Annotated in this window: 51 protein-coding genes; 30 read left to right on the top strand and 21 right to left on the bottom strand. The window is 69.0% G+C overall.

All coding sequences use genetic code 11. The features are described 5' to 3' along the window. Window positions 1-23: 23 nt before the first annotated feature. Genes qcrB through ctaE form a run of 4 tightly spaced genes read right to left on the bottom strand, consistent with a single transcriptional unit; the run spans window position 24 to window position 4,315 of the window. Window positions 24-1,691 carry a cytochrome bc1 complex cytochrome b subunit gene (qcrB, locus tag AVR91_RS02240; RefSeq protein ID WP_063270917.1) on the bottom strand — a complete coding sequence of 556 codons (1,668 nt, stop codon included), beginning with the start codon at window positions 1,689-1,691 and terminating at the stop codon, window positions 24-26. Continuing rightward, complete coding sequence (qcrA, locus tag AVR91_RS02235) at window positions 1,688-2,821, bottom strand: cytochrome bc1 complex Rieske iron-sulfur subunit (protein WP_063270918.1); 1,134 nt, start codon at window positions 2,819-2,821, stop codon at window positions 1,688-1,690. The genes qcrB and qcrA overlap by 4 nt, the downstream gene beginning before the upstream one ends. After that, complete coding sequence (gene qcrC, locus AVR91_RS02230) at window positions 2,818-3,636, bottom strand: cytochrome bc1 complex diheme cytochrome c subunit (protein ID WP_016336045.1); 819 nt, start codon at window positions 3,634-3,636, stop codon at window positions 2,818-2,820. The genes qcrA and qcrC overlap by 4 nt, the downstream gene beginning before the upstream one ends. Before the next feature lie 55 nt (window positions 3,637-3,691). Next, the gene (ctaE, locus tag AVR91_RS02225) at window positions 3,692-4,315 is read right to left on the bottom strand and encodes an aa3-type cytochrome oxidase subunit III (RefSeq protein WP_076153294.1); all 624 of its coding nucleotides are present in this window, start codon (window positions 4,313-4,315) and stop codon (window positions 3,692-3,694) included. Window positions 4,316-4,410: 95 nt separating this feature from the next. Between ctaE and AVR91_RS02220 the strand changes: the two genes are divergently transcribed. The 3 genes from AVR91_RS02220 to trpD all read left to right on the top strand — a co-directional run bounded on the left by AVR91_RS02220 (window position 4,411) and on the right by trpD (window position 6,329). Then, on the top strand, window positions 4,411-4,827 hold the full coding sequence (locus AVR91_RS02220) for a hypothetical protein (RefSeq protein WP_063270919.1): 417 nt from the start codon (window positions 4,411-4,413) through the stop codon (window positions 4,825-4,827). Window positions 4,828-4,888: 61 nt separating this feature from the next. Then, on the top strand, window positions 4,889-5,299 hold the full coding sequence (locus AVR91_RS02215; RefSeq protein ID WP_063270920.1) for a hypothetical protein: 411 nt from the start codon (window positions 4,889-4,891) through the stop codon (window positions 5,297-5,299). A gap of 4 nt (window positions 5,300-5,303) precedes the next feature. Beyond that, window positions 5,304-6,329: an anthranilate phosphoribosyltransferase gene (gene trpD, locus AVR91_RS02210; protein ID WP_063270921.1), complete on the top strand. Its 1,026-nt coding sequence runs from the start codon at window positions 5,304-5,306 to the stop codon at window positions 6,327-6,329. 209 nt (window positions 6,330-6,538) lie between these two features. Here the strand turns inward: trpD and AVR91_RS02205 are convergent, their stop codons facing one another. Continuing rightward, window positions 6,539-7,504, bottom strand: a complete 966-nt coding sequence (locus AVR91_RS02205) for a helix-turn-helix domain-containing protein (RefSeq protein ID WP_063270922.1) — start codon at window positions 7,502-7,504, stop codon at window positions 6,539-6,541. Window positions 7,505-7,556: 52 nt separating this feature from the next. Between AVR91_RS02205 and AVR91_RS02200 the strand changes: the two genes are divergently transcribed. After that, entirely contained in the window at window positions 7,557-7,946 is a 390-nt protein-coding gene (locus AVR91_RS02200; RefSeq protein WP_063270923.1) for a cupin domain-containing protein, read from the top strand. Here AVR91_RS02200 and AVR91_RS02195 read toward each other — a convergent pair. Then, window positions 7,943-8,905, bottom strand: a complete 963-nt coding sequence (locus tag AVR91_RS02195) for a GlxA family transcriptional regulator (protein WP_063270924.1) — start codon at window positions 8,903-8,905, stop codon at window positions 7,943-7,945. The genes AVR91_RS02200 and AVR91_RS02195 overlap by 4 nt on opposite strands. Before the next feature lie 82 nt (window positions 8,906-8,987). Here AVR91_RS02195 and AVR91_RS02190 point away from each other — a divergent pair, with 82 nt between their 5' ends. Next, window positions 8,988-9,863 (top strand): DMT family transporter, encoded by an 876-nt coding sequence (locus AVR91_RS02190; RefSeq protein WP_063270936.1) that lies wholly within the window; start codon window positions 8,988-8,990, stop codon window positions 9,861-9,863. Window positions 9,864-9,927: 64 nt separating this feature from the next. Here AVR91_RS02190 and AVR91_RS02185 read toward each other — a convergent pair whose 3' ends face one another. Continuing rightward, window positions 9,928-10,347, bottom strand: a complete 420-nt coding sequence (locus AVR91_RS02185) for a cytochrome c oxidase subunit 4 (RefSeq protein WP_016336054.1) — start codon at window positions 10,345-10,347, stop codon at window positions 9,928-9,930. A 40-nt stretch (window positions 10,348-10,387) separates the two neighbouring features. Continuing rightward, the gene (gene ctaC / locus AVR91_RS02180) at window positions 10,388-11,326 is read right to left on the bottom strand and encodes an aa3-type cytochrome oxidase subunit II (protein ID WP_063270925.1); all 939 of its coding nucleotides are present in this window, start codon (window positions 11,324-11,326) and stop codon (window positions 10,388-10,390) included. A 192-nt stretch (window positions 11,327-11,518) separates the two neighbouring features. Here ctaC and asnB point away from each other — a divergent pair, with 192 nt between their 5' ends. Beyond that, window positions 11,519-13,453 carry an asparagine synthase (glutamine-hydrolyzing) gene (gene asnB / locus AVR91_RS02175; RefSeq protein WP_063270926.1) on the top strand — a complete coding sequence of 645 codons (1,935 nt, stop codon included), beginning with the start codon at window positions 11,519-11,521 and terminating at the stop codon, window positions 13,451-13,453. Between the two features lie 54 nt (window positions 13,454-13,507). Beyond that, window positions 13,508-14,161: an alpha/beta fold hydrolase gene (locus tag AVR91_RS02170; RefSeq protein WP_063270927.1), complete on the top strand. Its 654-nt coding sequence runs from the start codon at window positions 13,508-13,510 to the stop codon at window positions 14,159-14,161. Between the two features lie 79 nt (window positions 14,162-14,240). On the opposite strand, the gene AVR91_RS02165 is transcribed toward AVR91_RS02170, so the two are convergent. Then, window positions 14,241-15,227 (bottom strand): carbohydrate kinase family protein, encoded by a 987-nt coding sequence (locus tag AVR91_RS02165; RefSeq protein WP_016336058.1) that lies wholly within the window; start codon window positions 15,225-15,227, stop codon window positions 14,241-14,243. A 141-nt stretch (window positions 15,228-15,368) separates the two neighbouring features. Here AVR91_RS02165 and AVR91_RS02160 point away from each other — a divergent pair, with 141 nt between their 5' ends. Next, window positions 15,369-15,557 (top strand): hypothetical protein, encoded by a 189-nt coding sequence (locus AVR91_RS02160; RefSeq protein WP_016336059.1) that lies wholly within the window; start codon window positions 15,369-15,371, stop codon window positions 15,555-15,557. 71 nt (window positions 15,558-15,628) lie between these two features. Here AVR91_RS02160 and AVR91_RS02155 read toward each other — a convergent pair whose 3' ends face one another. Then, window positions 15,629-16,006 (bottom strand): HesB/IscA family protein, encoded by a 378-nt coding sequence (locus AVR91_RS02155; protein WP_016336060.1) that lies wholly within the window; start codon window positions 16,004-16,006, stop codon window positions 15,629-15,631. Window positions 16,007-16,149: 143 nt separating this feature from the next. Here AVR91_RS02155 and AVR91_RS02150 point away from each other — a divergent pair, with 143 nt between their 5' ends. Both AVR91_RS02150 and AVR91_RS02145 read left to right on the top strand, forming a co-directional pair. Beyond that, window positions 16,150-16,806 (top strand): DUF3043 domain-containing protein, encoded by a 657-nt coding sequence (locus AVR91_RS02150; RefSeq protein ID WP_016336061.1) that lies wholly within the window; start codon window positions 16,150-16,152, stop codon window positions 16,804-16,806. Window positions 16,807-16,861: 55 nt separating this feature from the next. Next, window positions 16,862-17,851 (top strand): aldo/keto reductase family protein, encoded by a 990-nt coding sequence (locus AVR91_RS02145; RefSeq protein ID WP_016336062.1) that lies wholly within the window; start codon window positions 16,862-16,864, stop codon window positions 17,849-17,851. A 62-nt stretch (window positions 17,852-17,913) separates the two neighbouring features. Here the strand turns inward: AVR91_RS02145 and AVR91_RS02140 are convergent, their stop codons facing one another. Genes AVR91_RS02140 through AVR91_RS02130 form a run of 3 tightly spaced genes read right to left on the bottom strand, consistent with a single transcriptional unit; the run spans window position 17,914 to window position 19,731 of the window. Beyond that, window positions 17,914-18,141: a hypothetical protein gene (locus AVR91_RS02140; protein WP_016336063.1), complete on the bottom strand. Its 228-nt coding sequence runs from the start codon at window positions 18,139-18,141 to the stop codon at window positions 17,914-17,916. Further along, on the bottom strand, window positions 18,134-18,985 hold the full coding sequence (locus AVR91_RS02135) for a phosphoribosylaminoimidazolesuccinocarboxamide synthase (protein ID WP_063270928.1): 852 nt from the start codon (window positions 18,983-18,985) through the stop codon (window positions 18,134-18,136). The genes AVR91_RS02140 and AVR91_RS02135 overlap by 8 nt, the downstream gene beginning before the upstream one ends. Next, window positions 18,982-19,731, bottom strand: coding sequence for a GntR family transcriptional regulator (locus AVR91_RS02130; protein ID WP_063270929.1), 750 nt, complete (start codon window positions 19,729-19,731; stop codon window positions 18,982-18,984). Before AVR91_RS02130 ends, AVR91_RS02135 begins: the two co-directional genes overlap by 4 nt. A gap of 170 nt (window positions 19,732-19,901) precedes the next feature. Between AVR91_RS02130 and AVR91_RS02125 the strand changes: the two genes are divergently transcribed. Next, entirely contained in the window at window positions 19,902-20,306 is a 405-nt protein-coding gene (locus AVR91_RS02125) for a hypothetical protein (protein WP_016336066.1), read from the top strand. On the opposite strand, the gene AVR91_RS02120 is transcribed toward AVR91_RS02125, so the two are convergent. Further along, on the bottom strand, window positions 20,303-20,971 hold the full coding sequence (locus AVR91_RS02120; protein ID WP_063270930.1) for an IspD/TarI family cytidylyltransferase: 669 nt from the start codon (window positions 20,969-20,971) through the stop codon (window positions 20,303-20,305). The two genes, AVR91_RS02125 and AVR91_RS02120, sit on opposite strands and share 4 nt — an antisense overlap. Window positions 20,972-21,064: 93 nt before the next feature. Here AVR91_RS02120 and cobT point away from each other — a divergent pair, with 93 nt between their 5' ends. Then, window positions 21,065-22,141 carry a nicotinate-nucleotide--dimethylbenzimidazole phosphoribosyltransferase gene (gene cobT, locus AVR91_RS02115; RefSeq protein ID WP_063270931.1) on the top strand — a complete coding sequence of 359 codons (1,077 nt, stop codon included), beginning with the start codon at window positions 21,065-21,067 and terminating at the stop codon, window positions 22,139-22,141. Between the two features lie 79 nt (window positions 22,142-22,220). On the opposite strand, the gene AVR91_RS02110 is transcribed toward cobT, so the two are convergent. Then, entirely contained in the window at window positions 22,221-23,324 is a 1,104-nt protein-coding gene (locus tag AVR91_RS02110) for a branched-chain amino acid aminotransferase (RefSeq protein WP_063270932.1), read from the bottom strand. 117 nt (window positions 23,325-23,441) lie between these two features. On the opposite strand from AVR91_RS02110, the gene AVR91_RS02105 reads away from it, so the two are divergent. Beyond that, entirely contained in the window at window positions 23,442-23,762 is a 321-nt protein-coding gene (locus AVR91_RS02105) for a hypothetical protein (protein ID WP_016336070.1), read from the top strand. Here the strand turns inward: AVR91_RS02105 and AVR91_RS02100 are convergent. Then, window positions 23,759-24,385, bottom strand: a complete 627-nt coding sequence (locus AVR91_RS02100; protein ID WP_063270933.1) for a DUF402 domain-containing protein — start codon at window positions 24,383-24,385, stop codon at window positions 23,759-23,761. The genes AVR91_RS02105 and AVR91_RS02100 overlap by 4 nt on opposite strands. Next, window positions 24,378-25,247: a hypothetical protein gene (locus AVR91_RS02095; RefSeq protein ID WP_063270934.1), complete on the bottom strand. Its 870-nt coding sequence runs from the start codon at window positions 25,245-25,247 to the stop codon at window positions 24,378-24,380. The genes AVR91_RS02100 and AVR91_RS02095 overlap by 8 nt, the downstream gene beginning before the upstream one ends. 132 nt (window positions 25,248-25,379) lie before the next feature. On the opposite strand from AVR91_RS02095, the gene AVR91_RS02090 reads away from it, so the two are divergent. From AVR91_RS02090 to AVR91_RS02080, 3 genes are all read left to right on the top strand, one after another. After that, window positions 25,380-26,882, top strand: a complete 1,503-nt coding sequence (locus AVR91_RS02090) for a leucyl aminopeptidase (RefSeq protein ID WP_063270935.1) — start codon at window positions 25,380-25,382, stop codon at window positions 26,880-26,882. An 83-nt stretch (window positions 26,883-26,965) separates the two neighbouring features. Further along, on the top strand, window positions 26,966-27,949 hold the full coding sequence (locus AVR91_RS02085; protein WP_063275536.1) for an SMI1/KNR4 family protein: 984 nt from the start codon (window positions 26,966-26,968) through the stop codon (window positions 27,947-27,949). A gap of 33 nt (window positions 27,950-27,982) precedes the next feature. Beyond that, the gene (locus tag AVR91_RS02080; protein WP_063275535.1) at window positions 27,983-28,435 is read left to right on the top strand and encodes a GNAT family N-acetyltransferase; all 453 of its coding nucleotides are present in this window, start codon (window positions 27,983-27,985) and stop codon (window positions 28,433-28,435) included. A 7-nt stretch (window positions 28,436-28,442) separates the two neighbouring features. Here AVR91_RS02080 and AVR91_RS02075 read toward each other — a convergent pair whose 3' ends face one another. Then, a complete protein-coding gene (locus AVR91_RS02075) occupies window positions 28,443-28,787 on the bottom strand; it encodes a hypothetical protein (protein ID WP_020630431.1) in 345 nt (114 codons plus the stop codon). A 214-nt stretch (window positions 28,788-29,001) separates the two neighbouring features. Here AVR91_RS02075 and lpdA point away from each other — a divergent pair, with 214 nt between their 5' ends. The 7 genes from lpdA (at window position 29,002) to lipB (ending at window position 36,334) form a co-directional block, all read left to right on the top strand. Further along, window positions 29,002-30,375, top strand: a complete 1,374-nt coding sequence (gene lpdA, locus AVR91_RS02070) for a dihydrolipoyl dehydrogenase (protein ID WP_037344695.1) — start codon at window positions 29,002-29,004, stop codon at window positions 30,373-30,375. A gap of 56 nt (window positions 30,376-30,431) precedes the next feature. Further along, complete coding sequence (gene sucB / locus AVR91_RS02065) at window positions 30,432-32,177, top strand: 2-oxoglutarate dehydrogenase, E2 component, dihydrolipoamide succinyltransferase (RefSeq protein WP_063275534.1); 1,746 nt, start codon at window positions 30,432-30,434, stop codon at window positions 32,175-32,177. Window positions 32,178-32,476: 299 nt separating this feature from the next. Further along, window positions 32,477-33,547, top strand: a complete 1,071-nt coding sequence (locus tag AVR91_RS02060; protein ID WP_063275533.1) for a serine hydrolase — start codon at window positions 32,477-32,479, stop codon at window positions 33,545-33,547. Between the two features lie 22 nt (window positions 33,548-33,569). Next, the gene (locus AVR91_RS02055; RefSeq protein WP_063275532.1) at window positions 33,570-34,070 is read left to right on the top strand and encodes an ArsR/SmtB family transcription factor; all 501 of its coding nucleotides are present in this window, start codon (window positions 33,570-33,572) and stop codon (window positions 34,068-34,070) included. 14 nt (window positions 34,071-34,084) lie between these two features. Next, complete coding sequence (locus tag AVR91_RS02050) at window positions 34,085-34,969, top strand: TIGR01777 family oxidoreductase (RefSeq protein ID WP_063275531.1); 885 nt, start codon at window positions 34,085-34,087, stop codon at window positions 34,967-34,969. Then, window positions 34,966-35,580: a phosphatase PAP2 family protein gene (locus AVR91_RS02045; RefSeq protein ID WP_063275530.1), complete on the top strand. Its 615-nt coding sequence runs from the start codon at window positions 34,966-34,968 to the stop codon at window positions 35,578-35,580. The genes AVR91_RS02050 and AVR91_RS02045 overlap by 4 nt, the downstream gene beginning before the upstream one ends. 10 nt (window positions 35,581-35,590) lie before the next feature. Then, complete coding sequence (lipB, locus tag AVR91_RS02040; protein WP_063275529.1) at window positions 35,591-36,334, top strand: lipoyl(octanoyl) transferase LipB; 744 nt, start codon at window positions 35,591-35,593, stop codon at window positions 36,332-36,334. A gap of 16 nt (window positions 36,335-36,350) precedes the next feature. Here lipB and AVR91_RS02035 read toward each other — a convergent pair whose 3' ends face one another. Then, window positions 36,351-37,286, bottom strand: coding sequence for an LLM class F420-dependent oxidoreductase (locus tag AVR91_RS02035; protein WP_063275538.1), 936 nt, complete (start codon window positions 37,284-37,286; stop codon window positions 36,351-36,353). Window positions 37,287-37,311: 25 nt separating this feature from the next. Beyond that, window positions 37,312-37,929 carry a TetR/AcrR family transcriptional regulator gene (locus AVR91_RS02030; RefSeq protein WP_016336085.1) on the bottom strand — a complete coding sequence of 206 codons (618 nt, stop codon included), beginning with the start codon at window positions 37,927-37,929 and terminating at the stop codon, window positions 37,312-37,314. Between the two features lie 132 nt (window positions 37,930-38,061). Here AVR91_RS02030 and AVR91_RS02025 point away from each other — a divergent pair, with 132 nt between their 5' ends. The 5 genes from AVR91_RS02025 to AVR91_RS02005 all read left to right on the top strand — a co-directional run bounded on the left by AVR91_RS02025 (window position 38,062) and on the right by AVR91_RS02005 (window position 42,231). Beyond that, window positions 38,062-38,592 carry a hypothetical protein gene (locus tag AVR91_RS02025; RefSeq protein ID WP_063275528.1) on the top strand — a complete coding sequence of 177 codons (531 nt, stop codon included), beginning with the start codon at window positions 38,062-38,064 and terminating at the stop codon, window positions 38,590-38,592. Window positions 38,593-38,635: 43 nt separating this feature from the next. Next, window positions 38,636-39,592, top strand: coding sequence for an oxidoreductase (locus AVR91_RS02020; RefSeq protein WP_063275537.1), 957 nt, complete (start codon window positions 38,636-38,638; stop codon window positions 39,590-39,592). Window positions 39,593-39,629: 37 nt separating this feature from the next. Continuing rightward, window positions 39,630-40,631, top strand: a complete 1,002-nt coding sequence (gene lipA, locus AVR91_RS02015) for a lipoyl synthase (protein WP_072026059.1) — start codon at window positions 39,630-39,632, stop codon at window positions 40,629-40,631. 61 nt (window positions 40,632-40,692) lie between these two features. Continuing rightward, window positions 40,693-41,355, top strand: coding sequence for a DedA family protein (locus AVR91_RS02010; protein WP_037344669.1), 663 nt, complete (start codon window positions 40,693-40,695; stop codon window positions 41,353-41,355). A 9-nt stretch (window positions 41,356-41,364) separates the two neighbouring features. Further along, window positions 41,365-42,231, top strand: coding sequence for a patatin-like phospholipase family protein (locus AVR91_RS02005; RefSeq protein WP_063275527.1), 867 nt, complete (start codon window positions 41,365-41,367; stop codon window positions 42,229-42,231). An 89-nt stretch (window positions 42,232-42,320) separates the two neighbouring features. Here AVR91_RS02005 and AVR91_RS43610 read toward each other — a convergent pair whose 3' ends face one another. Further along, entirely contained in the window at window positions 42,321-42,473 is a 153-nt protein-coding gene (locus tag AVR91_RS43610; protein WP_228709104.1) for a hypothetical protein, read from the bottom strand. Between AVR91_RS43610 and AVR91_RS02000 the strand changes: the two genes are divergently transcribed. Next, window positions 42,466-43,524 carry a L,D-transpeptidase gene (locus AVR91_RS02000; RefSeq protein ID WP_228709103.1) on the top strand — a complete coding sequence of 353 codons (1,059 nt, stop codon included), beginning with the start codon at window positions 42,466-42,468 and terminating at the stop codon, window positions 43,522-43,524. The two genes, AVR91_RS43610 and AVR91_RS02000, sit on opposite strands and share 8 nt — an antisense overlap. Before the next feature lie 15 nt (window positions 43,525-43,539). Then, entirely contained in the window at window positions 43,540-44,286 is a 747-nt protein-coding gene (locus tag AVR91_RS01995; RefSeq protein ID WP_063275525.1) for an SIR2 family NAD-dependent protein deacylase, read from the top strand. The last annotated feature ends 104 nt before the right edge of the window (window positions 44,287-44,390 follow it).

Raw genomic sequence — 44,390 nt, 5'->3', positions numbered from 1 at the left:
GGCCTTCACGCGTGTCCGACGAGCTAGTGCCCGGAGGTGATCTCCTTGCGCTCCTCCGAAGGCTCGCCACCGATGTCGTCGACCTTGCCGTTGCCGTGCCCGTTGGAGCGGGCGCGCTCCAGCGCGATCGTCTCCTCGACCGGGTCCGGGGACCAGGTCGAACCTGCGACGGCGTGTCCGGCCGAGCCGAGCTTGTTCATCTTCTTCGGGACCGACGCGCCCTGGTACTCGAGCGGGATCGCGTGGCCGTGGTCGTCCACCGGGCCGAGCGGCTGGTGGATCTCGATGAATTCACCGTGCGGCAGGCGCTTGATGATGCCGGTCTCGACACCGTGCTCCAGCACCTCGCGGTCGGCCCGCTGAAGGCCGAGGCAGATCCGGTAGGTGATGTAGTACGCGATCGGCGGGGCCAGCAGGACACCGATCCGGCCCGCCCACGTCGTCGCGTTCAGCGAGATGTCGAAGGCGAACGCGATGATGTCGTTGAAGCCCGAGAGCATGATGACCGCGAAGAAGGTCAGGGCCATGATGCCCAGCGAGGTCCGGACCGGGACGTCGCGCGGACGCTGCAGCAGGTTGTGGTGCGCGGTGTCCTTGGACAGCTTTCGCTCGATCCAGGGATACATCACCAGCAACCCGATCAGCAGCGGCATCCCGATCGCACCGGGGAAGAACACCGCCGGGACCGTGTAGTTCCCGAGATAGAGCTCCCAGGCCGGCCAGATCCGCAGCATGCCGTCGGCCCAGGCCATGTACCAGTCGGGCTGTGAACCCGCCGAGACCTGCGCCGCGTTGTACGGGCCGATGTTCCAGATCGGGTTGATCTGGAAGAGGCCCGACATCAGCGCGATGACACCGGTGACCAGCGCGAAGAACGCACCGCCCTTGAGCGCGAAGACCGGCATGATCCGGACGCCGACGACGTTGGTCTCCTTGCGGCGCACGCCAGGGAACTGCGTGTGCTTCTGGTACCAGACCAGCGCGAGGTGCGCGGCCACCAGGCCGAGCATGATGCCCGGCAGCAGCAGGATGTGGATCGTGTACAGGCGCGGGATGATCTCGTTGCCGGGGAACTCCCCGCCGAACAGCGCCCAGTGGATCCAGGTGCCCATGACCGGCACCGAGAGCACGATGCCCGACAGGGTCGCGCGGATACCGGTACCGGAGAGCAGGTCGTCCGGGAGCGAGTAGCCGAAGAAGCCTTCGAACATGCCCAGGACCAGCAGCAGCGCGCCGATGACCCAGTTCGCCTCACGCGGGCGGCGGAACGCGCCGGTGAAGAAGATCCGGAACATGTGCACCATCATCGAAGCCACGAAGATCAGCGCGGCCCAGTGGTGCAGCTGGCGGACGAAGAGACCGCCCCGGACGTCGAACGAGATGTCGAGCGTGGTCGCGAAGGCACGCGACATCTCGACGCCCTGCAGACCGGTGTAGCTGCCGTTGTAGACGACCTCCTCCATGGAGGGGTCGAAGAACAGCGTGAGATAGACACCCGACAGCAACAGGATGATGAAGCTGTAGAGCGCGATCTCGCCGAGCAGGAACGACCAGTGCGTCGGGAACACCTTGTTGAGCTGGTGCCGCATGCCCTTGGCCAGGTGATACCGGTCGTCGGCCCACTTCGCACCAGCGCCCGCGGCCTTCTCGACCGGGTTCGTCCCCTTGGTCGGGGTGGTGAGTGAACTCATGACTTACGCTCCCAAAAGGCCGGTCCGACGGCCTCGTTGAAGTCTCCGCGCGCGATCAGGTAGCCCTCAGAGTCCACTGTAATCGGAAGCTGGGCCAACGGCCTCGTCGCCGGCCCGAAAATCGGCTTGGCGTAGTGGAGCGCGTCGAACTGCGACTGGTGACAGGGGCAGAGGATGCGGTTGGTCCGCTGCTCGTACAGGGAGGTCGGGCAGCCCACGTGGCTGCAGATCTTCGTGTACGCGTAGTAGTCGCCGAAGTTGTAGTCCTCCTGGCCCTGACGCTTGACGACCTTGGCGGCGTCGGTCGGGCGGAGACGGATCAGCATGACCGGGTTGTCGACGCGCTTGAAGGCGGCCGACAGCGCGTGCTCGTCGTTCTTCTCGGACTCGCGGTACGGGAACACCGTCTCCATGGCGCCCGCGTCGAGGTCCTCGGCCTTGACCAGGGAGATCTCGTGCGGACGGCCGGTGTTGCGGCGGAGGTAGACCTTCTCCTCCGGGAAGTTCTTCTTCCAGCCCGAGTGCCACAGCGAGTCGCGGTTCTCGGTGTCCTTCCACGGGTCCTTGATGAAGGACGCGACCGGCAGCGCCGCGACGGCGAGGCCGAGCACACCGGCGCCGGCGCCCGCGGACCGCTTGATCATCGAACGGCGCGCGATGGTGCTGCGGCTGCCCGAGTCGGCGAGCTGGGCGACGATGGTGGCCTTGTCGACCTCCTTGGAACCGCCGTCCCCGCGTTCCTGGACCGCGACCTCGGCCGGGATGAACTTCTTGGTGTAGAGGATCACCCCGATGCCGAGGCTGAGCACGGCGAGCCCGAGGGTGACCCCGAGCAGCGGCGTGTACAGGGTGTACAGCGTGTAGCCGTGCTTGCCCGGCTCCTTGTACTCGAACCACTCCGGCCAGGCGATGATCACGACGAACGCGAGGCCGGACAGCGCGGCCAGCACGAACCAGAGGGCGACGGCGCGCTCGGCGCGCTTCTCCGCCCGCGTTCCCTCGACCGGCCATGGTTTCGGGTACTCCACGATCTCGACCCCGTCGAGCGCGGTACCCAGCTTGACCAACTGGTCGCGATCCATGTCCGCCAATTCCGCCTCTGTCGGCGGCTTCGGCCCTTCGGCGCTCATGCCTTCGATCCAATCCACAACGTCACGCCGATCAGCGCGGCGATCCCGACGATCCACGCGATCGCGCCCTCCGAAGCCGGGCCAAGACCGCCGAGCGAGCTACCGCCGGGTGCGTTGTTCCCATCGCTGACGGACTTCACGAACGCGATGATGTCCTTCTTCTCCTCCGGCGACAGCTGCCGGTCGGAGAACTTGGGCATGTTCTGCGGCCCGGTGAGCATCGCGGTGTAGATCTGCTCTTCCGTGGCCGGGTCCAGGTTCGGGGCGAACTTGCCCGAGGAGAGCGCGCCGCCGCGGCCGGTGAAGCCGTGGCAGGAGGCGCAGTTGAGGCGGAAGAGTTCGCTGCCGCGCGCGACGTCCTCGCCGCGCAGCGCGTCACCCTTCTCGGCCGGACGCTGCGCGCCGCCGCCGTTGGCCTGGATGTAGGCGCCGAGCGCGTTGATCTCGGCCTCGGTCAGCTTCGGCGGCTTCCGCTGCGCCTGGGCTTCCTGACGCACCGCGGGCATCCGGCCGGTGGAGGTCTGGAAGTACACGGCCGCGTCGCCGATGCCGATGAGGCTCGGGCCACGGTCGGTGACACCTTCGAGCTTCGGCCCGTGACATTCGATACACGTGTTGTTGTAGAGCTTCTCGCCCTCGCGCAGGAGGGCGGATTCGCCCTGCGCCTGCGCGGTCTGCGGCTCCGGGGCGAAAACGGCGTACAACCCGCCCACGCTGAGCAGCGCGATCCCGAGCGCCAGCGCGCCGGCGAACCGCCTGCGCGCCTTCGACCGCTTGCGGAAGCGGCGCTCCGTGTTGTTCTTGCTGGAGGTCATCTTGCGGCAACCCTTGCTGTCAGTTCAGGCCGATAGGTCGTGGTGGCGGCTTCGTTCACGGAAGGATGTAGATCACCGCGAACAGACCCACCCACACGATGTCGACGAAGTGCCAGTAGTACGACACGACGATCGCCGAGGTGGCCTGGGCCGGGGTGAACTTGCTCAGCTTGGTGCGGATGAGCAGGTACACGAACGCGATGAGCCCGCCGATGACGTGCAGGCCGTGGAACCCGGTCGCGAGGTAGAAGACCGTGCCGTACGCGCCGGACGGGATCGTCAGCCCCTCGTGGATCAGGTTCAGGTACTCGTAGCCCTGGCCGAACACGAAGATCGCGCCCATGATCAACGTGATGATGTACCAGCGGCGGAGGCCGAACACGTCACCCTTTTCGGCGGCGAACACGCCGAACTGGCAGGTGAACGACGACGCCACGAGGATCACGGTGAACGGGATCGCCAGCGCGATGTTCAGGTGGAAGGGCTCACCGTGCAGCGGCGGCGGCCACTGGCCGGACGCGTTCTGCGCCTTCACGGTGAAGAACATGGCGAACAGTCCGGCGAAGAACATCAGTTCGCTGGACAGCCACACGATGGTGCCGACACTGACCATGTTCGGCCGGTTCAGCGAGTGGACCCGCTGGCTGATGGTGGGAGCTGCCGTTGTCACGCGTCGCATTATGTCCTCTCACGCATGGGGCCCGCCGGGTGGGTCCACGGCGGGTCGCGTGCGTGTCGGGTCACATCTGAACGAAAGTGGGAACCGGGCTACTCATGGGTTTACTAGATCGGCTTCGTGACCTGGTCAGGAAGCCTTCCGTACCGGGCCTGACGGTCGACACGCCCGGCGTGGAGATCGTCGTGACGGCCTTCGATCCGGCCGAGGCGGATTCCTCGGCGTTGGCGAGATCACCCTCTTGGGTCGCCGAAGCGCCCGCGATCCTGCGCCATCACTTGAAGCTGCCGCCCGAAAAGGTGGCGGAGGCGGCCTCGATCCTCGCCCAGGACGGCTGGGAGCTGCGAGAACAGGGCCCCGACGGGGAGTTCTCCCTCACGCACGCGCTGCGGGTCCAGACCCTCGACGCACTGCACTGCGCGCAGGAAAGGTCACGGATGGCGGGGCTCGCGCAACGGCTCGGCGGCGATTCGCTGGGCTGGGACGCGCTCCAGCCGTCGGGTGCGTCCACGTGATGTCGGTCATGGCGGATAACATCGCGGGGTCGACATGACTAGACGAGGCGGAGGCGCGCTCATGGGCGAGCAGGCGATGCGGATCCTGGTGTTCAGCCACAAGGCGGAGGTGCGCGAGGCGATCATCAACGCCGTCGGCCGCAGGCCCGCCGCCGACCTCGGCCGGGTGGACTACACCGAGGCGTCCGGTATCTCCGAGGTCCTCGTCGAGATGGACGCGGGCAAAGTGGACCTGGCCATCCTCGACGGCGAGGCCCAGCCGACCGGTGGCATCGGGCTGACCCGTCAGCTGAAGAACGAGATCGAGGATTGCCCGCCGATCGTCGTGTCGGTGCGGCGCAAGGACGACCGCTGGCTGGCGACCTGGTCGCAGGCCGACGCGGTGCTGGTCCACCCGCTCGACCCGCTGACCGCCGCCGAGACCGTCGCCGACGTGCTGCGCGCCCGGCGGGTGCCGGCCGTGCACGGCTGAGCCGGTGACCGCCAAGACCTGGCCGTCCCTGCTCAACCAGCTGATCGCGCGCGCGGATCTGTCCGAGGAGGACACCGCGTGGGCGATGGACCAGATCATGAGCGGGGCGGCGACGCCCTCCCAGATCGCCGGGTTCGCCGTCGCGCTGCGTGCGAAGGGCGAGACACCGGCGGAGATCTCCGGCATGGCCGACGCGATGCTGGCGCATGCCCGGCGCGTGACGATCGACCGGCCGTCGGTGGACATCGTCGGCACCGGCGGCGACCGGTCCAATTCGGTCAACATCTCCACCATGGCCACGGTGGTGACGGCCGCGGCCGGCGCCCCGGTGGCCAAGCACGGCAACCGGAGCGCTTCGTCGAAATCCGGCGCGGCGGACGTGCTGGAGGAGCTGGGCGTCACCATCGACCTGCCGCCGGAGACGGTCCAGCGCAGCGTGAACGAGCTGGGCATCGGCTTCTGCTTCGCGCCGAAGTTCCACCCGGCCCTGCGCCACGCCGGCCCCACCCGCGGTGAGCTGGGCGTCCCGACGACGTTCAACCTGCTGGGTCCCTTGACCAACCCGGCTCAGCCGCGCAGTTCGCTGATCGGCTGCGCCTACGAGGACAAGACCCGCGTGCTGGCCGAGGTGTTCGCGCGGCGCGGGATGACCGTGCTGCTCGTGCGCGGCGACGACGGCCTGGACGAGCTCACCACCACGACCACGAGTTCGGTCTGGGTGGTCTCCGGCGGCGAGATCACCGAGCGGAGTTTCGATCCCGCCTCGCTGGACATCGCGCGGGCGACCGCGGAGGACCTGCGCGGCGGGGACGCCGCGCACAATGCCGACGTGTTCCGTCAGGTGATGGCCGGGAAGACCGGGCCGGTGCGGGACGCGGTGCTGCTCAACTCGGCGGCCGCACTGGCGGCCTTCGCCGGGTTCTCCGGGTCGCTGGAGGACGATCTGGCGGCCGGTCTCGAACGGGCGGCCTCGGCCATCGATTCGGGTGCGGCGGCGGACCTGCTGAACCGGTGGATCGCCTTCGCCTGACCTGCGCCTGCCCTGGCCTGCCCTGGCCTCGGTCTCGCAAATGTCATGAAAGGGTCGTTCAGGACGTTTTTCGTCTTGAACGACCCTTTCATGACATTCGGCGACCGCCGGCACCCCGCCGGACGTCGCCCCTCAAGAGAGCGCTATGAACGGTCCGTTCCTTGCAAAATTTGCAAGGAACGGACCGTTCATAGCATCGGCGACCGGGATCACGAGGCGGTGCTGAACCGCGCCCGATAAGCCGTAGGCGTCAACCCAGTAGCCCGCCGAAGCTGCGTACGCAGGTTCGCAGCGGTCCCGAACCCCGAAGCCCGCGCCACCCGGTCCAGCCGCTGCTCCCCGCGCTCGATCAGCCGGCACGCAAGCGCGATCCGTTCCGTCGTGAGCCACGCCAGCGGCGTCGTCCCCAGTTCGGCACGGAACCGCCGGTGCAGTGTCGCCTGGCTCGCCGCCGCCCGCGCGGCGAGGTCGGCGACGGTGAGCGGCCGGTCCAGCCGTTCACGCGCCCACTCGAGCACCGGCGCCAGCGAGGTGTCCGGCACCGGCGGCAGCGGACGTTCGACGAACTGCCGCTGACCGCCGTCGCGGTGCCCGGCGAACACCAGCCGCCTGCTCACCGCGTTGGCGATCTCGGCGCCGTGGTCGCGGCTGATCAGGTGCAGCCCCAGATCGAGCGCGGCCGCGCTGCCCGCCGCGGTCAGGACGTCGCCGTCGTCGACGAAGAGCACGTCCGGCTCCAGCAGCACTTCGGGATACAGCTCGCGGAAGAGTCCCGCCCACTTCCAGTGCGTCGTCGCGCGCCGTCCGTCGAGGACCCCCGCCTGCGCGAGGGTGAAGGCGCCCGTGCAGAAGCTCACCATCCGGGCGCCCCGCTCGGATGCGGCGCGGACGGCCTTCAGCACCGGCTCCCCGGCCGGGCTCTCCGGATCGGGCCGGTTGGGCACGATCACCGTGTCGGCGGCCTCCACCGCTTCGAGCCCGGCGACCCCGGTGAGGGTGAACATGCCCAGGTGCATGCGCACGGACGGCTCCGCCGCGCACACCGTGAAGTCGTACCAAGGCCTGCCCAGCTCCGGCCGTCGCAGGCCGAAGAGCTCGGTCGCGACGCCCATTTCGAACGGGTTGGAGCCCTCGTCGACCAGGACGGCGACCTTGTGCGAGGAATCTTGCGACATATGCGATTCCTAGCACTCACTCCTCCGCCGGTCCAGTGACGAGGATCGGGGCATGAGCAAGCAGCCGATCGATCTGCGCACCGCGCTGGCCGGGTTCGACGAGATCTGGAGCCCGCGGATCGTCGCCCACGTCAACGACTACGACGTCCGTCTCGCGAAGGTCGCGGGCGAGCACATCTGGCACGTCCACGAGAACACCGACGAGTTCTTCCTCGTGCTCGACGGCACCTTGGACATCGCGTTGCGCGAAGAAGACGGCGAACGCGTCGTCACGCTCCCGCGCGGCTCGGTGTTCGTCGTCCCGCGCGGAACCTTCCACAAACCGTCCTCAGTGGACGGTGCGTCGCTCCTGCTGTTCGAACCGACCGGCACGCTCTCCGTCGGCGATCAACACGACGAGGTCCCCGACCACGTGCAGGTCACCGTGGGGCAGGAAATCTAGCCGGCGGAAAACGTCCTGCGGTACGCGCTCGGGCTGGTCCCCCGCAGCTTGCCGAACTGATGCCGCAGCGCGGCGGCCGAGGCGTATCCGCAGGCGGCCGCGATGTCCTCAATGGACAGACGACCTTCTTCGAGCAGGGACTGCGCGCGGTCGAGGCGGCGCTCGGTGAGCCACCGGTGCGGTGTCGTACCGGTGGCAGCCGAAAACCGGCGAAGGAACGTGCGCTCCCCCAACCCGCTGCGGCGGGCGAGTTCCGCGACGGTGAACGGCTGATCCAGCCGCCGCTCGATCCATTCGAGCGCTTCGGCGAGCACGGTGTCGTCCGGCGCGGCGGTCTCGGGCACCGGCGCCTGCACGAACTGGGCCTGCCCGCCGACCCGGTGCGGCGCGGCGACCATCCGCCTGGCCAGCGCCGTGGCGGCGGCGACACCGCGCAGTTCCCGCACCAGATGCAGGCACAGATCGACGGCGGCGACGGTGCCCGCGCTGGTGAGAACGCCGCCGTCGTCGACGTACAACGCTTTCGGATCGACCTTCGCCGCCGGGAAACGCGACCGGAACTCCTGCTCGTAGACCCAGTGGACGGTGCAGTTGCGCCCGTCGAGCAGCCCCGCGTAGCCGAGCGAGAAGACACCCGCGCAGAAGCCCGCGACCCAGGCGCCCCGGCTCGCCGCGTCGCGCAAGACCTCGAGCACCGGCTCCGGCGGGCTCGCGCTGCGCGGTGCGCACGTCGGGACGATCAGCAGGTCCGCGGATGCCGCGAAATCCAGTCCCCGCAGACCGTCGAGCCCGAAGCCGGACCAGCTCAGGACGTTCGCGCCGCCGGGCGAGCAGACCGCGAAATCCCAGCCCTCGATGCCGTCGGCGCTGCGATCGGTGCCGAAGACCTCGCAAGCGACACCGAGTTCGAACGGCGATACCTGATCGGCGAGCACCACCGCGACCTTCTTCACATCCATCCGGGCAGTCTGTCACAAGTTTTGCGGTCGATGTCATCTCTGACACTGGTTGAACGCGCACACGAAGGCGAAAGTGGTCGCCATGAACAAGAACAACCCCGTGTTGCAGTGGACGGCCGCGATGGCGCTGTCCGGCACGATCGGCGCCGTCGTCCTCGAAAGCGGTGCCGAAGCCCCCGCCGTGGCGTTCGCGAGGAGCCTCGTCGGCGGTCTGCTGCTCCTGGTGTGGAGCGCGGCCCGTGGCTGGCTCCGCCCGTGGACGCTCGGCCGCCGCGACCTGCTGCTCGCCGTCCTCGGCGGCCTGTTCCTGGTCGGGAACTGGGTGCTGCTGTTCGCCTCGTACTCGCTGTCGTCGATCGGGGTCAGCACCGTCGTCTACCACACACAACCGCTGATGCTGGTCGGTCTCGCGGCGGCGTTCCTCGGCGAGAAGATGGCGAAGAGCCAGCTGGTCCGGGCGCTGATCGCGTTCGGCGGGGTGACCCTCATCTCCCTGTCCGCGCACGGCGCCGACGGCAAACCCGTGCGGCTGGCGGGGATCGCGCTCGCCCTCGGCGCGGCCGCCCTCTACGCCGGCGCCTCGTTCGTCGCGAAGCAGCTCACGCATGTCCGTCCGCACGTCCTCGCGGCCGTACAGCTCGTCACGGGCACGATCGTGCTCGCACCCGCCCTGCTGGTCACGCCGCTGCCCACGGACACCTCAGGCCTGCTGTGGCTGGTCCTGCTGGGAACCGTGCACACCGCGCTGATGTACGTGCTGATGTACGCGAGCATCGGGAAGCTGCCGACCACGACGGTGGCGCTGCTCTCCTACGTCTATCCGGTGGTCGCGGTGGTCGTCGACGTCCTCGCCTACGGCCACCGGCCGACCTGGCCGGAAGGCCTGGGGATGCTGGCCGTCCTGGCCGCCGCGCTGGCACCGAAGCGGACGCCGGCACGGCAACCCGCCCGCGTTTAGTCCTCTGAATGCGAAAAGCGGCGCCCGGTCCGAAGACCGAGGCGCCGCTTCCGGCGTCAGAACGTCACTCGTGGTTCGGACCGGTGTGGTACTCGAACACCAGCCCGCCGATGGCGATGATGACCAGGCCCAGCGCGATGATCAGCAGCCAGATGTGGAAGAACGCGAGCGCGACACCGGTCAGCGCGGCGGCCGCCGCGAGACCCACCGGCCAGTAGCTGCCCGGGCTGAAGAAGCCCAGCTCACCGGCACCGTCGCTGATCTCGGCGTCTTCCCGGTCCTCCGGCCGCGGCTCGATGCGCCGCGCCACGAACTGCAGGTAGCTCCCGGCCAGGAAGGCCAGGCCACCGGTGAGGATCAGGGCCACCACACCGACCGGCTCGACGCCGTCCCGGGTCATCGTTCCGGTCATGTACGCGTAGATACCCGCGACGATGACGGAGAAGACCGCGACGAGGAAGAAAATCCGTCCTTCGACCTTCATGGACGTTGCCTCACTCCTGTTTCGGGCTCGAACAGCCGGGTCAGTTGGACGCGACCCGCGCGGTGCGGTCGGTGTTGAACGGGGTGGTGGTGACGGCGTAGGGCGAGCACAGTTCGCCGCAGTTCATCGCCGTCAGCGCCTCGGAAGCCGTGTTCGGCTTGCCGCTCTTCGGGTTCACGGTGCCGCGGAGCTGGATGTACTGCGCGTACTTGTCCGGCGAGAGCGCCCTGACCTCGAAGTTCATCCCCGAGTGGTAGGTGCCGCACAGTTCGGCGCAGCGGCCGACGAACGAACCTTCCTTGTCGATCGAGTTCTGGAAGGTGAAGTCCTGGTTGTTCTTCTCCGGGTCCGGCATGACGTCCCGCTTGAAGTGGAACTCCGGCACCCAGAACGAGTGGATGACGTCGGCCGACCGCAGGTTGTACTGGATCGTCTTGTTCGTCGGCAGGACCAGCAGCGGGATCTCGGTCGAACTGCCGACCGTGGTGATCTCGGGGTCGGCCTGGTTCTTGGAGTCGCTCTTGTACTTGAACTCCCAGTTCCACTGGAACGCGACGATGTCGACCGTGACGTCCGGGTCGTCCGTCTCGGCGAGCACGCGGTTCTCGGTGGTCGCGGTGAAGAAGAACAGCACGCAGACCATGATCGTCGGGACGACGACCGTGAAGATCTCCAGCGGGATGTTGTACTGGAACTGACGGGGCAGTTCCTCTTCCGCGCCGTCGGCGGTCTTCTTCTTGCGGTGGAAGATCGCGGTCCAGAAGATCAGCGCCCAGACGATGACACCGACGACCAGCGCGGCGATGACGGTCCACGTCCACAACGTGCGCATGTCGTGTGCCTGCGGGGTCACCCCGACCGGCCAGCCGAAGCGGAGGATCTCGTCCCCGGAACAGCCCGTCGCGGTCAGCATCACCAGCGCGGCGAGCGCTGCGACGCGACCAGCCCGCTTAACTGGGGTGCGCTCTGGATTTCCCACTGCGCCTTGCCCTTTCACCCAGAGCCTCCTCGACCGATCTTTGTGACAGCCGGAGCCTAGCCGAGTTGCGGCGCCGTGCTGACTAAGGGGTAACCCCAACACGCGTATCCCCCACCACATCGGGGTGTACACGCCCACCGGCATACTGGGCCCTTCTCCCCGCTCGGCCAACAAGAGGTGTGTGAACTAGACGTGTGCGGCCTGCTTGGACTGATCTGTTCGACCGAAGCCGACGCTGCGAGCGCCCGTGACGCCGTCGACGCGGCCATGCGCTGCCAGCGGCACCGCGGCCCCGACGAGCACGACACCTGGGCCGACGCCGAGGTGGTCTACGGCTTCAACCGGCTGGCGTTCATCGACGTCGACCACGCCCACCAGCCGCTGGTGTGGGGCCCGCCGGAGGCTCCCGAGCGCTACACGCTGAACTTCAACGGCGAGATCTACAACTACAAAGAGCTGCGTGACGAGCTGGCCGCCGAACATGGTGCGAAGTTCGCCACAGAGGGCGACGGCGAGGCCATCGTCGCGGCGTACCACTACCTCGGCGACGAGGCGGTCAAGAAGCTGCGCGGCATGTTCGCCTTCCTGATCTGGGACTCGCAGGAGAAGGTCGTCTTCGGCGCGCGGGACCCGTTCGGTATCAAGCCGCTGTTCTACTCGGCAGGCCCCGGCAAGGTCGCCTTCTCCAGCGAGAAGAAGAGCCTGCTGGAGCTCTCGGGCGTGCTCGGCGTGCAGGACGAGCTGGACAAGACCGCCCTGCAGCACTACCTGGTGCTGCAGTACGTGCCGGAACCCGAGTCCATGCACACCGGAATCCGCCGCGTCGAGTCCGGCACGTCGTTCCGGGTGGTCCCGGGCGGTGACGTGCAGTTCACGCGGTACTTCCACCCGACGTTCAACGCGAAGCCGGTGAACAGCCAGGCCGAGGCCGACGAGCTGTACGAGCGCATCGCCGATGTGATGCGCGACTCGGTCGGCAAGCACATGATCTCCGACCCGGACGTCACGGTCGGCGCGTTCCTCTCCGGCGGCATCGACTCCACGGCGACCGCGACGCTGGCCAAGGAGCACAACCCGAACCTGATCGCGTTCACCACCGGGTTCGAGCGCGAGGGCTACTCCGAGGTCGACGTCGCCGCCGAATCGGCCGCCGCGATCGGTGTGAAGCACGTGGTCCGCACGGTGTCGGCGGACGAGATGATGGAGGCGCTGCCGCTCATCGTCTGGTACCTCGACGACCCGGTGGCGGACCCGGCGCTCGTGCCGCTCTGGTTCATCGCGCGCGAAGCCCGCAAGCACGTCAAGGCGGTGCTGTCCGGTGAAGGCGCCGACGAGCTCTTCTGCGGCTACACGATCTACAACGAGCCGATCTCGCTGGCGCCGTTCGAGAAGATCCCTGGCGGGATGCGGAAGATCATCGGCAAGGTCTCCACGAAGATCCCGGAGGGCACCCGCGGCAAGGACCTGCTGCGGCGCGGGGCGCTGCCGCTGGAAGACCGCTACTACGGCAACGCGCGCAACTTCCGCGACGACCAGCTCCGCAAGGTGCTGCGCACGTACGAGGACGGGATCGGCTTCAAGGACGTCACCGCGCCTTGGTACAAGATCTCGGAGAACTGGGACCCGGTCGCGCGGATGCAGCACGTCGACCTCTACACCTGGCTGCGCGGCGACATCCTGGTCAAGGCCGACAAGGTGACCATGGCGAACTCGCTGGAACTGCGGGTGCCGTTCCTCGACGCCGAGGTGTTCAAGGTCGCCTCGACCATCCCGCTCGACCAGAAGCTCGCGCACGGCACCACGAAGTACGCGCTGCGCCAGGCGCTGGCGAAGATCATCCCCGGCCACGTGCTGAACCGGCGCAAGCTGGGCTTCCCGGTGCCGATCCGGCTGTGGCTGCGCAACGAGATGTACGACTGGGCCAAGGGCATCATCTCGGACTCGCAGACCGACGCGCTGCTCGACAAGAAGGCCGTCCTGGCGCTGCTCGAAGAGCACAAGGCCGGGCAGCTCGACCGCAGCCGTCAGCTGTGGGCGCTGCTGGTGTTCATGCTGTGGCACGGCATCTTCGTCGAGAACCGCATCAAGCCCGAGGTGCCGGAACCCGTCTACCCGGTGAAGCTCTAGTCACGACTCCGTCCCGGCCTTCACCGGTCACCTGGTGAAGGCCAGCATGGAGGAATGGACTTCGTCCTCGTGCACGGCACGACGCAGAGCCCGGCGGGCTGGGACCGGGTGGCCAAGTTGCTCACCGCCGCCGGGCACCGCGCGATCGCGGTGGATCTGCTGACCCCGAGTGATCTGCCGGTCGAGGGCTACGCGCAGCACGCGCGAGACCAGTACGACGGCGAGCGGCCGGTGGTCGTGGCGCATTCCGGCGCGGGGGTCCTGCTGCCCGCGATCGCCGAAGCTCTCGACGCGCGGGCACTGGTGTGGGTCGCCGCCTACATCCCCGATTTCGCCGGTGGGCGGAGCCTGCGGGACGAGGCGCCGGCCGTTCTCCAACCGGACTGGATCGGTGTGGACCCGACGGCGGATCCCGCGAAGGCGTCGGAATTCCTCTTCCACGACTGCGATCCCGAGACCGAACGGCCGGCGCTGGACAGTCTGCGGCTGTTCAACCCCGCTGTACTCGCCGCGCATCCCGCCGGGGCGGCGCCGGAGGTCCCGTCGACGGTGATCGTCCCCACCCGGGACCGCACTCTCCGGCCGGACTGGCTGCGCCGAGCGGCCAGGGAACGGCTCGGGGTCACCCCGATCGAGATCGACTCGGGGCACTGCCCGCACCTGTCCCGGCCCGCCGAACTCGCCGCCATCCTGACCGGACGCAGCTGACAGCCCGCAAGTCCGTGAAGGCCTCCTTGAGGGACTCTGGGTCCCTCAAGGAGGCCTTCACGGACTCCCCTTCAGCTCACTACGGCAGGATCGCCGCGATCTCCTCGGCGGACTCCGGACCGAAGGCCTCCTTGAGCCGGCCCAGGACGTCGGTGCGGTCGAAGGACCATTCCTGCGTCCCCACGGTCTCCAGCACCAGCACGGCGATCAGCGAGCCGAGCTGCGCCGAACGCTCCAGGCTGAGCCCGCCGTCGATACCCGCGATGAACCCGGCCCGGAAGCCGTCGCCGACGCCGGTCGGGTCGACCTTGCCGCGCTCCGGGACGGCGCCGATCTGCAGCGCGAGGCCGTCCTTGCCGATGATCTCGACGCCCTTCTCCCCGAGCGTGGTGATCCGCATGCCGACGCGGTCGAGGACCTCGGCCTCGGTCCAGCCGGTCTTCTGGAGCAGCAGTTCCCATTCGTAGTCGTTGCTGAACAGGTACTTCGCGCCCTCGACGAAGGCACGCACCTGCGCGCCGTCCATGCGGGCCAGCTGCTGCGAGGGGTCGACGGCGAAGGTGTAGCCGCGCTGGCGGCATTCCTCGGCGTGCCGGACCATGCCTTCGGGGTCGTCCGGGCTGATCAGCACGAGCGACAGTTCACCGGCGTGCGCGGCGACCGGCGCCAGTTCGATGTTGCGGGATTCGGCCATCGCGCCGGCGTAGAACGTCGCGATCTGGCAGAGGTCCTCGTCGGTGGTGCAGACGAACCGGGCGGTGTGCGCGACCTCGGACACCAGCACCCCGGCCGTGTCGACGCCGTGCCGCTCGAGCCACGAGCGGTAGTCGGCGAAGTCGGAGCCGACCGCGCCGACCAGGATCGGGCGCTTGCCCAGCACCCCGAGACCGAAGGCGATGTTCGCGCCGATCCCGCCCCGCCGCACGACGAGATCGTCCGCCAGGAAGCTCAGTGAGACCCGGTGCAGCTGCTCGGCGATGAGCTGCTCGGCGAACCTGCCCGGGAAGTGCATGAGATGGTCGGTTGCGATACTGCCGGATACTGCGATCCTGGCGCTGGCTGCCACCGGTTCTCCTTGTTCGGTCGGCCCCGCGGGAGCGAGGACGGCTAAGTTACCCGCAGGTCATGCCCCATACGGGTTGCTTCAGGCACGGCCATCAACACTACCGGTTGGTAGTGGTGTCCGACTCCACGACGAGTCATTAGCTTGTCGTTCGTGACCACTTCCGCGTATCACCTCGAACCGGAATCGATCGGCGAACTCATCGCCGACTGTGCCGGTATCCCGTCGTCCCTCCAGGCCGAGAACATGCCCCTGCCCCGGGAGAGCGCTCCGCCCTGGACCGTGGACGAGCGTTGTCTCGCCCAGGTCGCCGATCTGGACGCCTACGTCTGATCCGCTCCGGGCATGAAGAAGGGCCGCGACCTGGGTGAGGTTCGCGGCCCTTCTTCATACCTCGACGCGGATCAGTGGAAGCTGTCGCCGCAGGCGCAGCTGCCGGTCGCGTTGGGGTTGTCGATCGTGAAGCCCTGCTTCTCGATCGAGTCGACGAAGTCGATCACGGCGCTCGACACGTACGGCGCGCTCATCCGGTCGACGGCCACGCGGAGGCCGTCGAAGTCACGGAACAGGTCGCCGTCGAGCGTGCGCTCGTCGAAGAACAGCTGGTAGCGCAGGCCGGCGCACCCACCGGGCTGGACGGCGATGCGCAGGTGCATGTCGTCGCGGCCCTCCTGCTCGAGCAGGGCCTTCGCCTTGCTGGCGGCGGCGTCGGTCAACGTCACGCCGTGGGTCTCCTCGGCGGTTTCGGCCTGAGCTGCGGCTGCCTGCTCAGCGGTCGTCATGGTTCTCCCTCTGGTCGAACTCGCTGCGGGTACTCGTCTTGCACATGGTCCAACACGTCGGAGTCCCGATCTGTTCCCCTCCATGGTGACATATCGCTCGGCCTGGTGCGTGGCACCGTGACGCCTGCAACTACCCTGGTGAGGTGAGGTTCCTGCGCCGTAGCACCACAGACTCCGCCACGACGGACACCGAGACGCCCGACACCCAGGCCGTCGAGGTCCAGGCCAAGGCGTATACGCCGGGCAAGGGCAAGGCCACGCCCAAGCGTCGTGAGGCCGAAGCCAAGCGCCGCGGCCCGGTGGCGCCTCCGCCGACCACCATGCGGGAGGCGATGAAGCGCAACAAGGAGCTCCGCAAGTCCGCGAAGGCCGACCCGGAGTACAAGCAGAAGCAGCGCAACGCCGCCAAGGAACGCCGCGAGCGGATGATGGCGGGCGAGGACAAGTACCTGCTCCCCCGTGACCGCGGCCCCGTCAAGGCGTACATCCGCGACCTGGTCGACTCGCGGCGCAACCTGCTCGGCCTGTTCATGCCGCTGGCGATCCTGGTGTTCGTCGCGCTGATCCTGCCGTACCCCGAGGTCCAGCGGTACGCGACGCTGCTGTGCACGGTGATGCTGCTCGGCATGATCGTCGAAGGTTTCCTCAGCGGGCGCCGCATCGCGAAGATGGTCCGCCTGAAGTTCCCGAACGAGACGATCAAGGGCACCTCCGTCGGCTGGTACTCCTTCATCCGGGCGAGCCAGATCCGCAAGCTGCGGGTCCCCAAGCCTCGGGTGAGCCCCGGCGACAAGGTCTGAGCAGGCGAAACCCGGGTCGTTAGCCTGGCTAACGGCCTGGGGTAGAGTCGTGCCCATGGAGTTTCGACGACTGGGCCGCAGCGGCCTCAATGTCAGTGAGATCTCGTACGGCAACTGGCTCACCCACGGGTCCCAGGTGGAAGAGGACCAGGCCCAGGCCTGCATCAAGGCGGCGCTCGACGTCGGCATCACCACCTTCGACACCGCCGATGTTTACGCGAACACGGCCGCCGAATCGGTGCTCGGCCGCGGCCTGAAGGGCCTGCGCCGCGAAAGCCTGGAGATCTTCACCAAGGTCTACTGGCCGACCGGCCCCAAGGGTCCGAACGACCAGGGGCTCGGCCGCAAGCACATCATGGAGTCGGCGCACGCTTCGCTGAAGCGCCTCGGCACCGACTACGTCGACCTCTACCAGGCGCACCGGTTCGACCGGACCGTCCCGCTCGAAGAGACGTTCCTCGCCTTCGCCGACCTCGTCCGCCAGGGCAAGGTGCTCTACGTCGGCGTCTCCGAGTGGACCGCCGAGCAGATCACCCAGGGCGCGGCGATCGCGCGCGAGCTCAACGTGCCCCTCATCTCGAACCAGCCGCAGTACAACGCGCTGTGGCGGGTCATCGAGGCGCAGGTCGTCCCGGCCTCCGAGCGTGAGGGCCTCAGCCAGATCGTCTGGTCGCCGATCGCGCAGGGCGTGCTCACCGGCAAGTACAAGCCCGGTCAGCCGCTGCCCGAGGGCTCCCGCGCGACCGACGAGAAGGGCGGCGCCAACATGGTCGCCCGCTTCCTCAACGACGACGTCCTCGAGCGCGTGCAGCGGCTCGAGCCGATCGCGGAGAAGGCGGGCCTGACGATGGCCCAGCTGGCCGTGGCGTGGGTGCTGCAGAACCCGAACGTCGCTTCGGCGATCATCGGCGCCTCCCGGCCCGAGCAGGTGCACGAGAACGTGAAGGCGGCCGGCGTGAAGCTGGACGCGGATCTGCTCGCGGCGATCGACGAGGCCCTCGACGGCGTCACCGAGACCGACCCGACGCTGACCCGCTCCCCCTGATCCCCCGCAGTCAGCCGACTAAACGCGGACGCTTTGTCCCGCGTTTAGTCGGCTGAATGCCGTCAGTCGCCGTGCACTCGGGACTGGTACGCGATCTGGCCGTCGAGGTCGAGGGCGTCACCGGGCGCGCGCAAGGGATCGATTCCCAAGCCCCGCAACAACCTGCTCGCGCCGGCGACCCGGTCACCGGTCCGGCCGTCGAGCCGCACCGGTGCGTGGCCCCGCTGGATCAGCAGGCCCTCGACGTCGTCGATCAGCCGGTACGGGTCGTAGACCTGCTGTTCAGGCATGACCACCACCGGGAATCCAGGTGTTCCCGGTGATCCTTTCGTAGACCTCGGTGTAGCGCTTGCGGGTCGCCTCGACGATCTCGGCCGGGATGGCGGGTCCGGGCGGCGTCTTGTCCCAGCCGGTCGTCGTGGACCAGTCGCGGACGAACTGCTTGTCGAACGCGTGCTGCGTCCGGCCCGGCTCGTACTCGTCGGCGGGCCAGAACCGCGACGAGTCCGACGTGAGGACCTCGTCCCCGAGCGTCAGCACGCCGTCGGCGTCGAAGCCGAATTCGATCTTGGTGTCGGCGATGATGATGCCGTTCTTCGCCGCGTGCTCCGCACCCTTGGTATAGACCTCGAGCGTCAGATCGCGGAGGCGATCCGCGGTCTCCTGGCCGATCTCGTTCACGACGTCGGCGAACGTCATGAACTCGTCGTGACCGGTGTCGGAGATCTTCGTGGTGGGCGTGAAGATCGGCTCCGGCAGCTTGTCCGCCTCGACGAGACCGGCGGGCAGCGCGACACCGGAAACCTTGCCGTCGCGCTGGTATTCGCGCATCCCGAGACCGGTGAGATAGCCGCGTGCGATGCACTCGACCTGGATCATCTTCAACGGCTTGCAGCGCATGGCGCGGCCGGCGAATTCGGCGGGCACGTCGGTCGTGGAAACGACGTGGTTCGGCACCACGTCGGCCATCTTTTCGAACCACCAGGCGGAAAGCTGGTTCAGCAGCGCGCCCTTGTCCGGGATCGGGGTCGGCAGCGAGACGTCGTAGACCGAAACGCGATCCGACGCGACGAGCAGAATGTCGCCGTCGATTTCGTAAAGGTCCCGGACCTTACCCGCGTGAATGTGCTTCATGCCCCGTCCTCGATGTTGTATTCGTAGAAAATCCAGTGGTCCGGCAAAGCCGCCGATTCGCCGTACTCGAGTACGTCACCCTCGGCGGACAAGAACCTGTTGCGACTCAACAGAATCGCCGAACCTTCGGCCACGCCGAGTTCCGCCGCCTCCTCGGCACCCGCCAGCCCCGCGGCGTGCTGAGAATGAGTCGAGGTCAGAACCCGGCCTGTCCGGTCCGCCACGTATTTGACCGTGCCTTCGACGATCCGCACCGGCTCGAACAGCAAAGGCGCCTTCGACGCGACAGCGCCGTCGAACCACGAAACCGACGTCGACACCGGACGGCCTTCGCCCGCGTACGTGGTCCTTCGCCGCCGGATCACCGGAGCACCTTCATCGATTCCGAGCGCGCCCGCCACCCTGTCCGGCGCCGGCAGGAGGCCGGCTTCGCGGATTTTCGCGTAGTGGCCCGGCGGATAGACCTTGCCGGTTCGCGCGATCGAGATCGTCCGATCGTGCGCGGACCGGTGCAGCGCCCTGGTCTGCACCACTGTCCCGATCCCGCGTACCGCGCGGACCAGACCTTCGGCACGAAGTGTCGACAGCACCTTCATCGCCGTCGCCATCGCGACGTTCCAGTTCCTGGCGATCTCGCGCGCGGACGGGACCGCGTCGCCTTCCTTGAGCCTGCCCGAAACGATGTCGTCGCGAATGTTCCCCGCGATCTGGAGATACGGCGGTTCGGGTCGATCGACGGCGGGCAAGGTGACTCCTCACAAGGTCGCGCGGTGCGCACAAGCGTTCTAGCACACCAATGGGCGAGCACCAAGGATCCTGCTCACACCCCATTATTACGTACTAGTACACATTCTGGACGGTGCTCTAGTACACCTGTTACTCTCCGAGAAGTTCCCGAAACCCGTTGGGGGGCTCGATGAACCATCTGAGCATCGACGAACTGCTCGAAGAGCTTCGAAGACGCCGGTGGGTCGTCTACATCTTCGGCCCCCGGGAGGAGCCGGAGGTCTGTGCCGCGGTCTTCCAATGGGACACCTGCGCCGACGTCCTCATCCTCCGCGGGGAAGAACGGGCGAGCGCCTTCCGCGTCACCACGGTCGCCGAAACCGACGTCTTCCGGCCGGCGCTCGTGTCCTGGCAGTACCACTCGACGGCCGACTGGACCCTGCGCGCCGTGCTCACCATCCCGCCGCCCGGCGAAACCGGCGCGCCGATCCAGTTGCTGCAACCACATCCGGACTGCGTCATCCCGATGGAGGCACGACGGCCGGTCACCGTCCTGCCCGCCATACCGACCAAGGCCGACCAGGGAGATCCCTAACCTCGGCCGATCACCTGCTCGGCGACAACGAGGTCGTGCGGGTAGGTGATCTTGAGGTTCTCCGCGCTGCCCGGAACCCACCGCACCGGCAGCGCGGAGAACCTTTCCATGCACGAAGACGTGTCCGTGCCGACGAAACCCTCACGCTCTGCCGTTTCGTACGCCTCCAGCAACGGCGCGGCGCGGAAACCCTGCGGTGTCTGCACCCTGATCGCCCCGGGCAGCGCACCGGAAACGGTGTCGCCGTCGACACGCACGATGTCGTCGGCCGCGACGCCGGGCACCGCTCCCCCGTGGCGCCTCGTGTCGGCGAGAACGTCAGCGATCAGTTCCGGCGTGACGAGCGGGCGGGCAGCGTCGTGCAGCAGTACCGCGTCGATCTCGCCACTCTCGATACGGGAAGCCATGTGGCGCAAGGCATTCAGCTCCGAGCCCTGCCGCGTCGCACCGCCGTGGACGAGTTCGACCTCGCCCGGATGCGCGGCGAGCACCTCGTGCGCGAGTCCGGTGTCCTGCGGCCGGATGACCAGCACGAGCACATCGATTCCGGGCACCCGCGCGAAGGCGTCGAGCGACCACGCGACGACCCTTTTGCCCGCCACCGGCAGATAGACCTTGTTGAGCTTCGCGCCGACCCGGGTACCCGCTCCGCTCGCGAGCACCACTCCGGCGGCCTTCGTCTGAGCCACAGGCAACTCTGGCACAGCGGGGTGGGTAGGTTGGGCCCGGCCACCAAAGTGATCCGAAGGGGCAGGGCGTTGGACGACGAAATCCTCGAGTTCGCCGAAGTCGAGCAGCCTGATGAACACGCGCGCTCGGCGGCGATCGCCCTGCACTCGAAACTGATCAAACCGGCCGGTTCGCTGGGCAGGCTCGAAGAACTGGGCGTTTGGGTCGCGGCCTGCCAGGGCCAGTCGCCGCCGCGGCCGTTCACGCGGCCGCGGGTCGTGGTGTTCGCCGGTGACCACGGTGTCGCCGCGAAGGGCGTCTCGGCCTATCCGGGCGAAGTCACCGCGCAACTCGTCGGGAGCATGCTGACCGGTGGCGCGGCCATCAACGTCCTCGCCGCCTCGGCGGGCGCGAGCGTCCGGGTCGTCGACATGGCCGTCGACAGCGACGCCCCGGCGACGCGGTCGATCGGCGAGTTCAAGGTGCGGCGCGGATCCGGCTCGATCGACGTCGAGGACGCGCTGACCGACGACGAGGCGCGCGCCGCCGTCCGCGCCGGCCGGACGATCGCCGACGCCGAGGTCGACGGCGGGGCCGACCTGCTCATCGCGGGCGACCTCGGGATCGGGAACAGCACCCCGGCCTCGGTGCTGGTCGCGGCGCTGACCGGCAGCGAACCGGTGGCCGTGGTCGGCCGCGGTTCCGGTATCGACGACAACGCCTGGATGCGCAAGGCCGCGGCGGTCCGCGACGCGCTGCGGCGCGCGAGGACCGTGCTGGCCGACCCGGTCGCGCTGCTGCGCACCGCCGCGGGCGCGGACATCGCCGCGATGGCAGGTTTCCTCGCGCAGGCCTCGCTACGGAAGACGCCGGTGATCCTGGACGGCCTGGTCGCCTCCGCGGCCGCGCTGGTCGCCGAGGAACTCGTCCCGGGGGCACGGCAGTGGTGGACCGCTGGCCAGCGGGGCGGCGAACCCGCGCACGCGCTGGCGCTGGAGCACCTCGACCTTGAGCCGATCCTGGACCTGGACGTCCGCCTGGGCGAGGGAACGGGCGCCGTCGCGGCGCTGCCGCTGGTGTTCATGGCGACGCGGGTGCTCGCGGAGATGGCCACGCACGAGCAGGCCGGCGTCAGCGGCCCCCTGATCGAGACCCCGGCTTCCTGACCCCCTCCGCCCCCGAGATGTCATGAAAGGGTCGTTCAGGACGTTTTTCGTCCTGAACGACCCTTTCATGACACGTGCCTCAGCCCAGCGGGTACATCCAGCCTTCCGGAGCCGACCGGGTGCCCTCCTGGATCCCGGTCAGCGCGCCGCGCAGCTTCATCGTCAGCTCGCCGGGCTGCCCGCCCGCGACGGAGAACTCGCCGCCCGCGTGCTTCACGTGCCCGACCGGCGTGATGACCGCTGCCGTCCCGCACGCGAACACCTCGGTCAGCTCGCCCGAAGCCGCCGACTTCTCCCACTCGTCGGTGGAGATCCGCCGCTCCTCGACCTGGTGTCCGAACGACTTCGCCAGCTCCAGCAGCGACTTGCGGGTCACGCCCGGGAGCAGCGAACCGGTCAGTTCCGGCGTCACGACACGGGCCTCGTCACCGGAGCCGAAGACGAAGAACAGGTTCATCCCGCCCATCTCCTCGACCCAGCGCCGCTCGACCGCGTCGAGCCACACGACCTGGTCGCAGCCCTTCTCCACGGCCTGGGCCTGCGCGACGAAGGACGCCGCGTAGTTGCCCGCGCATTTCGCCTCGCCGGTGCCGCCGGGGACGGCGCGCACGTACTCGGTCGAGAGCCACACGCTCACCGGCTTCACGCCGCCGGAGAAGTACGAACCGGCGGGCGAGCCGATCAGCGCGTAGAGGTACTCGTTCGCGGGCCGGTTGACGCCGAGCCCGGCCTCGGTGGAGATCATGAACGGCCGCAGGTACAGCGACTCGCCCGGTTTCGTCGGGACCCAGCGGCTGTCGACCGCGATCAGCTCGCGGATCGAGTCGAGGAAGGTCTCCACCGGCAGCTGCGGCATGGCGAGGCGCTCGGCCGAGTTGCGGAAGCGGATCGCGTTCGCGTCGGGGCGGAACGCCGCGATCGTGCCGTCGGGCTGGCGGTACGCTTTGAGGCCTTCGAAGATCGCCTGGCCGTAGTGCAGCACCGAGGTGGCCGGGTCGAGCGAGAAGGGCGCGTACGGCCCGACGGTCGCGTCGTGCCAGCCCTGCTCGGAGCTCCATTTCACGGTCACCATGTGGTCGGTGAAGTGCAACCCGAAACCGGGTGCGGCCAATACGTCCGCGACGCGTTCCGGGCTCGCGGGGCTCGGGTGCGGGAGGTGGCTGAACTGCGTCGAGGTCGTCATACCCAAGACGATAACGCTTGGTCGGACCCACGTTAGTCGGACGTCCGCATATCTTTACCTCCCGCGATCTGTCCGTCACGACGAACACGGGAGGGGTCGCGCCCCTAGGATGGCGGCGTGACGTACAACCAGATGCAGCCCGCCACCCCGGCGCAACCGGCCAAGTCCGCCACCCCCGGCGCGGGGGCCGACGTCAAGACCTTCGCGACGGCCGTGCTGCTCACCTTCGGCACCGGCGTGCTGATGATGGACGGCTGGGCCTTGCTCGACAGCGGTTTCGGCGCGTTCCTCGGCCTGGTCGCCGGCGGTTTCGGCATCTTCTGGTGGAAGAGCATCCACGGCAAGGTGTTCCCGCGCGAGCTGTCCACCAAATCGGTGGTCCTCCTGACGGTGATCAACGTGGTGCTGGTGCTGCTCCTGCTGCTGCAGGTCGGTTAGAGCAACCCCTCGGGAAGGCCGGGCGCGGGCCAGTCCGGATCGGGCCGGAAGTCGGTCCACGTCCCGTCGAAGGGGAACGCCCCGGCGTCCGCGAGTGCCCCGATCCGCTCGCCCTCGGCGCGCAGGCGGTCGAGCTGCCCCGCGGTGATGCGGCCGGCGAGGACGGCCTCCTCGGCCTCGTCCTCGTCCTTCCACTGCCAGCGGCCGCCGGGCTCCACGGCGACGTCGAGGATGCCGTCGATCCGGTCGGGCCCGGACGGCGTGCGCCCCAGCGGGACCTCGAGGTTGACGTACCAGTTCAGGAACTCGCCTTCGGCGTCGAAGAACCACCAGACCGACGACCATTCGTCGTCGGCGATACGGCGCAGGGTCGACGTGTCCCGCCAGAAATCGGCCACGCGCACCCTCGGCACCCGGAACCGCTCTTCCAGGGGCGCCTCGCGGAAGAGCCGCCCGTCGGCGAGCCTGCTGCCGACGATCGGGGTGTCGGCGGGCAGCCAGCCGAGCAGCACGGTGCCGTCGTCGGCGATGACGCGCAGCGGGTGATGCTGGCCGATCGAGCCGTCCGGTCGCAGGAAGCGTTCGACGACCGTGTCGCCCGGGGTCCAGAGAGGATCATGCACGCCTTGAACGGTCACTCTTCGAACGGTACCGACGGGCGTGGACCCGCAGAACCAGTTCGGCGAGCGTTCCCACTCCCGCGAGCGCGAGGGCCACGACCGGCCCAGCGAAGGCGGCGGCCACGGCCACGATCAGTCCACAAGCGAGTGTCGCCTTCGGACGTTCCGGGGAAAGCCGTTCCCTGCCGTCGGTGAAGGCGTCGACCGCGACGGGCACGGTCGCGACGGCGGCCACCACGGTCAGCACCGGCAGCAGCGAGACGGCGTCGGCGGCGGCGAGGAGTTCGCGGAACGAGGTCGCCGAAAGCCCCAGCCGGATCGGTCCGAGCTGGTAGAGCGCGACGGCCGTGATCGCGACGGCCACGGCACCCACGGCGGCCGCCCGGCCCGGGCCGGGACGGCGGGGCAGCAGGAACGGCAGGAGTACCAGCACGGCGAGGCCGAGACCGGGTACGGACGGCGGGTCCGGCGCGATGAACTGCGCCAACGGCGGGATGCCCACGCAGATCGCGATCAGGGACGCGGCGGCGGCCAGCAGCAGCCCGGTGACCCAGCGGGCGGCGTAGTCGCCGAGGCGGACCCCGGCCAGGTCGGCGACGGTCACGACGGCGGCGAACACCGCGGCGGCGGCACCCGGCGCGGACGGGAAGAGGTACTGCCCGAACGCCGTCGCGAAGACCAGGACCAGGCCCAACCGCGAAACGGAGCCAGCGATCCGCTCGGGCCGGGTGTCACCGAGCGGCGGAAGCAACGCCTCGACCGCGACCGCGAGCACGGCCGCGACCACGACGGCCACGAGTACCCAGTAGTCCGCTCCGGAGGTGCCCACCGCCAGCGCGATGAGCAGACCGCCAGCCAGTCGCACGCCGTCTCCCTTCCAGTTCGTCCAGTTACCGGGTCGGCCCCGCTGTTCCCCCAGGTCCCACTGTCATTAGCATGGCTCACGATCCAACCGGGCGGCCGCCCGGTACCACCGCGAACGCGCGAGGAGCCAGAAGTGACCGTGCCGAAGCTTGCCCTGACCGAGAACGCCGAAGCGGCGCTTGCCAAGACGCGCGCCGACGTCGTCGTCATCGGAACCCTGCAGGGCGAGGACGGCCTGGCGCTCGCCGCCGGCTCCTCCGTCGCCGACACCGCCTTCGACGGCAAGCTCGCCGAGGTCCTCGGCACCCTCGGCGCCTCCGGCAAGGCCGACGAGGTCGTCAAGGTGCCGACGCTGGGCAAGCTGTCCGCCGGTGTCGTGCTGGCCGTCGGCCTCGGCAAGGCCGGCGCGGACGGCGTCACCGCCGAGCAGGTCCGCCGGGGCGCCGGTGCCGCCGCGCGGGCGCTGAGCGGGACCGACCGCGCGTTCGTCACGCTGTCGGCGATCGACCTGCAGGCCGCCGTCGAGGGCACCGTGCTCGGTGCCTACGACTTCACCGAGTACCGCTCCGAGAAGGGCGACGGCCCGGTCGCCAAGGTCGACTTCGTGAGCCCCGAAGAGGGCACCGCCAAGGACCACAAGGCGACCCTGAAGGCCGCCGGCCTGATCGCCGAGTCGGTCATCATCGCCCGCGACCTGATCAACACCCCGCCGAACGACCTGTTCCCGGCCTCCTTCGCCGACCGCGCGAAGACCCTGGCCGAGGCGAACAACCTCGACTTCGAGGTTCTCGACGAGAAGGCGTTGAAGCGCAAGGGCTTCGGCGGCATCCTCGGCGTCGGCGGCGGTTCGTCGCGGCAGCCGCGCCTGCTGCGCATCGCCTACAAGCCCGCGAAGGCGTCGAAGAAGGTCGCGCTGGTCGGCAAGGGCATCACCTTCGACTCGGGCGGCATCTCGATCAAGCCCGCCGCGAACATGGACCACATGACCTCGGACATGTCGGGCGCGGCCGCCGTGCTCGCCTCCGTGGTGCTGGCCGCGAAGCTGAAGTACCCGCTCGAGGTCGTCGCGCACATCCCGCTGGCGGAGAACCTGCCCTCGGCCACCTCGTACCGGCCGGGCGACGTGCTCAGCATGTACGGCGGCAAGACCGTCGAGGTGCTCAACACCGACGCCGAAGGCCGTCTCGTGCTGGCCGACGCGATCGTGCGCGCGGGCGAGGAGAACCCCGACTACCTGATCGAGACCTCGACGCTGACCGGCGCGCAGGTCGTCGCGCTCGGCAACCGCACCGCGGGCGTCATGGGCTCGGACGAGTTCCGCGACCGGATCGCTTCGATCGCGCAGGCCACCGGTGAGGGCGGCTGGGCCATGCCGTTGCCGGAGGAACTGCGCGCCGACCTCGACTCGCGTCTCGCCGACCTGGCCAACGTCACCGGGCACCGCTGGGGCGGCATGCTCGCGGCGGGCATCTTCCTCCGCGAGTTCGTCACCGAGGGCCTGCCCTGGGCGCACATCGACATCGCGGGCCCGTCGTTCAACACCGCCGGCGCGTGGGGCTACACCGGCAAGGGCGGCACCGGCGTCCCGGTCCGCACCATCGCCGCCGTGCTCGCGGACATCGCCGCCAACGGCTGATCCTTTTCGCGCGTGAAGGCCTCCTTCCCTCGGCTGAGCCGCGGGAAGGAGGCCTTCACGCGCTTTGTGGCAAGGTCGACGCCGTGGACAGGGACGCGTATCTCGAAGGCGCGATCAGGGACGTGCTCAGCGGCGACGACGCGACACTCGACGACCGGATCGCGCACGCGGCACTGCTGTTCGCCGCCTCCGGGGCGATGGCGGACGCAGACCGGCTGGTCACGCATTGGCACGCGCTCACCGAACGTCCCGTCACGACGCTGATCCCCGGCGCCGTGCAGGCCCGCGCGTGGGCGATGCTCTTCGAAGCGCGAGGAGCGCACCCGGACTGGGCCGCGGCGATGATCCCGCTCGATCTCGACGCCGAGGAACGCGCTCACGACGACTACCTCGCCCGGCGCGTGTCCGATCTCGACGGCCTGCTCGGCGGCTCCCCGATCGGCGAGGCCGTGTCCCATCTCGGGCCGTCGCGGCCGGATCGGCTGCGCGAGGCCGTCGCGCGAGGCGACCTGGACGCCTGGGCCGAGATCGCGTCGCGACAAGGCCGTCCGGACGTCGCCGTGCTCGCCGCGAACCGGCGCCTCGCGCCGCGGCTCGCCGCCGGCGCGGACCCGCTCGGGCTCGGCGACTGGACGGAACTCTGCGCAGGAGCGCTGGTCGCGGCGCTGTACGAGCGCTACCCGCCCGACACCGGTTCCTGGCGCGAAATGGTCGAGGGGATCCTCCGGCTGCGCGGCGGCGGCACCGCACCCCCGGCGGCGTCAGCCCGCACCATCGAAGCGGCCGAGGCGCGGCTCGGGCTCCGGCTGCCCGACGACTACCGCGAATTCCTCCGGACCTGCGACGGTCTGCCCGCGGATGTCGTCTTCCCCCGGCTGCTCGGGACGGCGGAACTGCGCGCAGAGGGCGGTGTCGTCGTGATCGCGGATCCGGCCGTCGTGCTGCTGACGGCCGCGGGCGAGCAGTGGCGGACGGTCGAGATCGACCCGGCGCTGGGCACGACGGTGCATCCGACGTTCCGGGCGCTGCTGGAGCGGCACTTGCTCCTTTTGGCGCAATCTGCGTGAATTCCGCCGGAGCGCGTCGCTAGCTTCGCGACCATGACCGCTCTCACACTCACGAAGATCACTCGGGACAACGTCGGCGTCGCCTGCTCGATCGCCGTCGAACCGCATCAGGATTCCTACGTCGCCCCTGTGGCCCGGTCACTCGCCGAGGCCTACGCGCAGCCCGAAGTCGCCTGGCCGCGGCTGATCCTCGACGACGGTGAACCGGTCGGATTCGTGATGGGCGCGTTCGATCCGGACTGCCCGATCGACTACTTCCGCTGCGGGCTCTGGCGGCTCAACGTCGCGGCGGGACGGCAAGGCAAGGGCTACGGCCGATTCGCCGTCGAGGCCGTCCTCGACGAGGCTCGGCGCCGCGGCCGTCGGCGGGCGACGACGCTCTGGGTGCCGGGCGAGCACAGCCCGGAGGCGTTCTACCTCCGGCTTGGCTTCCGCGACACCGGCACCGTCCACGACGGACAGCACGTCGGCGAGATCGACCTCTGAACCCGCGTCAGGCTTCGCCGCGCTTCTTCCGCTCGGTGTACTCCCGCATCCGCTTCGGGTAGCCGACCCTGGCCACCTCGTACACGGGGATCGACCGCTTGTGACCGAACTGCTGCGCCGCGTCGAGGCTCTCGATCCGGCGACGGGTCCACTCACCGTCATGGGCGATCAGGACGACGGTGGTCTCCGTGACGTTGGTCTTCGGCTCCACGTACGCCTCGACACCGGTCCGTGAAGACGCCCACTCCTCAAGATGCTTGAAGTCGTTTGAAGAGGCTTTCCGCAGCGTACCGGGCTTCTGCCCGCCTTTAGAGCGCCGGCGCAGCGAGTCGAACAGACCCACTCCGACCACCTCACTTCCCATTCGCGTCCGATGTCCATTATCCCGACGCGGGCGTGTGCTCAGCGTGGCGGTCCGCGTGGGCCGTGTCCCGTGGGTCACAGCACGCGGCCTAGGTCGCAGCCTCTCCACACGTAGTGACAAGATGGCAAGTGTCCGCGCGCGCGTATACCGCGCGAAGCGGCGCCAGAGCACCACCCCTACCGCTTGCCGAGGAGTTATTGAAGTGACCGACACCTCCGCCGACCTTGTGATCCTGGGTGGCGGATCGGGCGGCTACGCCGCCGCGTTCCGCGCGGCCGAGCTGGGCCTTTCCGTCACCCTGATCGAAAAGGACAAGCTTGGCGGGACGTGCCTCCACCGAGGCTGCATCCCGACCAAGGCCCTCCTGCACGCGGCGGAGGTCGCCGACGAGACCCGCGACGCCGAGACCTTCGGTGTGAAGGCCGTGCTGGAAGGCATCGACATCGCCGGCGTCAACAAGTACAAGGACGGGATCATCTCGCGCCTGTACAAGGGCCTCCAGGGCCTGGCCAAGGCGCACAAGGTGAACCTCGTCGAGGGCACCGGGACGTTCGTCGGCGGCACGACCGTCGAGGTCGACGGCACCCGCTACACCGGCAAGAACGTCATCCTCGCCACCGGTTCGTACTCGAGGACGCTGCCGGGCCTGGAGCTGGGCGGGCGCATCATCGCCAGCGAGCAGGCGCTTTCGCTGGACTACATCCCGAAGAAGGCCATCGTCCTCGGCGGTGGTGTCATCGGTGTCGAATTCGCGTCCGTCTGGGCGTCCTTCGGCGTCGACGTCACCATCGTGGAGGCGCTGCCCCGCCTGGTCCCGAACGAGGACGAGTACGCGTCCAAGCAGCTCGAGCGCGCTTTCCGTCGTCGCAAGATCGCCTTCAAGACCGGCGTGCGGTTCACCGGCGCCAAGCAGGACGACAACGGCGTCAGCGTGTCGCTGGAGTCCGGCGAGACGCTCGAAGCCGACCTGCTCCTGGTCGCCGTGGGCCGCGGCCCGAACTCGGCCGGGCACGGGTACGAGGAGGCCGGCGTCAAGATGGAGCGCGGTTTCGTCCTCACCGACGACCGCCTGCGCACGAACCTGCCGAACGTCTACGCCGTCGGTGACATCGTCCCCGGCCTGCAGCTCGCGCACCGCGGGTTCCAGCAGGGCATCTTCGTCGCGGAAGAGATCGCCGGCCAGGAGCCGCGCGTGATCGACGAGAGCGGCATCCCGCGCGTCACCTACTCGCACCCCGAGGTCGCTTCGGTCGGCCTGACCGAGTCGCAGGCGAAGGAGAAGTACGGCTCCGACGTCACCACCTTCACCTACGACCTCGGCGGCAACGGCAAGAGCCAGATCCTCAAGACCTCCGGCGGGGTCAAGCTCATCAAGGCTCCGGACGGCCCGGTCGTCGGCGTGCACATGGTGGGCGACCGCGTCGGCGAGCTGATCGGCGAAGCGCAGCTGATCTACAGCTGGGAGGCCTTCCCCGAGGACGTCGCCCCGCTCATCCACGCGCACCCCACGCAGACCGAGGCCCTCGGTGAAGCGTTCCTCGCCCTGGCGGGCAAGCCGCTGCACGTCCACAGCTGACGTCTCACCGTCGAAGAACCAGACCAAGCAAGACATATCAAGGGAGTCAGCGAACGATGGCCTACTCCGTCACGTTGCCGGAGCTCGGTGAGAGCGTCACCGAGGGCACCGTCACCCGGTGGTTGAAGCAGGAGGGCGACACCGTCGAGGTCGACGAGCCGTTGCTCGAGATCTCCACGGACAAGGTCGACACCGAGGTCCCGTCCCCGGTCGCCGGCAAGGTCGTGAAGATCAGCGCTCAGGAAGACGAGACCGTCGAGGTCGGCGGCGAGCTCGCCGTCATCGACGACGGGACCGGCGGCGTGCCGGAGTCCTCCGGTTCGGCCGAGCCGGCCGCCGAAGAGGCGCAGCCGGAGCCCGAGCCGGAGCCCGCTCAGGAAGAGGCCTCCGCACCGTCCCAGCCGGACACCGCGCCGGCTTCGGGTGGCGAAGGCACCGAGGTGAAGCTGCCCGAGCTGGGCGAGAGCGTCACCGAGGGCACCGTCACCCGGTGGCTCAAGCAGGTCGGCGAGAGCGTCGAGGTCGACGAGCCGCTGCTCGAGATCTCCACGGACAAGGTCGACACCGAGGTCCCGTCCCCGGTCGCCGGCACCGTGCTGGAGATCCGCGCGGGCGAGGACGAGACCGTCGAGGTCGGCGGGGTGCTCGCGGTGATCGGTGCCGCCGGTTCCGCCCCGGCCCCGAAGGCCGAGCCGAAGCCGGAGCCCAAGCCGGAACCGAAGCCCGAGCCCAAGGCCGAAGCGGCTCCCGCGCCGAAGCCCGCCCCGGCTCCGCAGGCCGCCCCGGCCCCCAAGGCCGAGGCACCGAAGCCCGCGGCGAGCAGCGACAACGGCTCGGACAACGCGCCGTACGTGACACCGCTGGTCCGCAAGCTCGCTTCGGAGCACGGCATCGACCTGTCGTCGCTGTCCGGCAGCGGCGTCGGTGGCCGTATCCGCAAGCAGGACGTGCTCGCGGCCGCCGAGGCCAAACAGAAGGCCGCCCCGGCTCCGGCCGCGCAGCCCGCTGCCGCCGCCCCGGCGCCCGCCGCCGCCCCGTCGGCTCCGCGCAAGGCCGCGGTTTCGCCGGAGCTCGCGGCCCTGCGCGGCACCGTGCAGAAGGCCAGCCGGATCCGGCAGATCACCGCCACGAAGACCCGCGAGTCGCTGCAGGTTTCCGCGCAGCTCACGCAGGTCCACGAGGTGGACGTCACGAAGATCGCCAAGCTCCGCCAGCGGGCGAAGGCGGCCTTCAAGGAGCGCGAGGGCGTCAACCTGACGTTCCTGCCGTTCTTCGCGAAGGCCACCGTCGAGGCGCTCAAGCAGCACCCGAACGTCAACGCGTCCTACAACGAGGACACGAAGGAGATCACCTACCACGGTGCGGTGCACCTGGGGATCGCGGTGGACACCGAAAAGGGTCTGCTGTCGGTGGTCATCCACGACGCGGGTGAGCTCAGCCTCGCCGGTCTCGCGCACCGCATCGCCGACCTGGCGGGCCGCGCGCGTTCGGGCCAGATCAAGCCGGACGAGCTTTCGGGCGGCACCTTCACGATCACGAACATCGGCTCCAACGGCGCCCTGTTCGACACGCCGATCATCGTGCAGCCGCAGTCCGGCATGCTCGGTACCGGCGCGGTCGTGAAGCGCCCGGTCGTGATCGCGGACGCCGACGGCAACGACACGATCGCCGTCCGGTCGATGGCGTTCCTGCCGCTGACCTACGACCACCGCCTGGTGGACGGGGCCGACGCTGGCCGCTTCGTCACGACGATCAAGCAGCGTCTGGAAGAGGGCAACTTCGAGGACGAGCTCGGTCTCTGATCCTCCGGTAGTCCGTGAAGGCCCTCGTCCCGCTTCGGCGGGGCGGGGGCCTTCGCCTTTCCCTCCCCCCGCGCTTCGTGCCCTCACGACTCCTGGATGTCATGAAAGGGTCGTTCAGGACACATTTCGTCCTGAACGACCCTTTCATGACATCCAGCACCGATTCCGTCTCCCCACAAGTCCGTGAAGGACCCCTTCACGGACCCGGCCGCATCCAGAGGACGAAATGCGGTCGTTTGACAGCTACCCCGGACTCTAGTATTCCGGAATTACGGAAAACAAGAGGGAGGGTATCGACCATGCTGACCAGACGCCATCTGCTCGCGGGTGCCGCCGCGGGATCGGCCGCGCTGCTGCTGCCGGGAACCGCGAGCGCCGCCCGGCCGGACACGACCACCGAACAGGGCTGGCTCGACTGGATCGCCGCACACCGGCAAGACGTCTCCGTCCTGATCGACGACGGTGACGGCCGCCGCGCCGCGCGCAACCCCGACGTCCGGCGGGTGCTGGCCTCGTCGATCAAGGTCGTGCATCTCAGCGCGTACGCCGAGAGCAGGCTCGATCCGCGGGAGCGGATCCGGGTGGGCGACTGGGACGCCCACCACCCCTTCGTCGCCGACGGCCGCGCGCATTTCCGGGCGCTGAACTGGCTGGGAGTCCCCTGCGACGACTACGGCATCGCCAAGGATCCCGACCAGCGCGTGCCACTGGCCAGGCTCGCCGAAGCGATGATCCTCTTCAGCGACAACGCCGCCACGGACTATCTCCGCACCCGCCTCGGCGACCCCGCCCTCCAGCGGGCGGCGGCGCGGGGCGGCTGGTTCCGGCCGGACACCCGTTCGCTCGGCGGCGAGGTCCTGATGCTGATGATGCCGGAGTACGCGCCCCCGTCCGGGAGCCCGGTCGCCGTCCGGCGGGCGATGGGCGACGCGGTCGCGCGCCGCTTCGTCCGCGATCCGGCGTTCCGCGCCGAGGCGTTCGAGCGGTGGCCGGACATGCCGGGCACCTCGGACGCCCAATGGCCGTGGATCAAGGGACACGGCCGAGGATCGGCGACGGAGCTGTTCGCGCTGCACCGCAGTATCGCGAAGGGGCTGTACGCGCCCGCGCGCGAAATCCTCGCGAAGCCGCTCTCGGACCGCGTGCCACCCGGAGCGAGCGAAGTCCTCTTCAAGGGTGGAAGCCTGCCTCGAACACTGACCATCGGCCTTTCCGTCCGCTGGCCGGGCGGGCGTTCGGGCACGGCGGCCGTCCTGCTCACCGGCGTGAGCGATCAAGACATGCAGAACGCCCTGCCGCTCATCGACCTCGTGCTCGCGGCGCTGTCCGATCCGGCGCGCTTCACCGCCCTGGAACGAGCGCTCCGCTGACGCGACGGTATAGATAACCGGCATGGACGCTGAGCTCGCCGACCGGATCGCCGCCCTCGAAGCCCGGGTCGCCGCGCTCGAAGACCGGCACGGCGACCACCAGGCCGAGCAGGCGGCGAGCCCCGGCGGGATCGTCGGCTACCACGGCGAGCTGACCGAACCGCTCGAATTGAGCTGGGCGATCAACGTCACGCCCGGTCCGGTGCTGGGATTCGAGGACGGGCCGCGGGTCGAGGTGCTCGCGGCCCTGTCCAGCACCGCGCGGGTGGCGCTCGTGCGGACGCTGGCCGAGAAGGGCGCGCAGACCGCGCCCGCCCTGCAGGAGGCCGCCGAACTCGGGTCGCCAGGCCAGCTGTACCACCATCTCAAGGCGCTGACCGGCGCCGGGATCGTCGAGCAGGACAAGCGCGGCAGCTACCGGCTTCGCCCCACCGCGACGATCCCGGTGCTGGTGCTGCTCACCGCCGCGTCGGACGTCGCCGGGCAACTGAAGAACCTGAGCGTGCGTCCGGATCGCGGATAGGACACGATCGGATCATGCGAGTTCTGATCGCGGGCGCGAGCGGACTGATCGGCACCTCCCTGACGACACGGTTACGCCGTTCCGGGCACGAGGTCGTCCGCCTCGTCCGCCGGGAGGAGCGGGCGGCCGACGAGCGCCGCTGGGATCCCCCGGCCGGCGAGATCGCCGACGGCGCGCTCGACGGGGTCGACGCGGTCGTGAACCTCGCGGGCGCGCCGCTGCTGCCCGGACGCTGGAGCGCGGCCCGCAAACAGGTACTTCTCGACAGCCGGGTCGAACCGACGGAGGTGCTCGCGGAAGCCGTCGCCGAACACGGGATTCCCGTACTGGTCAACGCTTCCGCCGTCGGCTACTACGGCGACCCCGGACCGTCCCTTGTGGACGAAACGAGTCCGGCGGGACGCGGTTTCCTCGCCGGGCTCTGCACTGCCTGGGAAGGCGCCACCGAGGCCGCGGCCACCGCGGGCGCCCGGGTCGTGCGCATCCGCACCGGGCTGGTGCTCGCGCGCAAGGGCGGGCTCCTTGACGTCCTCCGGCCGCTGTTCCGCTTGGGGCTCGGCGGAAAACTCGGCGACGGCAAGCAGTACATGCCCTGGATCTCGCTCGAAGACGAGGTCGGCGCGATCGTTTTCGCGCTGGAGAACGAATCCCTGTCGGGTGCGGTGAATCTCTCGGGGCCACAGCCCGCCACGAACGCCGTCTTCACGAAGGCACTGGGCCGCGCAGTGCATCGGCCCGCGATCTGGCAGGTGCCCGGGTTCGCCATGAAGATCGCCCTCGGGCAGGCGGCCGAGGAGATGGCGTTGTTCGGGCAGCGCGCCATGCCGCGGGTGCTGGAGGAGGCTGGATACGCCTTCCGCCATCCGACCCTCGAGGACGCGCTGGCCGCCGCGACATGACCTTGCAGCGCGGGCTGTACACCCTCGCCGGCTTCCTGCTGCTGGTCGGCTTCGTCACACTCGGGCTGTCCGTCGGCGAGCGGCCGCCGCCGGTGGACGTCGTCCTCGCCGACGCGTTCCGCGACCAGTACACCCGGCCCGCCGGGCAGGTGGCCGGCCTGGTCACACACGTCCTCGGCCCGGTACTGCCGTTCGCACTGGGCGCCGTGCTGGTCGTGGTCGCGTGGCGCCGCCGGGACCTGACCGTCCTGTGCGTCAAGCTCGCCGTCGTCCTGCTGCTGTGCCGTATGACCAGCCTGATCGCGAAACCGGCCTTCTACCGGGAGCGACCTCGTGAATTCCCCGATCTGAGTTATCCGAGCGGGCACGTGGTCGCCGTCGCGTGCACCGGGTTCGTCGCGGTCCTGCTGTGCGCGTGGACGCGTCCGCATCTCACTCGCCTGGCGATCACGATCGCCGCCGCGGCGACGGTGCTCGGCGCCCTCTGCCGCATCGTGCTGGGCGTGCACTGGCTGACCGACACGGCGGGATCCGTGCTCGCGGTGGGGGGTGTCGGCCTGATTTCGGCGGCCGGGCTGGGCCTGCTCCCCCTGCCGAAAGACCCGGCGTAGTGTCGCTGACGTGAGCTCTTCGACCACGTCATGCCGTGCCGCCACCGAGCCCGTCGACGTCCGCGAGATCGGGACGATCGACTACACCGAAGCCTGGGAACTCCAGCGCCGGCACGTGACAGCCCGTGCCGACGGCGAGGGTCCCGACACCATGCTGCTGCTGGAACACCCGTCGGTGTACACGGCGGGCAAGCGCACCGAAGCCGAGGACAGGCCGACCGACGGCACCCCGGTGATCGACGTCGACCGCGGCGGCAAGATCACCTGGCACGGGCCCGGTCAGCTGGTCGGGTACCCGATCGTCAAACTCGCCGACCCGATCGACGTCGTGCATTACGTGCGGCGTCTCGAAGAGGCCCTGATCACCGTGTGCGACCAGCTCGGCGTGCACACCGGCCGGGTCGAGGGCCGCAGCGGCGTCTGGATCCCCGCCGACGACCGCGGCCCGGAGCGGAAGATCGCCGCGATCGGCATCCGCGTCCAGCGAGGCGTGACCATGCACGGTTTCGAGCTGAACTGCAACGCCGACCTCGGCGCCTTCGACAAGATCGTCCCGTGCGGCATCCGGGACGCGGGCGTGACTTCGCTCTCCTACGAGCTCGATCGCGAGGTCACCGTCGCGTCGGTGCTGCCGATGGCGCGTGACGCCGTGCTCGCGGCGCTGGAAGGCGAGCTGCCGGTGAGCGACGAGCGCTGGCTGCCGCGTCCCGAAGCCCCGGCCGCCCCCGGCGTCACTTTCGCTCTGCAGAACTAAGGAAGCGCGTGAAGCGTCAGTCCAGCTGAGGGGCGACCTCGGAAGCGATCAGCTCGACCTGGTCCAGATCCGAAAGGTCCAGCAGCTGCAGGTAGAGCCGGGTGATCCCGGTCTTCTCCCGCCACTGCCCGACCTTCTCGACGACCTCCGACGGCGTCCCCGCGAGCCCGTTCTCCCGCAGCTCGGACACCTCGCGCCCGAGCACCGAAGCACGCTTGGCGACCTCGGCGTCGTCACGGCCCACGGCGACGACGAGCGCGGCCGACCGGATGATCTCCTTGGGGTCGCGGCCGATCTCACGCGCGGCGTCGTCGACGCGGCCGAACTGCTCGGCGGCGGCCTCCGGGGCCGCGAACGGCAGGTTGAACTCGTCCGCGTAGCGGGCGGCGAGCGCCGGGGTGCGCTTCTTGCCGCCTCCGCCGATGATCACCGGCGGCCGGGGCCGCTGCGCCGGCTTCGGCAGGCCGGGCGAGTCGACGAGCTTGTAGTGCTCGCCGTCGAAGGAGAACGTCTCCCCCTCCGGCGTCTCCCACAGCCCGGTCACGACGGCGAGCTGCTCGGCGTAGCGGTCGAAGCGCTCCTTGATCGGCGGCAGGTCGAGGCCGTAGGCGGTGTGCTCGTCGTCGTACCAGCCCGAGCCGAGGCCGAGTTCGACGCGGCCGCCGGACATCTGGTCCACCTGCGCGACCGAGATCGCGAGCACCGACGGATGCCGGAAGGTGGCGGCGGTGACGAGGGTGCCCAGCCGCACGCGGCGCGTCTCGCGGGCGAGACCCGCGAGGGTGATCCACGCGTCGGTCGGCCCCGGCAGCCCGGTCGCCGAACCCATCTTCAGGTAGTGGTCGCTGCGGAAGAAGGCGTCGTAACCCGCGTCCTCGGTGGCCTTCGCCACCCGGAGCAGGTCTTCGTAACTGGCCCCCTGCTGGGGCTCGGTAAAGATCCTGAGGTCCACGAACGCCACCCTAGCTACGGGACGTTCAGCTCGCTTTCCCGTGCTCGGCGGGCGGAACACGGCGAAACCCGACGAGCAGCCGCACCAAGACCTCCTCGACCTGGGCGCTGACCTTCTTCGGCTCGGGAGACGAGGCGATCTCGATCGCGGCGCTCGACAACGCGCCGAACAGCAGCCGCGCTGTGACGTCCACCGGGACGTCGTCGACCTCGCCGACCTCGATGAGCGACTGGATCCCGGTGCGGACCAGGCCGAAGCTGCACCGCTCCTCCGCCTCGCGCCAGCGTTCCCAGCCCATCACCACCGGCGCTTCGTGGATCGCGATGCGCTGGTACGCCGGGTCGAGACAGCTCTGCAGGAAGCCGCGCAGCCCCGCGAGCGCCCGCTCCCACGGCGAGGCCGGGCCGTTCATGATCTTTTCGAGCCGGTCGAAGACCTGGCTCTCGACCGTGTCGAAGGCGGCCTCGAACAGCGCCTGCTTCCCACTGAAATGGTGGTACAGCGCGCCTTTCGTCACCCTGGCCCGCTTGGCGATCTCGTCGAGAGACGTGCCGGCGTAGCCGCGTTTGGTGAACAGCTCGACGGCACTCTCGACGAGCGCCGACCGGGTGGACTCGGAATAGTCCAGCCGCCTTGACCTCATTGTCGCCACCTTCACAACTTTACGCCGCCGGTCCCGCTCCATACCCATGGTATGTTGACTGCTGTCAGGTCCGTACCGGGAGTATGCCGCAAACCTGCGGTATGAACCGGGTCACGGAGGGGAGCCCACATCATGAGCTGGAACGACTTCTACCAGCGGCGCGACATCCTCGAAGCCGCACTGCGCCAGGCGGGTCACCACCCGTCCGACGCGATCTCACTCGAAGAAATCCCCGGCGCCACCAAGTACTTCGCGACCGAAGAGGAGCTTCTGGTCGCGCTCCGGTACAAGTGGAACCAGGTGTTCGCCGGTCACCTCCGCGCCGAGATGGCCGATCCGGACTACGCCGACCAGGACCTCGCACTCGACCGCGTCGAAGCCGTCACCCGCGCCTGGAACAGCGCCACCACCGAACACGAGACCCTCCGCGCCGTTCTCGACGCGGCTCTCGAGCGGTGCCCCGCGCTGATCCCGTCGCACGAAGCCGAACTGCGCATGCTCGCGCTGACGGCGGGGCTGGCCGACGGCAAGGAACCGGCCGACGAGATCACCAAGGTCGGCAGCGCGTTCGCCACCCTGCTCCGGCACGGACGGCACGCGAAGCCCGCCCGCCGCCGCAGCCCCATGGGTCACCTGCTCCGGTTGCTCGCGCCGAGCGCCTGATCCGGCGTAGCGGCCCCGCCGACGATGTAGTTAGGTGACCGACATGGCTGCTCACGCGCGCTGGACCGAGGCCGACATCCCGGATCAGACCGGCCGGACCGTGTTCGTCACCGGGGCGAACTCGGGGCTCGGGTTGCGCATGTCCGAGGTGCTCGCGGGCAAGGGGGCCCGCGTGCTGCTCGGCTGCCGGTCTCCGGAGCGCGGCGCCAAGGCGCTGGAGCAGGTGCGCGCGGCCGCGACCGGGGAGGCACCCGAGCTCGTCCGGCTGGATCTCGCCGACCTCGATTCGGTCCGCGAAGCCGCGAAGAAGGTCCAGGAGCTGACAGGCGGCAAGCTCGACGTCCTGGTCAACAACGCGGGCGTGATGGCGACCCCGCGCGGCCACACCAAGGACGGTTTCGAAACCCAGTTCGGCACGAATCACCTCGGGCACGCGGTGCTGACCTGGCTGCTGATGCCGTCACTGCGCAACGGTTCGGGAGCGCGCGTCGTCACCTTGTCGAGTGTCGCGGCGACGGGCGCCCGCATCGACGTCGCCGACCCGAACTTCGAACGCCGGATGTACAACCCCGGCTCGGCCTACGGCCAGTCGAAACTCGCCAACCAGGTCTTCGCGCTCGAACTCGACCGCAGGCTGCGCGCCGCGGGCGACGGCGTGATCAGCGTGGCGGCGCACCCCGGCTACACGTGGACCGGACTCGGTTCGGGGATGGCCCGCTCCTACCGCAACCCGGTGGTGCGCGCGCTCGTCGCCGGGGGCAACCGGATCGGCGAGATCTTCATCGCGCAGAACGCCCGCCAGGGCACGCTCCCGCAGCTGTTCGCGGCGACGTCGCCGGAGGCCGAAGGCGGCGATTACATCGGCCCTCGCGGGCTCGGCGGACTTCGCGGCGCCCCGGTCAAGGTGCGCCCGCTGGCCGCCGCGAGGAGCGCATCACTCGGCGCCGCGTTGTGGGATCTGACCACCAAGTTGACGGGCGTCACCCCCGACCCCGCGTGAGCGGCGAGCACTGCTCCGGCGGGCGTAGGGTGACGGTGTGAGTGCTGCCCCAGATGGCCGCAAGCTGTTGCGGCTCGAGGTCCGGAATTCCCAGACTCCCATCGAAAAGAAGCCGTCGTGGATCAAGACGCGCGCCCGGATGGGTCCGGAGTTCACCGAACTCAAAGGCCTGGTGCGCCGCGAAGGCCTCCACACCGTCTGTGAAGAAGCCGGCTGTCCCAACATCTACGAGTGCTGGGAAGACCGCGAGGCGACGTTCCTGATCGGTGGCGACCAGTGCACCCGGCGCTGTGACTTCTGCCAGATCGACACCGGCAAACCCGCCGAGCTGGACCGCACCGAGCCGCGCAAGGTCGCCGAAAGCGTCCAGGCGATGGGCTTGCGCTACTCGACGGTCACCGGCGTCGCGCGTGACGACCTGGAGGACGGTGGCGCGTGGCTGTACGCCGAGACCGTTCGTCAGATCCACGCGCTGAACCCGGGTACCGGTGTGGAGCTGCTGATCCCGGACTTCAACGCGGATCCGGACCAGCTGGCCGAGGTCTTCGGCTCCCGCCCCGAGGTGCTCGCGCACAACGTCGAGACCGTCCCGCGGATCTTCAAGCGGATCCGGCCGGGTTTCCGCTATGCGCGGTCGCTGGAGGTCATCACGAAGGCTCGTGAGGCCGGTTTGGTGACGAAGTCGAACCTGATCCTCGGCATGGGCGAGACCCCCGAAGAGGTCGCGCCCGCGATGAAGGACCTGGTCGACGCGGGCTGCGAGATCCTCACGATCACCCAGTACCTGCGACCCTCGCCGAGACATCATCCGGTCGATCGCTGGGTCAAGCCGGAAGAGTTCGTCGAGCACTCGAAGGCGGCCGAGGCGATGGGCTTCGCCGGCGTCATGGCCGGGCCACTGGTCCGCTCCTCGTACCGCGCCGGTCGCCTTTTCGCCCAGACGAAGGCCCACCGCGGCGAGCCGCTGTCGGAGAACCTGGCCCACCTCGCCGCCGAAGGTCCCGCCGCGCAGGAAGCCAGCTCGCTACTGGCCAGGTGACTCCGGTCACCCTCTTCGCGACATCGCCACCCACCAGGTCACGAATCAGTAAAGTGACCTGGTGGCGTTGGTAACTGATCTTCTGAACTGGCTGCAGGGACTCCCGGAACCGGGACTGGTCGCGGCGACCGGCGGACTCGTGTTCGCCGAATGCACCATCGGGCTCGGCTTCATCGCCCCCGGTGAATCGGGGCTGCTGGTCGCGGCCACGACGGCGACGTCGGTCTCGCGCTTCCTGACCCTGTGGGCCGTCGTGACGGTCTGCGCCGCACTCGGAGACTCGCTCGGCTACGCGATCGGCAAACGCTTCGGCCCGCGTCTGCGCGAGACGAAGTTGATCCGCAAGTACGGCCTCGACGCCTGGGACAAGGCGACAGGCGTGCTCGAACGGCGAGGCGCGTGGGCGGTGTTCTTCGCGCGGTTCCTCCCGGTGATCCGCACGCTGACCCCGGCCGCGTCCGGGACCTCGGGCCTGCCCTTCCGCAAGTTCCTGCCCGCCGCCGCGGCCGGTGCGGCCTGCTGGTCGGCCATCCACATCGGCATCGGTGCCGCGCTCGGCGAGGCCGCCAAGAAGGTCGAAGGCGCGCTCAACACCGGCGGCCTGGTCATCGTCGGCGTGCTCGTGGGCGTCGCGGTGTTCTTCCTGCTGCGCTACAAGAAGAAGAAAGCGCTCGCGGTCACGGCCGAAGAAGCCACCCCGGCGAAGGTCGGCGCGGACGACTAGATTCCGGGCATGACCGCCCTGAACCTGCCCCAGCCGATCGGTTTCGTCCTCGGTGGCGGCGGCAGCCTCGGAGCGATGCAGGTCGGCATGCTGCGGGCCCTCACGGAAGCAGGCGTCGCGCCAGACCTCGTCGTCGGCACTTCGGTGGGTTCACTGAACGCCGCCGTCCTCGCCCTCGGGGGTGAATCGAGCGGCAGGCTCGACCGGATCTGGTCCCGGATGACGCGGCACGAGGCGTTCCCCGGCGGCGTGCTCAGCCAGGTGCGGACCCTGCGGCACAGCAAGACCAACCTGTTCCCCAACACCGGGCTCGCCGCGATCGTCGACGAGCACATCGGCGAAGGCGTCCGCTTCGAGGATCTCGCGCTGCCGCTGGGTGTCGTCGCGACGGACGTCGACACCGCCGAGCCGCTGCTGATCCGTTCCGGGCCCGTTCTGGCGCCCCTGCTGGCCAGCTGCGCGATTCCGGGGATCTATCCGCCGGTGCCCTACGGGGAGCGCATGCTCTACGACGGTGGTCTGGTCGCCAACGTGCCGATGCGGCAGGCGCTCGCCATGGGCGCGAAATCGCTCGTCGTCCTCGACTGCGCCTTCCCCGGCAAGATGCCCGGCGCCCCGCAGACCTTCGCCGAGGTGATGATGTTCACCGCGATGATCAGCATGCGGAACCAGGCGGTCCTGGAGGCGCCGATCGCCGCGGCCGAAGTGCCCGTGGTCTACGTGCCGGGACCGAAGCCGGTGCGGGTCAGCCCGCTGGACTTCAGCCACACCGCGGCACTGACCGCTGAGGCCTACGACGCCGCGAAGACCTATTTGGGTGAATTGAGTGTCGATGGCCCCGGTCTTTATGGTGCGCCCGGTCTCGTCGTGGACTGAGAAGCAACCAACCGGCATCGATCACGTCTTCTTCGTCGCGTAGCTTTGAAAAAGGACCTTTCCGCTGACAGCGCGACGTAAAAAGAGAATCACATGTTTCCCAAGAAGACATTACTTTCGACGGCCGGAATACTCGCCGCGGTACTGCTGGCCTCGGCCTGCTCGTCCTCCGGCGGCACCGATACTCCGAATTCCTCCGGCCCGAGCGCCGGATCGGACGAAAGCGCGGTTTCGGTGACCATCGAACCGGCGGGCGGGACGAACGTCAATCCGGCGACCCCGGTGGTGGTCAAGGCCGAGCACGGCAAGCTGATCGACGTCACCGTCAGCAACGCCGACAAGGGCAACCAGGTGAAGGGCGAACTGGCGAGCGACGGGCTCAGCTGGAAGACCACCGAACCGCTCGGCTACGGCAGCACCTACAAGATCGTGGCGCATGCCCAGGGCACCGACGGAAAGCCCGTGGAGCAGCAAAGCAGGGTCTCCACGCTGAGCCCGAAGCAGCAGGCGAACCCGAACCTGATCCCGGCGCCCTCTGCGGTCGCTTCCGGCGGTGTCGGCGTCGGGCAGCCGATCGTGTTCACCTTCGGCCAGCCGGTGAAGAACAAGGCCGACGTGGAGAAGAAGCTGTCCGTGGAGTCCACGCCGAAGCAGGAGGGCTCCTGGTACTGGATCGACGACAAGAACGTCCATTACCGCCCCAAGGTCTATTGGCAGCCGGGGACGACGCTCAAGGTGTCGGCGATGATCTACGGCGTCGATTTCGGCAATGGCGTGTACGGCGCGACCGATCGCACCGAAACGTACAAGGTGCACGATTCCTGGGTCGCGAAGGCGGACGGCAACACCGAGCAGATGCAGATCTTCCACAACGGCCAGCTCGCGAAATCGATGCCCATTTCGATGGGCAAGGACGCCACACCCACCCATTTGGGCGCGCACGTCATTTCGGACAAACACGAGAATTACACGATGGACTCGTGCACCTACGGCGTCTGCCAGGGTCAGCCGGGGTACTACAGGTCGAACGAGAAGTGGTCGCTGCGCATCTCCAACGACGGCGAGTTCGTCCACGAGAACCCGAACAGTGTCGGCGCGCAGGGCAGCTCGAACGTGTCGCACGGGTGCATCAACCTCAACGCCGCCAACGCGCAGTGGTTCTACCAGAACATGGGGCTCGGCGACGTCGTCGAGGTGACCAACTCCGGTGGCCCGCAGCTGCCGGTGTGGGACCTGTACGGCGACTGGTCGAAGTCGTGGGCGGACTGGCAGGCGGGCAGCGCGCTCAAGTAGAGGGATGATGGGCCGGTGACCAGCACCCTGAGCACCGCCCGCTCGCTCGTGGCCGGCGCCGGCCGGATCGTCGCACTGACCGGCGCCGGGATCTCCACGGACTCGGGGATCCCCGACTTCCGCGGCCCGCAAGGCCTGTGGACCCGCGACCCCGGCGCGGAGAAGATGTCGAACCTCAAGGCGTACCAAGGCAGCCGCGAGGTCCGGGAACGAACCTGGCAGGCGCGGCTGGTGCATCCCGGCTGGGACGCCGTGCCGAACGCGGCGCACTACGCGCTCGAGCGCCTGTCGCCGACGTGGATCATCACCCAGAACATCGACCGGCTGCACCAGAAGGCGGGCTCACCACCCGAGCGGGTGCTGGAACTGCACGGGACGATGTTCGAGTCCGTCTGCCTGTCCTGTGACGATCACCGGGACATGCGCTCGACGCTGGAACGCGTCCGGGCAGGCGAAGCCGATCCGCCCTGTCTGGTGTGCGGCGGCATCCTGAAGTCGGCCACCGTCTCCTTCGGGCAGCACCTGGACCAGAACCTGCTCCGAGCCGCGCGGGCCGCCGTCTCCGACAGCGATCTCCTGCTGGTGGCCGGGTCCTCCCTGAGCGTGCAGCCGGCCGCCTCAATGGTGAGCGTCGCTTCCCGCGCCGGCGCCGCCGTGGTCATCTGCAATGGCTCCGAAACGCCTTACGACCACATGGCCACCGCCGTCGTCCGCGGCCCGCTCGCCGAGACCCTCCCGGCCCTCGCCCCTTCCCGCATTTAGTCCTCCAAATGCGGCCGGCCGCGCCCCTGGTCACGTGTCTGCCCCCGTCACTCGCGTGATTGAGGCCGTGACTCGCGTGATCAGGGGCGGATCTCGCGTGATCA

This window comes from Amycolatopsis keratiniphila subsp. keratiniphila, from assembly GCF_001620365.2.
Lineage (GTDB): Bacteria > Actinomycetota > Actinomycetes > Mycobacteriales > Pseudonocardiaceae > Amycolatopsis > Amycolatopsis keratiniphila.
Note: the sequence above shows the minus strand (reverse complement) of the source record. Positions and strands in the feature narration are given on the sequence as shown.

What these genes read in the sequence shown, in the direction of transcription:
- qcrB (WP_063270917.1), bottom strand. Translation starts at nt 1,691, where the DNA reads ATGAGTTCACTCACCACCCCGACCAAGGGGACGAACCCGGTCGAGAAG.
- qcrA (WP_063270918.1), bottom strand. Translation starts at nt 2,821, where the DNA reads ATGAGCGCCGAAGGGCCGAAGCCGCCGACAGAGGCGGAATTGGCGGAC.
- qcrC (WP_016336045.1), bottom strand. Translation starts at nt 3,636, where the DNA reads ATGACCTCCAGCAAGAACAACACGGAGCGCCGCTTCCGCAAGCGGTCG.
- ctaE (WP_076153294.1), bottom strand. Translation starts at nt 4,315, where the DNA reads ATGCGACGCGTGACAACGGCAGCTCCCACCATCAGCCAGCGGGTCCAC.
- AVR91_RS02220 (WP_063270919.1), top strand. Translation starts at nt 4,411, where the DNA reads ATGGGTTTACTAGATCGGCTTCGTGACCTGGTCAGGAAGCCTTCCGTA.
- AVR91_RS02215 (WP_063270920.1), top strand. Translation starts at nt 4,889, where the DNA reads ATGGGCGAGCAGGCGATGCGGATCCTGGTGTTCAGCCACAAGGCGGAG.
- AVR91_RS02205 (WP_063270922.1), bottom strand. Translation starts at nt 7,504, where the DNA reads ATGTCGCAAGATTCCTCGCACAAGGTCGCCGTCCTGGTCGACGAGGGC.
- AVR91_RS02200 (WP_063270923.1), top strand. Translation starts at nt 7,557, where the DNA reads ATGAGCAAGCAGCCGATCGATCTGCGCACCGCGCTGGCCGGGTTCGAC.
- AVR91_RS02195 (WP_063270924.1), bottom strand. Translation starts at nt 8,905, where the DNA reads ATGGATGTGAAGAAGGTCGCGGTGGTGCTCGCCGATCAGGTATCGCCG.
- AVR91_RS02190 (WP_063270936.1), top strand. Translation starts at nt 8,988, where the DNA reads ATGAACAAGAACAACCCCGTGTTGCAGTGGACGGCCGCGATGGCGCTG.
- AVR91_RS02185 (WP_016336054.1), bottom strand. Translation starts at nt 10,347, where the DNA reads ATGAAGGTCGAAGGACGGATTTTCTTCCTCGTCGCGGTCTTCTCCGTC.
- AVR91_RS02170 (WP_063270927.1), top strand. Translation starts at nt 13,508, where the DNA reads ATGGACTTCGTCCTCGTGCACGGCACGACGCAGAGCCCGGCGGGCTGG.
- AVR91_RS02155 (WP_016336060.1), bottom strand. Translation starts at nt 16,006, where the DNA reads ATGACGACCGCTGAGCAGGCAGCCGCAGCTCAGGCCGAAACCGCCGAG.
- AVR91_RS02145 (WP_016336062.1), top strand. Translation starts at nt 16,862, where the DNA reads ATGGAGTTTCGACGACTGGGCCGCAGCGGCCTCAATGTCAGTGAGATC.
- AVR91_RS02140 (WP_016336063.1), bottom strand. Translation starts at nt 18,141, where the DNA reads ATGCCTGAACAGCAGGTCTACGACCCGTACCGGCTGATCGACGACGTC.
- AVR91_RS02135 (WP_063270928.1), bottom strand. Translation starts at nt 18,985, where the DNA reads ATGAAGCACATTCACGCGGGTAAGGTCCGGGACCTTTACGAAATCGAC.
- AVR91_RS02125 (WP_016336066.1), top strand. Translation starts at nt 19,902, where the DNA reads ATGAACCATCTGAGCATCGACGAACTGCTCGAAGAGCTTCGAAGACGC.
- AVR91_RS02110 (WP_063270932.1), bottom strand. Translation starts at nt 23,324, where the DNA reads ATGACGACCTCGACGCAGTTCAGCCACCTCCCGCACCCGAGCCCCGCG.
- AVR91_RS02080 (WP_063275535.1), top strand. Translation starts at nt 27,983, where the DNA reads ATGACCGCTCTCACACTCACGAAGATCACTCGGGACAACGTCGGCGTC.
- sucB (WP_063275534.1), top strand. Translation starts at nt 30,432, where the DNA reads ATGGCCTACTCCGTCACGTTGCCGGAGCTCGGTGAGAGCGTCACCGAG.
- AVR91_RS02060 (WP_063275533.1), top strand. Translation starts at nt 32,477, where the DNA reads ATGCTGACCAGACGCCATCTGCTCGCGGGTGCCGCCGCGGGATCGGCC.
- AVR91_RS02055 (WP_063275532.1), top strand. Translation starts at nt 33,570, where the DNA reads ATGGACGCTGAGCTCGCCGACCGGATCGCCGCCCTCGAAGCCCGGGTC.
- AVR91_RS02050 (WP_063275531.1), top strand. Translation starts at nt 34,085, where the DNA reads ATGCGAGTTCTGATCGCGGGCGCGAGCGGACTGATCGGCACCTCCCTG.
- AVR91_RS02045 (WP_063275530.1), top strand. Translation starts at nt 34,966, where the DNA reads ATGACCTTGCAGCGCGGGCTGTACACCCTCGCCGGCTTCCTGCTGCTG.
- AVR91_RS02030 (WP_016336085.1), bottom strand. Translation starts at nt 37,929, where the DNA reads ATGAGGTCAAGGCGGCTGGACTATTCCGAGTCCACCCGGTCGGCGCTC.
- AVR91_RS02025 (WP_063275528.1), top strand. Translation starts at nt 38,062, where the DNA reads ATGAGCTGGAACGACTTCTACCAGCGGCGCGACATCCTCGAAGCCGCA.
- AVR91_RS02020 (WP_063275537.1), top strand. Translation starts at nt 38,636, where the DNA reads ATGGCTGCTCACGCGCGCTGGACCGAGGCCGACATCCCGGATCAGACC.
- AVR91_RS02005 (WP_063275527.1), top strand. Translation starts at nt 41,365, where the DNA reads ATGACCGCCCTGAACCTGCCCCAGCCGATCGGTTTCGTCCTCGGTGGC.
- AVR91_RS43610 (WP_228709104.1), bottom strand. Translation starts at nt 42,473, where the DNA reads ATGGTCACCGAAACCGCGCTTTCGTCCGATCCGGCGCTCGGGCCGGAG.